The sequence below is a fragment of the Mucilaginibacter rubeus genome (assembly GCF_014643835.1).
GTDB lineage: Bacteria > Bacteroidota > Bacteroidia > Sphingobacteriales > Sphingobacteriaceae > Mucilaginibacter > Mucilaginibacter rubeus.
Genome location: NZ_BMKD01000003.1, coordinates 57,672 through 115,342, shown reverse-complemented (window position 1 = coordinate 115,342; position 57,671 = coordinate 57,672). Strand labels below are relative to the sequence as shown.

Sequence of the window (57,671 nt, the reverse complement as noted above, 5' to 3'; positions counted from 1 at the left end):
GTAAGATACTGCTCGCCAAATTTTTCGGCCGGTTTGTTGTAGATCACATTGTTATCCTCAAACCTTTTCAACCAGAAATCCAAACTACCTTCAGGTACCGAATAACCAATTTCAGTTACCTGCCTTGCGCCCCGGCGACCTGCTGTGATGCCTTCCCATGGGAAGAAAGTAAGGATGGAGCCGGGAGTACCGTTGCCATCGCCATAATATAAGTGATAAGTACCGGGATCATCAAAGTTTACGGTTTTTTTAACTAACCTTAAGCCCAATACACGGGTATAAAAATCATAGTTTTTTTTGGCATTGCCTGCAATTGCAGTGATGTGGTGAATGCCGTTTATAGTGTTTTCCATTGTTTTCCTTGTTTTAAATATTTTAATACTTGCTGTGTTATTATGATTCAAAATTACGGTCAAAATCGCCGGCGGCACTTGATGTAGGATAAGAAAAACGGGGAGTGTTTTTTTATTATTAAACGATTTCATTATCCGCCTTTCGGCAAAAAAAGTATATTCGGTTTTACATTTACATTGATGATCAACCTGTTTACATTCCGCAAATTTCTCAGTTGTATTCCGTTATGCTTGCTTTTTGCAGCGGTAACCAATGCTCAGGTAAAGGAGGAAGGCATTATCCCTAAGCCGGTTATAATGGTAAAGACAAACGCAAACCAGGTTTTTACTTTTAATCAATCAACAGCAATAGGTACCACACCCAACATCGGCCGGGATAACCTTACATTTTTCAATACCTGGTTTAAATCTGTTTCAGGTTTCGGCCTCCGGACAAATCATAGGTCGAATGCTCCTGTTCAGTTAAATATAGATGATAAATATGTTACCCAACCAGAGGGATATAAGCTATCGGTTACAGCTAAACGTATAAAAATTAGCGGCCATGATGCAGCCGGTGTGTTTTACGGTCTACAATCACTTACGCAACTATTAAAGGTAACCAACGGAAAAGTAACCATACAAGGCTATACCATTACCGACTACCCCCGTTTTGCATACCGCGGAATGCATTTAGATGTAAGCCGCCACTTTTTTAAACCCGAAGCCATTAAAAAATGGATAGACCTGCTGGCACTATACAAGATCAATACTTTTCACTGGCACTTAACTGATGACCAGGGCTGGCGCATCGAAATAAAAAAATATCCTTTACTGCAAAGCATTTCGGCTTACCGCGATGAAACCATCATTGGCCACAAAAAGGATAGTCCGCACAGGTTTGATGGTAAACGCTATGGCGGCTATTACACCCAGGATGAGGTTAAAGAAATTGTAGAATATGCCACCCAAAGGCACATTACCGTAATCCCGGAAATTGAAATGCCGGGCCATGCGTTGGCGGCGCTGGCTGCTTACCCGCAATTGGGCTGTACAGGCGGGCCGTATAAAACCGCAACATTTTGGGGCATTTTTGACGATGTGTATTGCGCCGGCAATGACGAAACGTTTACCTTTTTACAAAATGTGATGAATGAGGTACTGCCGTTGTTCCCTTCAAAATATATTCACATCGGCGGTGATGAATGCCCTAAAACCAAATGGAAGGTCTGCCCCAAATGCCAGCAGCGCATTAAGGACGAACACCTGAAAGATGAGAAGGAACTGCAAAGTTATTTCATCGGCCGCATGGAAAAATACCTGAACAGTAAAGGCCGGCAGATCATAGGCTGGGACGAGATTCTGGAAGGCGGGCTTACCCCTGGTGCAACCGTCATGAGCTGGACTGGCGAAGAAGGTGGAATAGCCGCCGCCAAACAGCATCATGATGCCATCATGACGCCCGAAAAATATGTATACCTGGATTACTACCAGTCACTTTACCGGGCCGAGCCATTAGCCGGCGGCGGATACACACCATTAAGCAAGGTCTATAATTACGAACCAATAACTAATGAATTAAGCGGCGAGGAAGCAAAATATATTAAAGGTGTACAAGCCAACGCCTGGAGCGAATACATGGCCAGCCCCGCACAGGCCGAGCGGCAATTGTTCCCGCGAATGCTGGCTTTGGCCGAAGTTGCCTGGAGTTCGAAGGAAAATAAAAGCTATCCGGATTTTTTGAAGCGACTAAGGTACCAGCAGCCTTTGCTCAAAAAGTTAAATATAAACGCGGCTGATGTATTTGATGAGATCACCGATTCGGTAACAGAAACTGCAGATCATCGGGTAGCGTTAAATCTCCAAACAACTTTACCCGGCGCTAAAATATTTTATACAACAGATGGTACTGAGCCAGGCTTAAACAGCAAAGGTTACACAGGTGCAATTACAATAGCATCACCAGGGATTATTAAAGCAGCTGTTTTTAATAATGGCAGGCAGCAGGGCCGAACCTATGAAAAGTCATTTACCATTCACAAGGCCATAGGCAAAACGGTAACGCTTAAAAACCAGCCGCAGGGAGGGTTTAATCCGGGTAATACCTTTGGTTTGGTGAACGGCATCTTCGGCAGCAAGCTTTATAATGACGGGCAATGGCATGGCTTCAGTGGAGATGACCTTGAAGCGGTAGTTGATCTGGGAAACGTGCAAAACGTATCAAAGCTTGGCATTAACATATTAAAATACCATTGGCAAAAAATGTGGGAGCCAACGCTGCTTACCTTTGAGGTATCAACAGATGGAAGCAATTATACCGAAGTTTACCGCCAGACTGATTTCCCGGATAACGGCATCAACGCTGTAAGGGCAAACATCAAAGCACAGCAGGCAAGATATATCAGGGTAAAAGCAACTAACAAAGGGATTATTCCGCCGGGTGAGTATATTGCCGGAGCGAAGGCCTGGTTGATGGTGGATGAGATAATTGTGAATTAATGAACTATGGTCGTCTGAACTCGAATTTATTGAATTAAGGGAATTTATTGAATTTGCTGAGCATTCTGTCCATTCTTTTAATTCAATAAATTCGAGTTCAGACAACATTCATAATCAGCGTAATCAACGAAATCACCCTAATCAGCGGTTATTTTTTTATATTTTTATACCAAACACTAATGCCTGCGTTATGTTGAGTAAAAAGTTTTTAATATTTGTCACGAATACTCATTCCCCAAGTATAACTCAATGAGCAAAGTATTTACTATTACCGAAGGTTTGGAAAACATGGGGGCTTTACGAACGGGCGGTCAGGGCTCTGTTTATAAAGGTCGCCGCTATGGGCCTATTATCACAGCGGTAAAGCTCCTGCCCACTCCTATTCATACCGAAAGCACCGACGATAAAAATTTTCGCAATTTCCAGAACGAGGTCGAAAAACTAAAAAAGGTAAACGAAGAGCCTAACCCAAATGTGGTTAAGATTCTTAATTCGGGCATTACCGAAAGTGGTTCGTTCCCGTTTATCGAAATGGAATATATTGATGGCCCCGATCTGGAAGACCTGCTGAAACCACCGCATGAGGCTATCTTCAGCATTAAAGAGATCATTAAACTGGCCGATCAGCTGGCAAATGCGTTATCACACTGTCACAAAGTTTCGGTAAAGCACGGCGACATCAAAAGCAACAATGTAAAGTTCAACGTACATACCGGTAACTACGTGCTGCTTGATTTTGGTCTTTCGGCCATGTCTGATGATCAGCGCCGTACCAGTATCCGTCATGCGGGCGCTATTGAATTTATGGCGCCCGAGCAAAATGAAGGCCTGATGTATTTCCAAACAGATGTGTACAGCTACGGCATCATCCTGTATGAATTGATTGGCGGGCAGGTGCCTTTCCCGCTAAAAGATAATGGCGAAACAGCACGCAACGCCGTGATGCTGGCCCACATGGAGTCGGAGATACCTGATGTAATGGAGCTGCGCCGCAAAAACCTGCCCGAAAGCTGGTCGGACGAGAAAAAGGAAATGCAGATGCAGGTTCCGGCCTGGTTATTACAGATTGTAGCTAAATGTCTGCAAAAAGACATCAATAACCGGTATGCCAACGGCATTGAATTGCAGGAAGCTTTGATGCAGGGCAGTATCGGCGCTATCAGTCCAACGCACCCCGATGAATCGTGGAACACCGAAGTTTTATTGAAGGAAAATGAACGACTGCAGGGGCTGGTGCTATATTACCAGGAAAACGAGAACAAGCAACCGGCACAGGTAGTTAGCAACGAGCCTGCTGATAGCAAAGCCGTGCGCATGTCAAAGCCGATCTTCATTATGTTCATAATATTGCTTTGCGGTTTTACCGTGTTTTCGGCAGTGGTGATGGATAAGTTTGGCGGGCGTATTTATAATGGGGTGGTTAGCAGGCTGTTTAAACCTTCAAAAAAGGCAACCGATTCGGCTGCAAGTAGTAAAATTATCCCACCCCAAAAAAAAGACTCTGTACAGCAGCCTAAGGCCAGTGATTACAAAGATGAGAGCAATATTCCACCGGAAGTTGATTCAACCGCCGATTCGATATTGCGTAACATACAACGGGCAAAACAACAAAAGGAAGATACCCAGTTTTATCGCGATAGTGTGAAAAAAGCGGATACCTCTAACTTAAACTTTTAATGATTTAGCAAATACAGAATGGAACCTAAATCAACATTTTGGAAACGGATAGGCCTTCAGGACTGGTTTTTACCAAACGGAAAACCAGTAAACGAGGAGGCTGTAAAAATAAAAGCGCTAACGCCCGATGACGTGTATTTGTACATCATCGAAAAATTCAAGGAATCGATCAAGCAGCTTTCTTTTGCCGACAGGATAGTTTTTTACCACGAATTTATCATCAGCTTTAACGAAGAAGATTACCAGGATTTTGTAAATAACCGCTCTGGCCTGTTCGGCATTATCGTTAATGAATCTGTTAAAAAATTCTATGAACTGCTGCGCGAACACCAGGAAGTAGGCAAAAAGGTGGAACCTTCAAGCTCAAAATGGGTATTCAGGCTGGTATCGCACCCGGATTATAAACGCGGCGATAAGGGTTTTATAGGCAAACTGCTGCCCGGCACAAGCGCTAAAAAAGATGAGAACCTGCGGGTTACATTCATTCCGCGCCAAACGGGTGTTGCCCAAACCCTGGATATCAGTAACGAGGTTTTAAAAGGCTTTACTTATTACAGCGAAGGTTATTACGAATTGCCTTATGCTAACGACCTGCAGCACAATGAAAAGGACGTAGTTAAGCCCGGAACCAAAGTACTGGCCCGGCTGGAAACCATTATGCCCGATAAGCAGTTTGTTGGCCGCAAGGTGGAGTACCTGATCAAGGATGATGATATTGTTGTATCGGGCAGTGATGAGGAAAGGGACGAGCAGGCCGTGTTTAAGGTGCCGTCTGAATGGGTGAACACCCCCCACCTGCGCATCAGGTTAAATAAAGCCGATGGTAAGTTTTACATGGCGTCTTTTGGCGAGCGCACCCTGATCAACGAACTGGAAGTAGCCGGGAGCGACGTGAACTCGCCGCAATGGGTTGAGCTGCCGTTCAACTCCAGGATTCTGCTCAATGGCATAGTAGGTATTAACATATTTAAACCCGAACCATAAATGTCACAGGTATTATCAATAGGGCTGCTGGCAATATGTGTGCTGTTATTGGTAGCTCATTTTATCGACATAAAAAAATCCAGTTAAAACCATGGCAAATAATTTTTTCGGGATAACAGATACCGGTAGGCAAAGGCAAAATAACGAGGACGTTTTTATTGCCGAAAAATCTGGTGATGGTAATTTTATCATTGCCTGTGTGGTTGATGGGGTTGGCGGTTATGCCGGCGGCGAAATAGCTGCCGAAATTGCCCGCGCCACCATCCTGGAGCAATTGCAATATATAGCCGGCGATATTGTGCCGCTATTGGTAAATACGTTTACCATTGCCAATCAACGGATCTACGACGAAAAAGTACAGAACAAAGATCTTGAAAACATGGCCTGTGTGCTTACACTGGCCGTGGTTGATATGATCAACAATAAATTTTATTATGCCCACGTTGGGGACACCCGTCTGTACCTGCTGCGAGATTATTCGCTGATCAAGATCTCGAAAGATCACTCTTTTGTGGGCTTCCTGGAAGATTCGGGCCGGCTGACCGAGGAAGCGGCCATGGACCACCCCAAACGCAACGAGATCAACAAAGCGCTTGGTTTTGCCGGGCAAATAGGCCAGGACCCCGATTTTGTAGAGACAGGTAACTCGCCCTTTTTGCCGGGCGATATCCTGCTCATTTGCAGCGACGGCTTAACCGACCTTGTTGATAAAAGCAAGATCACCAATATCCTTACCAGCAGCGATAACCTGCCCGAAAAGGGAAAAAAACTGATTGATGCAGCCAATAACCGTGGTGGAAAAGATAATGTGACCGTTGTACTGGTACATAACGATAAGGAGCGCAAGCAACACAGCGCCACGAAACCAGCGGTTGCTGCTGTAAAAGTTGCCGAACAGCCGGAAGCAATTGCACCCGCCCCGGTAAAAAGGCAAGAAGAGCCTGATCCTGTGGTAAAAACCAAAGGCAATGGCGGCACAGTGGCTGTACTTACCCTGCTTTGCTTTATTTTTTTGGGTGGATTTATCTGGCAGTTTAAAAAGAATGCAGATCAGGCTGCTGTTCCTAAAAAAACAGATACGTTGGTAGCTCAGCATATTAAAAACGCGGTGGAGCTCAAGCTCCAGGATACTATCAATAAATTAAAAGGCCATACGTTGTTACTTTCAGCGGCTGATTTTCAGCAGCCTATTGTGCTGAGCGATACGCTGCATATCAATAAGGATAGCCTGTATATTAAAACAAAGGGCGCCGTCGTATTTAAAAAAGATTCCACCTATTCTGGCCCGGCTATCGCGCTGGCTGCCAACTGCAAATATGTAGTGCTGGATAGCGTTGCTTTTGATGGCTTTGGTACAGCTATCGTAACACATAACGATGCCCTTGTGCTAAAAAATGTGCAGTTCAATAACTGCTTAACGCCGGTGCAGGCATTGTACATGTTCCCTAATAAAAAATACATCTCGGGCAGGTTGTTTGGCAGCATGTTCAAAACTGATTCTGTCCCAACTAAAGCTACTCACTGATAAATGGCCCAGGAAAACCCCAAAGTACCCGGCAGGAGAATGGAACGGCTGTTCCTGTTGCTTACAGGCATATTGCTGGCCGTTTTATTTGTGAAGCTTTTCAGCGTATTGCAACTTAAATTCACTGATGTTGATAAGCGTCTGAAGGACGGAACCATCGTAAACCTTAACTCGCCCAATACCGCTCAAAACGTAAAGGCGCTGCTTAAAAAAGGGTATTATTTTGACGATCCGAAGGATGTTGATTACATTGAATCGGTAATAGCATCGCGTAAAACAACCGGCGACCTGGTAGATAATACCGGCGAACTTAACAAACGTAAATACTACGTAAATGCCGACGAGGCCTTTGAAAAAGGCGGTGAAACTTTCAAGAAACGCGTACTTACCTCCCGCACACTTTTAGGCTATACCGGCGATGATTCTATCCGCTTTGAACAGGAATTGAAAAATCCTCCTGCTTTGGGCGCCCAAACCGATCTCAACCTTGGCGAATACAGCATTAAAGGTACAATAGCCCACAAAGGCGAACCTGTGCCCGGTGTACTGGTAAAGCTCACCATGATATTACCCCGTGATAGTATTTTCAGCGATGAGGAGACCGGGGCTAAAACCTCTTATTCGGAAAATGCCTCATCATACAAAAAACTGTATGTACTTAACGATCAGAAAAAGAAGGTACTGCAGTCACTAACAGCTTTTGCCCGTACCGATGAGCAAGGGCGGTTTGTATTTGCCAAATTGCCAACCGGCAAAGCATTTTCGGTATTGCCCATGCAGCCGGGTTTTGAGTTTGGCCGCTCGCAGGGCGTTGACGAACTGGACAAAGACGTAACCTTTAAATTTAGCCAGGCACCTCATAGTATCAAGCTGCTCTCTACCCGCGATTTTAACATCCTGAAAAAAGAGGGTGCTTTTATCGTGCGCTACCAGGAAGAGTTTAATATGTGGTACTGGATCATAGCTGGCAGTTTTTTTGCCGGTTTTATCATCGTACACCTGTTACTAAGCGCCCGGTACCCCGATGCCGATCAGATCATTTTACCCCTGATCATGATGCTTACCGGTATCTCATTCCTTACGCTTTTAAGCTTGCAGGACCCGCTGCGCGATAGGTTCCTGGCTAAAGATACACTTGTTTATTTGGGCATCGGTATAGGGGGGATCTGCATCATTCAGCTATTTAACCTTCGCCGTCTTAACCCCGACTCGGGCTTTTACCGGCTGCTTGTTTTTAAATGGAGCAGGAGCGCCGCCAACGGCTGGCCATGGGCTATTGTTGCTATGGGCATCCTGTTTTCAACCATCTTGTTTGGTACCGGCCCCGAGGGTAGCGGTGTAAAAGTTAACCTGCTGGGTTTTCAGCCAAGCGAAATTGTAAAATACCTCATTGTTATTTTCCTTGCGGGGTTTTTTGCCACCAACGAAAAATTCATCAGTCAATACGCCAGTTGGAGCAAGCGCTGGTCGTTCTTTTCATTCGCGCTTATCGCTACCATCATCACCCTGCTGCTGTTTTTGGTTTTGGGCGATCTGGGGCCGGCCATGGTGATTTGTTTTACGTTCATCATCCTGTTCTCTTTTTCACGGGGCGATTTCCTGTATATGGCGGGCTTTGTGGTGCTATTTGTGCTCACTACCTGGTTTTTTGATAATATATGGCTTAGCGCCGGCATCACATTTTTTTCGCTTGGGAGCGTAGTATTTTTCAGGCGGAGGAGGTTGAGTGAATCGGCCATTATGGCGCTCGTGGTGATCACTGCTTTTTTAACCATCGATAAAATCCCCGGTCTCGATAAAATTATCCCCGGACCGGTGGAGCGTTTGGTTGAGCGTAAGGCCATTTGGCAGGACGCCTGGAATAATGAAGTTTACGGCGGCGACCAGGTAGCTAACGGACTTTGGGCCATGGCCAGTGGAGGGGTAAGCGGGCAAGGTGTTGGGCAGGGCTTTGCCAAAACTATCCCCGAAGCACATACCGATATGATATTGCCATCCATCGGCGAAGAGTTTGGCTGGGCTGGCATGGCCGCGGTGTTCATCTTGTTTTTGTTGTACCTGCACCGCTCCATCATCATAGGCAGGCAAACGGGGATGCCCCTGCTGTTTTACCTCAGCGCGGGCATAGGCGTATGTACTTTTGTGCAGTTTTTGCTGATTGCGGGCGGCTCCATCGGGGCATTGCCGTTATCCGGCGTTTCCCTTCCTTTTGAAAGTTATGGCGGCTCATCATTGGTAATAAATCTGCTGGCCGCGGGCTTCCTGCTGTCGGTTTCATCAGTAAGGGGAACCGCTGTGCAAATGGATTATATCACCAAACAGCAGGATAAAAACCTGGTACCTGCATTGGCAGCCGCGCTTGCCGGAGTGGTATTATTGGTGGTGAATGTATCGCGCTACACAACAGATAATAAGCAATGGGTTGTAAAACCTGCTTTGGTTGCCGATAAAAGCGGCCTGCGGATGTTTAGCTATAACCCGCGTATCGCTATATTGATGAACAGGTTGCAAGCAGGTACTATCTATGACCGTAACGGCCTTATCCTGGCTACCAGCAAACCCGAGCTTATCGAAAAACAAAAAAACAAATTAAGCGCTTCGGGTATGCTGCATTATGACCTGGATTCGGCTATGCACAAGCGCCTGGACAGGTTTTATCCTTTTGAAGAACAAATGTTTTTTTGGACGGGCGATCAAAACACCGGGGTATTTAATGGCAGCACCAACGGTTATTTTGCCGAGTATGAACATGCCGCCGAGCTTCGGGGGTTTCATATGCCCATCACCAATTATAATGTGAAGGCATCACGTTACCAGGAAGACAGGTTTTTGCCCCGCGGAATGAAGGAAATGACCGTAGCTAAAAAAGACTACAGCGCTTTGGCCAACCTGCTGGTAAGTGATATCAACGGCCCTGAAGTCGAGGCTTTCAAAAACAAAAACCGCGATGTAAAGCTTACCATGGATGCCGATCTGCAAACCAGTATTCAGCAATCTATCGCTTCCGATACTTCGCTGTATGATAACAGGGTTTCGGTAGTTATCGTGGAATCCAATACCGGCGATGTGCTTACATCGGCACAATACCCGCTGCCTCCTGTGCACAACTGGGACCAGCTGACTATGCCACTGGCCGATCAGAATAAACTGGCTACCTGGTTAACCACTACCGATCTGGGTTTTACCTATGCCAGTCAGCCTGGTTCAACGGCTAAAGTTTTAACGGCGATGTCGGCATTTAATAAATTAGGCATCGCTGCATCTGCAATACAATATCATGTAAGCACCCAGGAGCGGATCCGTACCAAGGGCATTGAACCGGACGAAACCGGGATGATCACCATGGAGCGGGCCATTGCCAAATCAAACAACGTATATTTTATTAAGCTGGCCAACCAGGAACACCTGGAAGAGTACATGGCAACATTGTACCTTAAAACAGGGATGTTTTTGCATGGCGTAGGCGGTTACTATTATAATAAACCGATATTAAATGCCACCCAGGAAGATAAATGGCGCGCCTTATGGCGTAAAACCGAATTTAATACCAAACCACGGTACGATCCTAACAATATCCATAAAACAAGGGCTAAAGGTATTTCGGGTATGGCCTGGGGGCAGGGCGAGCTGATTGCTACCCCCGCAGCGGTAGCAAGGCTGGTATCAGGTGTGGCTAATGACGGTATATTACTGCCCAACAGGTACGCGCTAAAAATTGCCGATTCAACAGTGGCTGTAAAAAGCGGCATCAAGCTGGCCGAAGATCCGCGTTATGCTGCTTTGTTAAAACAATATATGATTGAGCAAAGCGCGCCTAAAACGCCTATATTAGGCATCAAGGTAGCAGGTAAAACCGGTACGCCGGAACGTATTGTAAGGAACCAGAGTGTTAATGACGGCTGGTATGTTTTCTTTGCACCAAAAGAAAAAGGCAGCGGCTATATGGTGGTTTGTATCCGGGTAGAATCAACCCGCGGATCGTCAGACGCGGTACACCTGGCCGGCAATCATGTGATCCCTTTCCTGCTGAAAAAAGGTTATATAAAAAGCATGGAAACGGAAACCACTACCGAAGAATAGTGTTTAAGCAGAAAGGAAAGAGCAAATGGCATTCAGTTTATTTAAAAGAAGCGGCGAAAAACAACCCTGGGATGTAAAAAGCTTACGTGAGGCTATATTACGTTTCATTAAAGAATCGTTACAAAAGATAGAAGGTGGAGAAGGCGGCCATATTAAAGAGCTGAAGCTTTTTATAGTTGCCGATGCCGAGGACAAGCCTATTTATGAGGGCGCGGTTTATGTACATGATAAAGCGCTTTTCAAAAACGAGGTTCAAAAAATAGCCGACGACTTTGACATCAATTTGCCTTCTGACTGGACGCTGGATGTTGAGTTCACCGATGAGCTCCCGACAGAAGCAAAACGGATCCCTGATCTGGACGCCGCCTTTATCATGAATACCCGCAAGCAGGTTGCACACAATGCAGCTTCCTTTACAGCCTATTTACGCATTCTGAGCGGTGAGGCCGAAAAAGAAGAATACCTGATCAAAGCTACCGACCCCAAACTTTACATCGGCAGGGATAAAAAGTCCGTTACCGAAAATGGCTCGTTCAGGCTAAATCAATTTGTTTTTCCGGGAGAGAGCAGGGACGAAAGTAATAAATACATCAGCAGGCAGCATGCCCATATTGAATGGGACGCCGAAAGCGAGCGCTTCATGATCTTTGCTGATGAAGGCGGTGTGCCTCCGCGCAATAAAACCAAGATCCATATCGCGGCTGATGGTAAGATGATCAAACTCAATTCCACTCAAATTGGCCACCCCCTAAGTGAAGGCGACCAGGTAATATTGGGAGAATCAGCAGTATTTTTGTATACTACGATAGCAAACCGATAGAGCTGGGACAAGAACGGGCGTTAGGAGGCGAAAGAAAAATCCCTAACCATACACTCTTGAAATGACTTTTCCATCGCTATATGGTTAAACGGAACTTATTTCCTGTACTTTAATCGCTTCCGAAATCCCATCCCAAAGTTCAATGCGCGCCCATAATGCTTCTTTAACAGCAACAGTTGCTTCGGCCCATTTGCTGTCATCATCGCCGCAAAGTTCGGCGGTCATTTGATAGGCCAGTTGGGAATGATGATCGCCGTCAACTTCTATATGGCGCTCAAGGTAGTATAACAATATATCAACCTTACCTGGCAATTGTTGGCTCAGCTCTTTTACTATGCTTACAAACATATCCGGAATCAAATCTTCGCGGCCAAAAGTGAATACTGCAGCTTGCAGATGATCTTTATTGGTATCGATAACATCAAATGTGTGCTGCACAAAATTGCGGGCGGCAACAGGAATATTGGCAATGATCAGCGCTTCATCAATATGCTTACCGAAGTTTAATTCATTAAACAGGTTATTGATGCCTTCGGCTGTGCTGCCCGCTTGCTGCATGGCACGCAGATAAAGTTCGAAATGGCTTGCGCGGTTTCCCTGCTCATCAATATCGCTTTCTTCGCCCGCAACAATTTCATTAATAAGATAACGGGTGTTGGCGTTCCCGGTTGGCATCCATGGGGTAACAGTACAGGTAAGCTTTTGCTGCAAAGCTTTTAACAACGACATAAAATCCCAAACAGCAAACACATGATGCTCCATAAAAACAGTAAGCTCATCAAGCGATGTAATATTTTTATAAAGCTCGTGGTTGATAAGCTGATCGCGTAAAGGCTGGATCTCGCTTTTTAACTGTGCAATGCGGTTGCTGTAATTTGCCATGTATCAAAAATTGTATGGGTGGCAAAAATAGCAAACAACGTGATTATTAATGAACTGATTATTTTTTTTGACGACGGGGTGATGGGGGATTATTTAATTATAGTTGCTTTAATAAGGATTTAAAGCACAGCTAACTCGGAACGGATCAGATTACTGCTACAAGCGATATCATTAACTTAAATTTAAGAAATTGAAAGGCTGCCCCAGAGGGGCAAAAGGTTTGTAGAAAAATAATGTAAATTTGATTAGAGCACCAGAGGTGCTCAACTTAACGAACCTGATCACAATGTATGGCAAGTAATAACACTTATTCTCAGTTATATATCCACATCGTTTTCGCCGTAAAATATCGTATGGCATTAATTGAAGATACCTGGGCTGAGCGGTTAAGAATGTATATAACCTCAATTGTTCAAAACCAGGGGCATAAACTAATTGCTATCAACAATGTGCCTGATCATCTGCATTTACTTATCGGATTAAATCCTAACCAATCTATTTCTGAAATTGTGCGCATCATAAAAAGCGACTCATCCGAATGGATTAATAAACAAAAATTAGCTAATGGCGGATTTCAGTGGCAGGAAGGATATGGAGCTTTTAGTAATAGCAGGTCACAAATTGATAAGGTGGTAAACTACATAGCAAACCAGCAAGAGCATCATCGAAAAATTACATTTTTAGACGAATACAGGAAAATGCTAAATGATTTCAATATCGAATTTGACGAACAATATATCTTTAAATTGCCTCAATAATTAACTTATTGGCTTTGTTCAGCCCCTCTGGGGCTGTAAAAGGAAGGGCATTTATTTTTTCTACAAGCCTTTTGCCCCTCTGGGGCAGATCGTCATGCTTAATAATTCACTTCCATAAGTTTACCATAAAAACTCGAAGCATCACTCCCTTTCACACAACTCTTTACTTCCCCACCACTATCTTCTCCCCCATTCTCACCACGATATCCGACCCAAGCGCGTAAAAGGCCGAAACCGGCTCTTTTTCCAAAAATGGCTTAAATGCATCACCATAGAGTGCGGCAACATCAGCATCAAAAACATAGTCGCGCACCAAACCTGTTTGCCATGAAATATGCTCAACCTGGTACTCCATTGTTTTTATTTCACTTAAACCGTTGTATCCCCAGTAATGTTCTAAAATAAACTCTTCCGGGCTGCCGGGCTTAATATCCACCAGGGTGTCGCTTGCCGTAGCGCCAAGCTTGTTCCAGGTCCCGTTAAGTTTCCATTCGTATAAAAACTGGGTATGGTGATCTGTTGTCGCGGTGATAGAGCTCCGCATGGGCAGGGCGCGATAATGTTCCTTATAAAGATTGTTGGCAATGAGCGCAATCATGCTTTTAGGCACTATTTCGCTTATGAAAACAGCGCCGCGCTTCCATTCGGTACCATTAAAGTATCGCACGTAAAACCGCAGGTTAACTTCTTCAAAGTTTACATGCCAGGGCCATTTAATACCCAGTACCCGGGTATCCAAAAACATGAAACCAACCATACTTACCTGCGCTTTTCCTTCCCAAAGGTCGAGCACCGTGCCTGCTGGCGTATAAGGTTTTAATATTGCCGCATCAACCTCGTAATTGAGCATTACAAGGTTTTTCCACTGGGCTTTTAAAAATTCGCTTTTAGCCATAAAAAGAAAAATCCCGCCTTTTTTACGAGCGGGATCTACTAAAATGATTAATATTTTTTATAATATTTCATAGCCTCGGGTATGAGGTTCTGGATATCGGCAATACGCGTAGCATCGGCAGGGTGAGTGCTTAAAAATTCAGGCGGTGTCCCACCTTTGTTTTGGGCTGCCATACGTTGCCAAAAGGCAATGGCATTGTGCGGGTCATAACCGGCCATAGCCATAAAGGTTAAACCTAAACGGTCGGCTTCTGATTCTTGTTTACGGGAATAGGCCAACAATTTCAGCTGGCTTCCAACACCATATAATGTACTTATGGCGGTTTGTGTAGCCTGCGACTGCTGGCTTGTCGCCGCTCCTACCAGTTGTCCGCCCCCTTGTACCAACATCTCCTGCGATATCCGTTCGGCCGAGTGGCGGGCAATGGCATGCCCAATTTCATGGCCCATAACTACGGCAAGGTAGGCATCGGTATTGGCTACAGGTAATAATCCGCTGTAAACCGCAACTTTACCGCCAGGCATACACCATGCGTTAACTTCACTGCTCTGGATCAGGTTAAACTCCCAATTAAAGCTATACTGATCGCCATAACCGTTTTCTTTGAGGTATTTTTCAATGGCTACAGCCAGTCTGTTACCAATGGTTTTAACACGTTGCGCGTCGGCACCGCTGGCCACCACTTTGGTTTTGGGGTCGGAAAGCAGTTGCTTATAACTTGCCGCTGCCGACTGGTTCACTTCGGCATCGCCAACAAGGCTTAACTGTTTACGGCCGGTTAAGGGCACAGTTGAACAGGAAAAGACAGCCATGATGGCTATCAGGACTAATAAAGGTTTAAACTTTTTCATGGTGATTAGGCAGCTGTTGTTTTCTTCTTAAAAAAATTAACTTTCGATTCTTTGCCTCTTATTAAGCGTTCAATGTTTTTTTGGTGGGTTACCAGCACAAGCACACAAATACACATGCCATAAATTACTATAGACCGTATAGGTGTCGGAAAAACAAATGTAACGCCTATAGGGTAAGTAAAGGCAGCTGCAATTGAGCTAAGCGACACATATTTTGAGATCAGTAACACCGTTATAAAAACCACTATACATAATAAAGCGGCATGAAAATGTATAGCCAAAATCATTCCAAACAAAGTTGCTACGCCCTTGCCGCCCCGGAAACCTGCAAAAATAGGGAACAGATGGCCCATAACTGCCGCTATGCCTAAGGCCAGTTCATAATTAGTGTATGCGGTTGAATTGATGGCACCTGTAGCAGATGCACCAATGAAATAAGCGAAGTTTGTTGCTGCCCAGCCTTTAAATATATCAAGCAGCATCACTGGGATGCCCGCCTTTTTACCAAGCACACGAAAAGTATTTGTAGCACCTGCATTACCGCTTCCGTACTCGCGTACATCCACATTGTAAAAAGCCATACCAATCCAAACAGCCGTAGGTATTGAGCCGCACAGATAAGCCATTATAAGTGCTGTAACAGAGTAAACGGTTATCATTCTCCTGCAATATTACAAAATTGAAGCGGTAAAAGCGTTTTAATCACAGCGCTTTTACCACTAAACTTTGTTTAACAATGTGTTATTTGATATTTTAATTACCCTATTTTACGGCTTTCAGGCTAAGGTCAAGGCTTTTAACCGAATGAGTAAGCGCCCCGACAGAAATATAATCGACCCCGCAATCGGCATATTCACGTATGTTATCAATGGTGATACCGCCCGAAGCTTCGGTAATATAACGCCCTTGTATTATACCAACAGCCTGCCGCAGGTCATCAAAATTGAAATTATCAAGCAGTATGCGGTTAACCCGGCCGGTTTGTAAAACCTGCTCCAGTTCATCAAGGTTACGCACCTCAATTTCAATGGCAAGTTTTTTTCCACTATCGGTTAAATATTGATTAGCACTTTCAATAGCTTGTCTTATCCCGCCGGCATAGTCTACATGGTTATCCTTAATCAGGATCATATCGTACAAACCAAACCTGTGGTTTACACCTCCCCCAATGCGCACCGCCCATTTTTCGAGATAACGAAGCCCCGGCGTAGTTTTACGGGTATCTAAAACTTTAGTATTAGTCCCTTTTAGCAAATCAACTATCTGCCTGGTTTTTGTAGCAATTCCCGACATACGCTGCATACAATTTAGTACCAAACGCTCGGCGGTCAAAATGCTGCGCGAATTGCCCTCAACCTCAAAAGCTATGTCGTTATATTTAACCGGGGCTCCGTCCTGCAAAAACACGTTAAGTTTAAGGTTTGGATCAACCACATGAAATATTTCGGCAGCCAGCTCTACACCGGCCAGTATTCCTTCGTCCTTAACTAAAAGTTTTGCTTTGCCGGTAGCGTCGGCCGGGATGGTTGAAAGCGAGGTATGATCGCCATCGCCCACATCCTCACTTAAAGCATTATTTATAAACTGGTGTATGAGTTCTTTATTCAATTGTGTACTTTTTGAGTGTCAAAAGTAACAACAATTTTTAAATGGAGGGGATTGATTACGGTAAAGATAATGGTTCATTGTTCATGGTTCATGGCAAATCTCTGACTATGAAAACGGTTCAGCTCCAAACAGGTGCTATGAACCATTAACCATGATCCATGAACTAAGTCATTTCACCTTTTCGTCTTCAATTTTTAATTCGACAACATTAGTGCCTTTGCCTGCATCCTTGAGCGTGATGGCAACCCGAAATTCGCCCTTATCTGTATTCAAAATATAAACACCGAAATGATAATTACCCCCCGAATTTATTTTATGTAACAGCTTAATACCTTTAGGCTTATTCCTTGCGAAGAACTTATCCAGTATAACTGTAGCCTGGTTTTGCGAGTAAACATTCTCGTCTTCCATAATGGTGATCTCCACATTATTGGCAAATAGTTTGGAAAGCTCTTTGGTATTACCTGTTTTTAAAAGATTGGCCACGTTATCTATAGCATCTGCCGATGAGACATATGGGAGCAGCAGTAAAAAAATAAACGACGGCAGGTATATTAATTTCATACAATGATAACGTACTAATGGGTGCTAAAGTTACAAAGAGCGGTTAAGTGTTTACTCGTTTTTCAATAAACTAAAAAGCTGTGTTCATTAAAACTGTATAATAAACACTAACAGTATAATTTAAGTTTTATTTCAGGCTGCTAACCTAAATTAAAAAATTATATATAAAGTACCCAGTTGCCTTTATATTTGCATTGTGGAAAACAAAAAGAAACTCGCACTAATAATACTTGATGGCTGGGGTTATGGCCGCAACGATCAATCAAACGCTATACTGGCTGCCAATACTCCTTTTGTTGATGGCCTGCTTAAGCAATATCCAAATTCAAAACTTGAAGCCTCAGGAACAGCAGTAGGCTTACCTGCCGGGCAAATGGGCAATTCGGAAGTTGGTCACATGAACCTTGGTGCAGGCCGCGTGGTTTACCAGGAACTTGGCCGCATTCACAAGGCAGTTGATGACAATGAGCTGCCAACTATCCCTGTATTGAAAGATGCGTTTGAATACGCGAAACAAAACAATAAAGACGTACACTTTATCGGTTTAGTATCTGACGGTGGTGTACATTCGCACATTCGCCATGTGAAAGGCCTTTGCGATGCCGCTAAACAACTGGATGTTAACAATGTATACATCCATGCCTTTTTAGATGGCCGCGATACCGACCCTAAATCGGGCTTGGGCTTTGTTACCGAACTTGAAGAGCATATTGCAGGTACCGGCGCTAAGATAGCTTCGGCCATCGGCCGTTACTATGCTATGGACCGTGATAACCGCTGGGAACGTGTTAAACTGGCTTATGACCTGATGGTTAATGGTATAGGCACTCCAACTCAAAACGTTACCGACCTCATCAAACATTCCTACCTTGAAGGTGTTACCGACGAATTTGTAAAACCGATAGTTGCTGTTGATAGCGAAGGAAAACCTTTAGCCGTTATTAAAGATGGCGACGTGGTGATCTGCTTTAACTTCCGGACCGACAGGGGCCGCGAGATCAGTATCGCGTTAACTCAAAAGTCGTTCCCCGAATACAACATGCACCCGCTGGCTATCCGTTACATCACTATGACACCATATGATGAAACGTTTAAGAATGTCCAGGTTGTTTTCAATAAAGAAGATCTGACCAAAACTTTGGGCGAGATCCTGCAAAATGCAGGTAAATCACAAATCAGGATTGCCGAAACCGAAAAATACCCGCACGTAACCTTCTTCTTTTCGGGCGGCAGGGAAAAAGAGTTTGCCAACGAAAAAAGGTTATTAGTACCATCACCAAAGGTTGCCACCTACGATTTGCAGCCCGAGATGAGTGCTGCCGGTATCCGTGATGCCATTATCCCGGAACTGGAAACCGGCTGGCCTGATTTTGTTTGCCTTAACTTTGCCAATACCGATATGGTTGGCCATACCGGTGTTTTTAGCGCCGTAGTTAAAGCAGCCGAAACTGCCGACAGCTGCACCAAAGCTGTTGTTGAAGCAGGTTTGGCCAATGGCTATTCGTTCATTATCCTGGCCGACCATGGCAATGCCGACTACATGATCAACGAAGATGGGTCGCCCAATACGGCACATACCACCAACCTGGTACCATGTATTGTGATTGACAAGGATGTTAAAGAGGTAAAAGACGGAAAACTGGGCGATGTGGCGCCAACCATATTAAGTATATTAGGTGTTGCCATCCCTCCCGAAATGACTGGTAATGTATTGGCGTAATCCAAAAAACATAAGCAAAGCCGCCCTGATGGGCGGCTTTTTATTGTTAATAGCAAATTTATATTCCTGCCGGCCCGATAACAGGCAAAGCGGTGCCAAACTGGTTTACTTTGACCTGAAAGAGTTTTTCAGGGCCGATTCGGCACGGCTTACCAGGTTAAACCCCGCGGTAAACAAAACGGTTACCCACAATGGCGTTACCGAAACCAAAGTAGTACACATTGGCAACTGGAACCAGGAGCTTAATTTGTTTATCCAGTCGGACATTAACCGCCCGGCCTGGAAAAACAGTTATACAGTTAGTACAAGCGATAGCGCTATTATTTATAAGGCCCGTACCCCCGAGCTTAAAACCCGCCGCATCATCATCAAAAAAGCCGGCGATAAAGTGGCGTGGATCCTAATCTATAACCACACCAAAAACCTGCTGTACGAAACCAACGAAAAATTGAGTTATTTTCCCGATTCGCTTTACCTGATCCAAAAAACACAACATGTGAAATTGATGGGTCGGAACGATTACAAAGTGCAGGGAACCCTGCCTAAAAGGTAAAAGAGAAAGTTTAACCGGATTTTAGTGCTGCTTCACTAAAGTATTAACCCCTGTAGTAGCCTGGATGAGTTTCTCTTTTGACTGATCGATCAGTGCGGAAATGTCCATGCGGCCCGGGTTATCTGCCAGTACTTTTTCCAGATCGGCAACTGAAGCCTTTAACGAGTTTATTCCCCTTGCTTTGTCATAAAAACGAGATGTCGCCTGCAATTTAAACATACCGTAGTCGCGGTAAGCTATGCCCCTGTTTTGGTAGTATTTGTTATCCCTGAGATCGCTGTTAATAGAAATGGCCTTTGTAAGATCCACAATAGCGCCTAACAGGTACAATTCCTTATCCGCCGCCGAAGCCTGGCTGTCTCTCCCCAGGTAGCTTTTTGCCCTTGCCCTGTAATAATAAGCTGTTGCATCGGCCGGCTTTACGGCAATTACCTTGGTATATGCCAGTATCGATTTTTTGTAGTTATCGCTGTGGTAGTATGAGTAGCCCAGCATCCACATAGCGTTTGCATTTGTTGAATCAGTTATGCACGCCTTTTCCAGGTGTGACACCGCCGAACGGAAATCGCCATCCATAAGCGCCTGCTGGCCGAGCCGTACATAAGCGTTTTGCGCTATAGCCGACTCGAGCGAAGACATGATCAGAAGGGGCAGGATAACTGATAACTTCATTAAACGGATTACTGGTAAAACAAAAATGGTATAATATTAACTATTAATACCCTAAATTATTATGCCATATTGTGGTTTTGTGTAAAAATTTTTACACCTACAAATAAATTAAGCACAGCGATACTATGACTTTTTTTCATCTTTACCAATAAAATCTTATTTATTTACAATTCGTTTTACAAATTTGTAACAAACATATACCCAGTACGTTAAATCACCAGATTAATTGTTGTTATTTATTATCGTAACTTGGCACAGCTCTTGAACCATTGTTATGTGCGATTGATAATCGCAATTTAACCTGTAATTGAAGTGGATACTATATTACAGGCTGACAACATGACGTTTTATTCTACAAAATATAATAATGAATTTCGATCCGTTTGATTTTAAAAATGCTTTACCGGTTATAAACGAGGATTCAGAATTTTTCCCGCTAATGTCATCGGAAGATGAAGAAGAGATGAATAATGAGGAACTGCCCGATGTAATGCCTATTTTACCCTTGCGCAATACTGTACTTTTCCCGGGTGTTGTGATCCCAATTACAGTTGGCAGGGATAAATCAATAAAACTAATCCGCGATGCCAATAAAGGCAGCCGCATGATTGGGGTGGTTTCGCAACAGGATGTGGGGATTGAAGACCCTACTTTTAACCAGCTTAACAAAGTTGGCACTATAGCACTCATTATAAAAATGCTGCAAATGCCTGATGGTAACACCACCGTTATCATCCAGGGCAAAAAACGTTTTTATTTAAAAGAAGAAGTACAGAGCGAACCCTATATAAAAGCCACAGTTGAACCCTTTCATGAGATAAAAATCAAGGAAGATAAAGAGTTTAAAGCCATGGTATCATCCATTAAGGATATGGCCATGAATATTATCCAGCTTTCGCCAAATATCCCGAGTGAAGCAGGGATCGCAATCCGCAATATCGAAAGCACATCGTTCCTGATCAACTTCATATCATCAAATATGAACGCTGATATGACCGCTAAGCAACACCTGCTTGAAATTGCCAACCTGCGCGAACGTGCTAACCTTGTGCTTGAGCATTTAACGCTCGACCTGCAAATGCTGGAATTAAAAAACCAGATCCAGACCAAAGTACGTGTTGACCTTGACAAACAGCAAAGGGATTATTTCCTTAACCAGCAGCTAAAAACTATACAGGAAGAGCTGGGCGGCAATACACCCGACCTGGAAATTGAAAGCCTGCGCCAGCGTGGCATCAAAAAGAAATGGGCAAAAGAAGTCAAAGATCATTTTAACAAAGAACTTGAAAAACTGAGCCGTACCAATCCTGCAGCAGCCGATTACTCGGTTCAGATCAATTACCTTGAACTGTTGCTTGATTTACCATGGAACGAGTTTACCAAAGATAACTTCGACCTTAAGCGTGCGCAAAGGATCCTTGATAAAGATCACTTTGGTTTGGATAAGGTAAAACAACGTATTATTGAATACCTGGCTGTGCTTAAGTTGAAGCATGACATGAAAGCGCCTATTCTTTGTTTGGTTGGCCCTCCGGGAGTTGGTAAAACATCGTTAGGTAAATCAATAGCCAAAGCTTTGGGCCGTAAATACGTGCGCATGGCATTGGGCGGAATCCGCGATGAAGCGGAGATCCGGGGCCACCGTAAAACATATATTGGTGCTATGCCGGGCCGCATTATCCAGTCGATAAAAAAGGCGGGCGCATCAAACCCGGTATTTATTTTGGATGAGATAGATAAAGTAGGCAACGATTTCAGGGGCGATCCTTCATCTGCCCTGCTTGAAGTACTTGACCCCGAGCAAAACGGCACTTTTTCTGATCATTATGTTGAAATGGACTACGACCTTTCAAACGTGATGTTTATTGCTACCGCCAACTCGCTAAGCACGATCCAGCCTGCCTTGTTAGACAGGATGGAGATCATTGAAGTGAACGGCTATACCATTGAAGAAAAAATTGAGATAGCAAAGCAACACCTTGTACCTAAACAGCGCGAAGCACATGGCTTAAAAATAAAAGATGTAAGCCTTAAAGCAGATGTGATCGAAAAGGTGATAGTTGATTACACCCGCGAATCGGGGGTACGTTCACTGGAGAAAAAGATTGGATCGGTTGTGCGCGGCGTGGCTAAGAACATAGCTTTGGAAGAGCCTTACAACAGTGTTGTAAGTAAAAAAGATATCGAAAAGATACTGGGCGCACCTATTTTTGATAAAGACCTTTATGAAGGCAATGATGTTGCAGGCGTTGTTACGGGCCTGGCCTGGACTTCTGTAGGCGGCGACATCCTGTTTATTGAAGCCAGTTTAAGCCCCGGAAAAGGCCGCTTAACACTTACAGGCAGCCTTGGCGATGTAATGAAAGAATCGGTAACTATTGCCCTCGCTTACCTGCGCGCCCACGCTGCCGATTTTGACATCAACCCTAAACTGTTTGATCAGTGGGATGTGCATGTACACGTACCGGCAGGCGCTACGCCTAAAGATGGCCCGTCGGCAGGTGTTACCATGCTTACAGCACTGGTTTCGGCATTTACGCAGCGTAAAGTAAAGCCCAATTTGGCCATGACGGGCGAAATCACCCTCCGCGGTCGGGTTTTGCCTGTAGGCGGTATCAAAGAAAAGATCCTGGCTGCAAAACGTGCCAACATAAAAGAGATCATCCTATGCAAATCAAACCAAAAAGACATTCTGGAAATTAAGGAAGATTACATCAAAGACCTTAGCTTTCATTACGTTACCGATATGAGAGATGTGATAACCCTAGCCCTGCTTAACGAAAAGGTTAAAAATCCAATAAATCTTACCGTTAAAGAAGACGAAAAAACAGCCATTAATTAAAGCGGGGCTATTTCCCGGCATAAAACAAAAAAGTTTTACAGTTACACGCTGTAAAACTTTTTTGTTTTAGAAGTTCTTCATGACAAGGTATCGAAACATAACGCCCAACTTAAAATAGAATCCCCGGCTTGAAGTTTAATTTTCATTGGTAATCTCAACCCCATCCCTTATTGCCGCTTCAAGTATATCAATGTTTATATCGTTCAAATTATTGAACTTAATACAATACCCTGTCACGCTCGCTTTGCCTATTTCTTTTCCATATGTTTGGGGTAAATATTTTTTATCCTTAATACCAAGTATGTAGATAGAAATCCCCGTAGTATTGGCGCTCATACCAACCTGAAAAAACTCGCGGGTTGTTCCGTTAGCATATTTTATGGTGTAAGATCCATATCCCACGTTAGGGTTGCTAACAATCCGGCCTTCAGCGTTTCTGCCATCCTCAAACCATAGCTTACATCCCGGTAATATTTGAAGTATATGTTTATGTAAAATTTGCATATCACCACGTTTGGGTTCGGGTTGGCTGGCAATATACTCTTCGGTTTGCTGCTGCACGTTCATATAAATATGGTATTATGGGTTGTTTGATTTGCCTTTTAAATTTCGTTTTATTTTTAGTAAAACCCTAATTCATTTCTTTCTCATCAACCAAATTTCAAACTGTAACATTCCCTAAATTTATAACTGCTTTATTTGCATCGGGTTTTTTATATATTAGCGCACATATATACTATTATACTATATAAACCCCAATGCCTAATAAACTATTTTTAACACTGGTATGCCTGTTAAGCGCTACCTGTTTATTTGCACAAACCCGCGGTCATGAATTTGGTATCCAAACTGACAATGATTCATTCCTTGGTCAGGGATCTGACAGGTATTACACCAATGGCATTTTCTTTTATTACCGAAAAGCGCTTACAGTTAAACCAACCGAAAACGATCTTCAAAACAAAGTTTTAGGATTTGAGTTAGGGCAAAAAATGTTCAACCCCCAATCGGGCTATGTTCGCGGTCCCTTTGATATTGACAGGCCGTTTGCTGCATATACTTATATAGGTTCAACACTTAACTTACTGTACAAAAACGAAAGTAACCTGAAGCTTGGTGCCCAGATAGGCCTGGTAGGCCCGGCTGCGGGCGGCGAACCTGTTCAGAAGCTTATTCACAATACTTTCGGTTTTTACAAACTTAACGGCTGGCAATACCAGATCAAAAATGATGTAGAGCTCAATCTTTCGGCCGAGTATAATAAGCTGCTGGCCCGTACCTCATGGGTCGACCTGAGCTTTAGCTCATATGCCAACCTGGGTAACGGATTTACCGGTGCTGGTGCAGGGGGTATGGTACGCCTAGGAAATTTCAACCAGCTGTTCAATTCCATCAGTACCCAAAGTACGGTATCAACCAGCGGTGAGGAAAAATTACTGCACAAGCACGAGATCTTTTTCTACTACAAGCCTTTAGCCAATTTGGTTGGTTATGATGCAACCATACAAGGCAGCCTGTTCCGCAAACATGACGACCCAAACAGCCTGGAAGTTGTTTCAGAAAAGAAACCGTTTATATTTAGCCAGCAGGTAGGTGTAGCTTTTACAACCAGCCGTTTCGCTTTTGATATAGCTGCTATATTCCATACCAAAGACACTAAGGAAATGTTCCGCTCGCATCAATGGGGATCAATTACCGGGTTTTACAGGTTTAAATAAAGAGATTAGAGGTTGGAGGTTAGTGATTAGAAGAACCGCTACCTGAACCATCATGTCATTGCGAGGAACGAAGCAATCGCACGGAAGCATTGCCACTCTGTAGAGTATGCGATTGCCACGCTGCGCAATGACATAGCTTTAGAGAGTTCGCTTAACTATTCCCCAAAATCATTTTTCCTATTCTCCTTCTTTACCGATTGCATTTTCTTGTTGTCCAATCTTGCGGTTTTGGCGGCTTTGCTTACTTTGGTGGGTTTGCGCACTTTGGGCTTTTGTAGTGCTTTTGTTAGCAGCGATGTTAACCTTTCAATTGCTTTTTCTTTATTAAGATACTGGCTTCGTTCTTCATCGCATATTACCTGCACATAACCATCTTTGTTAAGCCTGTTCTGCAGTTTTTCGGTTAGCAGCAGCTTTTCCTCATCGTTAAACAAAGCGGATGAACCTATTGAAAATAACAGTTCAACCTTGCTCGAAACCTTATTTACGTTTTGCCCGCCCTTCCCGCCGCTTCTTGATGTTTTGTAGCTCGTTTCCTTTTGGAGATCGGCTTTTGTAAAATTCATCTTCAAAAATAAGCCTTATTGAGTTACCGCTATCAGGCCATTTGCTAATAATTTGCTATTTTAGCAGCTCTATGAACAACAATATCGTAGTAGCCATTGATGGTTATTCTTCGTGCGGGAAAAGCACCCTGGCAAAAGCTTTAGCAAAAGAGCTTCATTTTATCTATGTTGATAGCGGCGCTATGTACCGTGCCGTAACCTTATACTTTTTAAGGCATAACATTGATCTTGAAAATCATGCCCAGATAGCGGATGCCTTGCATAATATCCATCTTAATTTTCATACGCAAAATTATAAAACCTTTATTACCTTAAATGAAGAGGACGTGTCTGAAGAGATCCGCCAGATGCACGTAGCTGATAAAGTTAGCTCGGTAGCTGCTATAAAAGAAGTGCGCGCGGCCATGGTAAGGCAGCAGCAGCGTTTAGGCCGCTCCAAAAACATTATTATGGATGGCAGGGATATTGGTACCGTTGTGTTCCCTGATGCGCAGGTGAAACTGTTCATGACTGCCGATCCAAAGATCCGCGCCGAACGCCGTTATAAAGAGTTATTACCAACCAACCCTAACATTACTTTGGAAGAGGTTTTTGATAACCTGGCACACCGCGACTACCAGGATACCACCCGCGAGGAAAGCCCCCTTACCCGCGCCGAAGATGCTATCATATTAGATAACACCGACCTGAGCCAGGATGAGCAATTGATGTTTGCCATAAGCCATATTGAGCCCTTTATTGCGGAGTAGCTATTGGTGATTAGAGGTTAGAGATTGGTGATTAGCTTTCCTTTCAGATACAAAAAAAGCGCTATTGGAGAGTCCCGATAGCGCTTTTCTATTTTATGTATAAGATTTAATCAGCGAAATCAACGTAATCAAAAAATCAACGGTTAAACTTCTCCGCTTTCACCCCAAACCTGTTTAAAAAATCCACTCCCTCATCGCTTGCTAAGCCTTTATATTCGGCATATGATTTATCATAATAAACCTGGGTGATCCCGGCCGAATAGATGAGCCTTGCGCAAGGCAAACATGGCGACAGCGTGGTATACAACGTAGCGCCTTCAAGTCGCGCCCCATTTTTTACCGCATAAAGTATCGCGTTTTCTTCGGCATGCAGGGCAAGTGAACAGCTGCCTTTTGAATCGCGCGCACAACCTGTTTCGGGCCATTCCACATCACAATTATGTGTTCCAGCCGGCGGACCGTTATAGCCTATGGAAATAATCCGCGTATCACGCGTTAAAACCGCTCCCACATGCGCCTTAACACAATGCGACCGCTCGGCCAGATCAGTGGCCAGGTTCATAAAAATCTGATCGAAGCTGGGTTTTGTCATCGGTGATCGGAGGTTAGAGATTTGAGATTAGTTAAAATTATTATAAAAAGAAAGAGGTTGAAAATTAAAGGCCTAACCTCTAATCTCCAACCTCTAATCTCTAAAAAGATTAATGTCCGCCTTTAACTTCAACGTGGTCAAGGTCGATACCCTGATGACGGAGTTCGTGGCTAACTTTCCATGCAAAATAAGCAAGGTATGCGAAACCAATTACAGGCACGATGTACGAGAAGTGAATACCGCTCATCCCCGGTACAACATTCCCTGCCCCGTCGGCAATTTTACCTTGCAGCGGCGGGATGATAGAGCCCCCTAAGATCATCATGATCAAAAATGCCGAGCCCTGGCTGGTGTATTTACCCAAACCTGTAATAGCTAATGAGAAGATTGATGGCCACATGATAGAGCAGCATAAACCACCGCTGATAAAAGCAAAGGTAGCCACCTTACCTGTAGTAAATAAACCGATAAGCATAAACGCTACGCCCAGCAAACCAAGTACAGATAAGGTACGGGTTGGTTTTTGCTGACCGATAAAGAAAGCAACGATCAGGATGGCCACGCAAATTGCATAAGCGTACAAGTGGCTTACGTTAGCGCCTGAGAAAACATTTACCAGCAGCACTATGCCGAATGCGAGGAACGGGATTAAAATATATAAAACGTATTTAACCGATTTTGAAAGATTGAACGCGTCGATAGATCCGGCAAAACGCCCGATCATCAAACTACCCCAGTATAATGAGATATATGGAGCAATGTCTGACTCAGCAAAAGAACCAAATTCCGGAGTCTTTAATAATGAACCCATATTACTTTGAATAGTAACCTCCGTACCTACGTAAGTAAATATAGCCAGCATACCCAATATTAACTGCGGGTATTGCATGGCACCCCAGCCTTCTTTACTCTTTTTAGCGGCGAAAATGGTACCTATCAGTGTAAATACGATTATAGCTAACGACGCATATACAAAATATTGGCTCGGTATGCCTATAGCCTTGCTGATAGGGTCGGCTGCAAGTATCAAACAAAACGCTACAAACATCACCAGCAATGGGGTATTTGCTTTTGAGCTTGATTCGATCTTTTCATCGCTGGTAACCTTTGGCAGGTTCGAAAACCAAAAGAACAAAGCAACAGCAATGAACAAGCCAGCTAACAGGTAATAGAGATTATTGATTGATGATATTTTAACATCAGCAGCGGCAGTTTTTGCGGTTGCCGAACCAAATAATACCACACTTACTACTACCGGGCCTAATAAAGCGCCTATGTTGTTGATACTGCCTGCAAAGTTTAAACGATTTGAACCGGTTTCAGGGGGGCCTAATGCAACAACAAATGGGTTTGCAGCTGTTTGCTGTAACGAAAAACCAACAGCTATAATAAAGAATACAGCCAAAATGAAACCAAACGCGCCCGAAGCTACAGCAGGGATCATAGCCAATGCACCAACTGCCGAAACAACGAGGCCTAAAATGATACCATTTTTGTAACCTAACTTGTTCATAATATCAACTTTACTGGCTTGTGATGCAAAATAAAGTATCAATGAACCGATAAAATATCCACCGTAAAATGTAAAGTCGATAAGTTGTGATTCGAACTGGGTAAGGTGAAAGTGCTCTTTACAGAAAGGTATGAAAATACCGTTGGAGGCGGCTAAAAAGCCCCAAAAGAAAAACACGGTAATCAGCGTATACAGGGCTGTACCGTAGTTCTTAGCATTGTTTTGTTCCATTTTAAAATAGGTTGTACAGATTTGATTTTTGAATTTCTAAACATAATTCAATTTTGGTAAAACTCTCTGGTCTTTTTTAAATAAATTAAATCACAATTTTAACTTTCGTTGTTTATGAGATAAAATTGCATATTCGCAATGTTCAAAAAAGAACAAAGCTTAACTTAATGATAAAAGCCATTGTTTCGGGTATCGGGTTTGGATTAGTGCTTACATTTATTACCGGCCCGGTTTTTTTTGCGCTCATTAAAACCAGTATCGAAAAAGGGTTTCATGCCGGTGTTTCGCTTGCCCTTGGTGTGGTTTGCAGCGATGTGGTTTTTGTAGGAGCAATCCTGTTTGGTTCGCAATATATCGATGTATCTGACCATACCAAAGTTATAGCAGGCGTTGTAGGCAGCGCCATATTATTCGCGCTTGGCCTATATTACATGTTCAAAAAAAGCGAGATCAATTATGAAAACAAAGTCCCATCAGGTGCCGACCGCTTTGGTTACGTACTTAAAGGTTTCCTGATGTGCATTTTTAACCCTACCCTCCTCTTCCACTGGACGGTAGTGATCGGTGCGGCCAGTACCACATTCTTGGTGGGCACCCCGCACAGATCCTTTCATATAGCCGTTATGTTCCTTACCATACTCATCATCCAGTTTGGTATGGATACCCTCAAAGCTTTTTATGCTAATAAACTCCGGGCACGTATTTCGGTTAAATTTATCCACCGTTTAAATGAGGTTGCTGGTATCGCGCTCATTATCGCCTCATTGGTGCTGATTGATAAGCTGGTTACACATTTTGTATTTGCGGCACCGGCAGGATCATAGGAAACTTTTCTATCAGTATTCGCTACATTTACTTTAAACCATAAACCTTATTGTCATGTTCCAGGAAATCATTTATATACTTCTTTTTATTGCGGTTGACTTAGTTGTTTATTCAAAACTGAATAAAACCGAATGGGTAAATGCAAAACAATTCAAGCTATTTCTTATATGCACTATATTATTGATTTTACTACATTTTTTCAACCTCCCATTCCTAATGCCAATGCGTACTTTTTCAGGGCTTATTTTCTTTTCATTATTTCCCCTGTTCACTTATTTCTGGTTTACTTATTTTGCGGTCAAAAGAATACACAGGATAACAACACCGCAAAACGAAAACTTTATTTCTACCGGCCTAAAAGTATTCTCCTTCTTTTTTTTAAAGCTTGTTTATGCAATGACTTTGATTATGCAAGTATCGATTATCCTTTCACTCATAAAATAAAACTTTCGTGGTTGTTGGTATTGTCACTACGTGCGCTGTGACATATTTCTTGTCATTGTCTAAACAATGATTTTCTTTTAAAACAAAAAAGGCGATGAAAAACTCATCGCCTCGTATATCATTCCCCCTTTAGGGGGTTAGGGGGCATTACATATAAGCTCTTTGGTTTTTACCTTCCATCCAGTTAACAAAGGCGCGGTTAACAACCTTGTTACCACCCGGGGTTGGGTAATCACCACTGAAATACCAATCACCAAGGTTATCAGGACAAGCGATGTGCAGGTTATCTAATGTTTGATAAATTACCTGTACCTCGCAATTCACATTTTTAGGTGTGATGATCTGCGCAATACGGTCAGAGATCTGCTGATCGGTAAACAAGGCATAAATCTCTTTCACATAATTTTCAACTTCCTCCTTCGGCAGTTTCTGGCTGTCTTTACATTTTTGATAAACATCCAGGATCACATCTTCCCTGCCCATCTCTTTTAACAAACTGATTGCTGCTTCAAATGCCACAAATTCACCCATACGTGACATGTCGATCCCATAACAATCGGGGTAACGGATCTGCGGAGCAGACGAAACCACAACTACTTTTTTAGGGCCAAGCCTGTCAAGGATTTTCAGGATACTTTGTTTCAGCGTAGTACCACGAACTATAGAGTCATCCAATACCACTAAGGTATCGGTGCCTTTTTTGATCAATCCGTAAGTAGTATCGTATACGTGGGCCACCATTTCGCTGCGATCCGCGTCCTGGGTGATGAAAGTACGCAGTTTAACATCCTTAATGGCTATCTTTTCAACCCTTGGGGCTACCTGTAATATTTCGGTAAGCTTTTCTTCGGTAATGTCGCTTCCAAGCTCAAGCAGTTTTTCGTGCTGATATTTCTTTACATACTTGTGCATGCCCTCAACCATACCATAAAAGGCAACTTCGGCGGTGTTTGGTATGTAGGAGAATACCGTGTTTTTAATATCATGATTAACAAAATCCAATATCTGCGGGCAAAGCAGGCGACCTAATTGCTTACGCTCACGGTAAATGGCCGAGTCGCTGCCGCGCGAAAAGTAGATCCGCTCAAAAGAGCAGGCTTTCTTTTCTTTTGGCTCGCTGAACATATCCTCAGTTATCTTACCATTCTTTTTAACGATCAACGCATGGCCCGGGCGGATTTCCCTAATCTCCTCCATCGGCACGTTAAATGCCGTTTGGATAGCAGGGCGTTCAGATGCCGCAACAACGATCTCATCATTATAATAATAAAATGCCGGGCGAATCCCCACCGGATCACGCATTACAAAGGCATCTCCATGGCCAAGGATCCCGGCAATAGTATAGCCGCCATCCCAGTTCTTTGCAGATTTACGGAGGATCTTGGCAACATCCATATCATTAGCGATAAGCTTACTGATCTCCCTGTTGTCGTCCAATCCTTCGCGCTTGTACTGATCAAACAAGCCCTGGTTTTCGGTATCGATGAAGTGGCCTATTTTTTCGAGCACAGTAACCGTGTCGGCCTTTTCTTTTGGATGCTGGCCTAATGCATACAGTTGTTGCAGTAATTCATCAACATTGGTCATGTTAAAATTACCGGCAATAACCAGGTTACGGGTCATCCAGTTGTTTTGCCTTAAAAACGGGTGGCAGCTTTCAATGCTGTTTTTGCCATGGGTACCATAACGCAGGTGCCCTAACAAAACCTCGCCGGTAAAGCTAACATGTTCTTTAAGCCATTCAGCATCAGCCATCTTTTCCGGGGTTTCTTTTTGAATTTCCGCAAATTTCTTTTGGATATATTCAAAAATATCGGCAACGGCATTTGAGGCCATTGAGCGGTGACGGCTGATGTATCTTTTGCCCGGTTCAATATCCAGTTTAATGGTAGCAACACCTGCGCCATCCTGGCCGCGGTTGTGTTGTTTTTCCATTAAGAGATAAAGTTTGTTCAGGCCGTACAGTGCAGTTCCGTACTTTTTCTGATAATAAGATAGTGGCTTTAGTAAGCGGATAAATGCCACACCGCATTCATGTTTAATCTGATCGCTCATGATTCGGAATGAGGCTGCAAAGGTATCATTTTAAAATGAAGTATCGGTAAAATCTATTGTCATAAATTAGTAGTTTATTGATTGCCAGGTTGATTTGGTGAATGGTTGATTTAATGAGTAGTTATCACACTGAAAACCAACCATTAACCTAATCAACCCAATAAACCACACGCCTATTTCTTAAACCCAACCATCTGGTGCAGCTTAACCGGGTCATAGATCCGGCCTTCTTTTATTACTACCGATACTTTCCTGATCTCCCTGATATTACGCAGCGGATCACCATCGATAATAACAAGGTCGGCTTGCTTTCCCACTTCAACCGAACCTGTTGTTTTATCAAGCCCCATTACCATTGCCGGTGTTATCGTTGCTGTTTTGATAGCCTGCGCCGGGGTAAGACCGGCTTCAACATATAATTCAAGTTCGCGGTCAAGACTATAGCCGGGGAACCCCATATCTGTGCCTGCAACAATAGTAACTCCGGCATCATGCAATACCTTAACGGTTTTCTTCATGCTTTCATACAAGGGTTTCAGCTTAGCGGCCTTCTCCGGTTCTTCGCCCATGTTTTTAAACAGTGCCTGAAGCGGCAGCGGCAGTGTATAATAATTAGGCTCCAGTTTGGTTATATCATCCTTAACATTACGGAAGGCGAGCTCGAAAACACCTACTGTGGGATCAATTACCACATGATGGTCTTTTATAAACTTAATAGCCGCAATACTTACCGAATCATCGAAAATAACCGACCTGTCCTTATCCCGTTTCATGATGGAATACACATACTGTACGTGGTTAACCATATTCATCCCCGAATCAACGCCTTGCTGAAGGGTCATGCCCTGCGGGATATGGCCTGTTACGGTTAAACCCAACCGGTGTGCCTCATCACAAATAACTTTAACTATAGCCGGTTTAACCGAACTATAGATCTTGATCTGCTGAAAGCCATTTTCTTTATAACGGTCTACTGCCTTTATAGCCTCTTCTTTAGTATCAGCCTGGATAATCCCCAATGCATAAGGCCCTTTGCCGTCAATAATGCCGGCTTTAATAATATTGGGCCCCACACCCTTGCCGCCATCAATAGCGGCTTTTATAGCGTTGATGTAACCAAATTCGTTACCACAATCGCGCACGGTAGTTACACCTGCTGCAAGATAGGCCGGCCCCCACTCGGCCTGCTCAAAGTGCGAGTGCATATCCCACAGGCCAGGTAAAATAGATTTTCCTTTGGCATCGATGAGCTTAGCCCCTGCCGGTATTTTAACCTCACCAATCTTACCCGTTTGTTTGATAATGCCATTTTCAATCAACACAACAGCATTAGGTGTGCTTATACCGGTATTTACGTCAACCAGGTTTCCGCCGGTAATAGCTATTATCTTATCTGCTTTACCTGTTGGTGCGGCCGCTTTCGCAAATAGTTCCATACCGTAGGTAGCCGCCTTACTGATGAGCTGTGGTAACAGTTCTTCGTAAGGTACCCGCATCATTTCCAGTTTGTCACCTTCGGCGTCATTAGTGATCAGGCATATGAGTTTACCCTCATTATCAGTCCAAACCAGTTCGTTACCCCAAACCAGTCCGCTTATGGTGAGCCGGTTAAGTGTAAGCGGTTTACCGTTAAACGTAAGCTGATCAATACCTGCTTTTTTGATTTGTACCGCGCCAAATGGCAGTGTATGGATGCTTGCAGGTTGTTTATGTTTATTCCAATATTGGATGAGAACCTGCTGCACAGTGCCCGGCGAATAGCCAGCTACCGGGAAGCTGAGCGGCAGTACTTTTTGTGTATATGATGAATCGTTAACCCTGATTGCAGCCTCACCTCCGCGAATGGTTATTTTATCATCAATGGTCGAAAACCTTGAAGTATTGCCTTTTATGGTCAATTCCAGCGGATCGGCTACGGGATTCACCTTCAACTCGGCAGTAAGCGGCACCGGCGAACCACGGTCAACAAACTTAAAATTGATATTATAATGAACGGCATCTTTATACTTGTGTACGTAATAGGTTTCCTTACCAATGTGCTGCTCAAACTTATGCAGAAAAAAGGTACCGCTATCAGTTGGCAAATCGGTTTGCGCGTTGGCGTTTGTTATTAAGGCCGAAAAGGCGGCAAATAATAATAAAGGTGTTTTCATAAGGTCAGTAATGTTAATGTAAGATAGGGGTTTGTTTGGGATGTTACAAAACAGTTTTTTTGTGCAGGGACGCTTAATTGCGCCTGCCACTTTCGGATCAACTATATCATAAAAGCAAAATCTTTATCCAATTCTTCTGAACGTTATATTAATCCTTGCCCCCTGCATCCTGCTTGTTTTGGGTACCTGGTGAAGCCAGTGATGCTGCGTTTGCCCCTGCATGATCAGCAGATCGCCGTTGTTAAGTACGACAGATACTTTAGCATTCTTTTGCCGCTTATGCTTAAACTGGAAAACCCGCGAAGCACCAAATGATACCGAAGCGATGACAGGGTTACCGCCAAGCTCGCTTTCATCATCACTATGCCAGCCCATACTATCGCAACCGTCACGGTAATAATTAAGCAGCGCTGTATTAAACCGGTGACCGCACTGCTGCTCCGCCGCCTGCTTAATATCCAACAACAGCGGACTAAACTTAACCGGAACATTTACTACTCCGGAGTATACATACACTTCATCGCTTTCGCCATACCAGGCCGTAAGCCGGGGGAAGTTCACTTCCCTGCCATAGATTTTCATTTTATCCTGCTTCCATGGGGTTTCCTCAACCAGCCGCGTAAATACATCTTCCTTATAAAAATGGGGATAAAGCAATACCTCTCCATCAAAAGGCAACAAGTTTTTTGGTGCGCCAAACAGGTTCAGCTGGTCATTATTGAATAGATCCATGTTCAAATATCTGTAAATACATACCATAAACACGATCGGCCATCCTGTTATCAAAATGATAAAACCTATCATTTTGATAGCTTTTCCTCATATTGAGAAAATCTTTCTCATTTTGATAAACTCCTATAACACAAGCCTCTAAATAAAACAAAAACGCTATGGCATGCTTATTGGCCATGCGGCTTCACAATACAAAATAAATTTACGATGGCATTGTTTATCGCTGCTGCAGCAAAATTTACAAAACGGACAATAAGTTTCTTCATTGCAGCTGGTATCATCCCCTCTTTTTCCCCTAACAATTTATACACTTCATGAATTCGCACGTTAAGCAACTCACTTTCGCGGGTATGATCGTTACCCTCGGTATTATTTTTGGCGATATCGGTACTTCTCCCCTGTATGTTTTTCAAACCCTGTTGGTTGAAGGCGGTAAGGTGAACCCCGCGCTGGTATTAGGCTCCATTTCCTGTATCTTCTGGACACTCACTTTGCAAACCACATTCAAGTATATCGTTATCACGCTGCAGGCTGATAACAAAGGCGAAGGCGGTATTTTTTCATTATATGCTCTGGTAAGGCGTTACGGTAAATGGCTGGCTATTCCTGCTATAATTGGCGCAGGTACTTTGCTTGCCGATGGTATCATTACCCCGCCCATCTCTGTGACCTCGGCCATTGAGGGCCTAAATTTAGTACCGGCATTTTCAACTGTTATTGTCCCTGGCAATAACCTGATCCTCATTATTGTAATTAGCATCATTTTATTGCTGTTCTTTTTTCAGCAGTTTGGCACCAAGGTGGTCGGTTCCGCATTCGGGCCGGTTATGCTGATGTGGTTTATCATGCTGGGTGTATTAGGCACTATACAGGTAGCGCATTTCCCCTCTATTTTTAAAGCTCTTAACCCTTATTATGGCGCCCATTTACTGATGGACCATCCTAAAGGTTTCTGGTTGTTAGGCGCGGTATTTTTATGTACCACGGGCGCGGAAGCCCTATACTCCGACCTGGGCCATTGCGGCAGGCGCAATATCCAGGTAAGCTGGATCTTTGTGAAAACAACCCTGATATTAAACTACCTGGGGCAGGGCGCCTGGGTGCTGTCGCAAGCTCCGGATAAGAACTTTACCGGCGTTAACCCGTTCTTCGAAATCGTTCCTCATTTCTTCCTGCTACCTGCGATAGCTTTGGCTACACTGGCAACCATTATTGCCAGTCAGGCTTTAATCAGCGGCTCCTTTACGCTTATCAGCGAGGCGGTAAGCATGAACTTTTGGCCGAGGATCACCATCAAATACCCGTCAAATATCCGCGGGCAGATCTATATTCCAAGCATTAACTGGATACTGTGTATCGGTTGTATCTTGGTATCGCTCTATTTCCGCACCTCAAGCGCAATGACGGCTGCTTACGGATTCAGCATCACCATTGCTATGCTTAGCACTACCATTTTAATGTATTACTTTATGCGCTATGTAAAGCACTGGCCTGTATGGCTGGTTACCATTATCCTGTGCTTATTTGTAACCGTTGAATTCTCCTTTTTTGTAGCTAACGCGGTTAAAATACTAAAACGTTTGTTTTTTGTGGGATTTGAAGTTGGCCTGATCTTTACGATGTACACCTGGTTTAAGGCCCGTAAAATCAATAACCGCTTCCTTCATTTTACCGATATCAAGGAGAAACTGCCTTTACTAAACGCACTGAGCAATGATACTACCATAAACAAATACGCTACGCACCTGATCTATCTTACCAAAGCCAATAATGGCAAACAAATTGAAGAAAAGATCATCTACTCCATCATGAGCCGCCGTCCTAAACGTGCCGACACCTATTGGTTTGTGCACATTGAACGCACCGACGAGCCATACACTATGGAGTACAGTGTTGACCAGATTGAGCCGGGCAAAGTCATCCGCGTAGAATTCCGTTTGGGCTTCAGGATCCAGCCGCGGGTAAACGTATTGTTCCGTAAAGTAGTTGAAGATATGGTTGAACGTGGCGAGATTGATATCTCCAGCAATTACCCATCATTAAAACAACACAATATGGCTGCCGATTTCAGGTTTGTGATCATGGAGAAATTCCTGTCGTATAATAACGTGTTCAATGTATCGGAGAGCTTTATCCTCAACAGCTATTTTGCCATTAAAAAACTGGCCCAGTCAGAAGCTAAGGCTTTTGGGCTTGATACCAGTGAAACACGCATTGAAAAGATTCCGCTGGTGGTAAAACCGGTTAATAATATCCACATAAAAAGGGTTGACCCGGTTACGCATAAAGCGGTTGAAGGTATGGGTAAGAAAGTTTTTGCGTAGGGCTAACCATTATGTATTAACTTCCACTACCTAACTACATGTGTTGCCCCTCTTTGCTTTGCAAAGAGGGGCTTTATTTTTCTCCCTTTTGCGCTTATTTTCAACGAGTGCTTATTCCGGCCGGGCAATCGCATCGCTCATCGCGTATAAACGCTAATTCAGGTTAAGCTCTCGTTGCAAACGAACGCGGGACGAATACTTCTAAAATGTCGCAATCATAACGGTATAATGTCGTGATCATGCCTTATTCTGCAGCCGCAGGGCCTGTAACTTTGTAATATCAATTTACCCTAAAACGGATCGGCATGAGAAAGTTAAAATTACAAATGAACCTTGCACTCAACAATAAATGGGACAGCGGAATGTCTGATTTCAGTATCGATAATCTTAAGAATGTGGACTGTATTTTACATGGACGAAAAACAGCTGAAGGTTTTATTCCCTATTGGACAGCAATAGCAAACAACCCTAATGACGCTGAATACAAGCTTGGAAGGCATTTCGCGGATATTCCAAATGCTGTTTTTTCAAACACCCTCAAAGTAAGCCCATGGGACAATACAACAATTATAAGCGGCGACATAAAGGAGGCGATAGAAACATTGAAAAAGAAAAATGGTAAAGATATCCTTGTTTATGGAGGAGATTCGTTTGTATCATCCTTAATTCAACATGATTTGGTTGATGAGTTTTATTTGCTTGTAAACCCTGCTGAGATCGGTAACGGACAAAAAACCTTTAACCCTTTAAAAAATGATTTAGAGTTAAAATTGGTGGATTGTAAACCATTTGCCTGTGGTGCGGCTTTGCTTTATTATACCAGGGCGTAAAAAAAGACTCTCCCCTCCCCGCCCTTCTTAAGAGGAGATTTGAGAGTTTTTTTTCTAATGGCGTCACGCTTGAACCCGCGTTAATATTTTCAATTACCCCTTAAAACAAAAAACCCGGCCTTGCGGCCGGGAATTTCATTAGATTTATTGGATTGGTTGGAAATACGTAATTATAATTTTTCGCCGTGCTGGCTGATATCAAGACCTTGTTCTTCTTCTTCGGCCGATACCCTTAATGGCGAGATCATGTCGGTGATCTTTAACAATAATAATGAACCAAAGAATGCGAATATCGATACGCACACCAATGCTACCAACTGTACGAGGAACAGGTGTGTTTCGCCAAAAAACAAACCGTTGCCTGTTGTATTATTAGCATTTACATGCTGACTGGCAAATACGCCGGTTAACAGCATCCCCACCATACCGCCAACGCCGTGACAAGGGAATACATCAAGCGTGTCATCAATAGAAGTACGGGTACGCCATTCCACAACCAGGTTACTCACCACAGCCGATATGATACCGATAGCCAGCGAGTGCGGCACCGATACAAAGCCGGCGGCAGGTGTAATAGCCACCAAACCAACAACAGCGCCAATACAGGTACCCATTGCAGATGGCTTGCGGCCAAGCAGCATATCAAAAAAGATCCAGGTAACACCGGCAGCAGCCGAAGCAGTTGTACTGGTAGCCAAAGCGGTAACCGCCAAAGCGTTTGCGCCAAAAGCCGAACCGGCATTGAAACCAAACCAACCAAACCACAACAAGCCCGTACCTATCATTACGTAGGTAATCCGCGCAGGAGAATGATTAGCCTCATTACGGCGTTTTAAATATAAAGCCGATGCCAGGGCAGCCCATCCGGCCGACATGTGCACTACCGTACCGCCTGCAAAGTCAAGCACACCAAATTTGGCTAATATGCCATCCGGGTGCCAGGTGCAATGCGCAAGCGGCGAGAATATGAAAATAGAAAACAGTACCAGGAAAATAATGTACGAGTTAAAACGGATACGCTCGGCAAATGCACCGGTGATAAGCGCCGGGGTAATAATGGCGAATTTTAACTGGTACATAGCGAAAAGCAGTAAAGGAATGGTTGGCGCGGCTTTCCAGGTGGCGTTACCTAACATGCCTTTCATCATGAAATAAGTTCCGGGGTTACCGATAAGGCCATAAAAGCTATCGCCGAAGGCTAAGCTAAATCCAAAGATGCCCCACATTACTGTAATGATCACCATACAAATGATGCTTTGCAGCATGGTGGAGATCACATTTTTCTTATTAACCATTCCACCGTAAAAAAACGCGAGACCGGGTGTCATGATCAAAACCAGCGCCGTCGACATTAGCATCCAGGCTATATCGCCCGTATTAAAATTGGGATGACCGGAATTCTTAAAATCAACGGACGGAAAAATGAAAGTAAGTGAAAGTATAATTAAGATCAGGAAAAAAGGGAAATACCTCTTCATGTATTCAGAAAAAATATGTTTTAAATCAGCACGAAAGGTATGATTTTTTCTAAAAACAAAAGAAAATAATTGGCTTTTGTTGAAAAAAAACAACAACTACAGATATTTCAGGATAGAATTCGGGAAAATCCCCAATAAAACGAGCAGAAAACTAATAACAATAGCTAAAACAAGTAAATTATAAGATCTTTCACTGGCAACTTCAGCATTTTCTGTCCTTTTCAGAAATAAATACAAAGGAATTTTAAGGTAATAAAACAACGATACTACCGTGGTTATGGCGCCCGTTATCATCAGCGACAACAGCCAGGTACTGTGTGTTTGCTCATAGGCGCTGTAAGCCGCCGAAAACACAAACAGTTTACCCGTAAACCCCGCAGTAACCGGGATCCCCGTTAAAGAAATAAGGATAATTACAAAACAAACCGAGGCTACAGGGTATTTTAAGCCCTGCCCCTTGTAAGCTTCCACCTCTTCAGCGTCCACAATATTGCTGAAGTACGATGCCAGTGTCAGCGCCCCGATATTGGCTAACGCGTAAACGGCCAGGTAATAGGTTAATGATGATAAGCCCTGTAAATTGAACGTAACTACTGCCATTAAAGCAAAACCGGTGTGGCCAATGCTTGAATAAGCCAGCATCCTTTTTACATTGCTTTGCAAAACGGCAGCAAAATTTCCGGCTATCATGGTGATAATACCAATGGCCGATAAAACTATCCCAAAATCAATCCCCTTCCAATCCGCCGAAAACAGGAACAAAGGCATCACATTTACAAGCAGCGCAAAAGCTGCTATTTTAGGTACGGTTGAAAGATATGCGGTAACCGGCGTGGGCGCCCCCTGGTAAACATCGGGTACCCAAAAATGCATTGGCATAAATGATAATTTAAACCCTATGCCAATCAGCACCAGTACTAAAGCAAATGAAGCGCTCACCGGGTTTACATTAGGCAACTGGGCTACAATACCCGGCAGATCCAGCGAGCCGCTGAAGCCGTACAATAACGAGATCCCGTATAGCATAACAGCCGATGATGCCGCGCCAAAAAGCACGTACTTTAAACCGGCTTCGGTACTTAAAGCAGTTTCAGACCGGTAAGCCACCATCAGGTATGATGCTATGGATACCATCTCGATGGCAAGATAAACCGAGAGCAGGTTAATAGCCATAGCCATTAAATGCAGACCTAAAATAGATGCTATGGAAATGGTATACAGGTCTGATAAGCCTTTTGGATGCACCTTCAGCTTGTCATCCCAGGTAAAATTTAATAGGAGAATGAATGAAAGCAGATCGATAATGATCTTGAAAAATACCGCCGACCGGCGCAGCAGTAACATACTGCCGAAGATAACATGATCGCCGTCAAGGATCAGGGCTACCTGCTGCAGGTCTTTAAACAACACCAGCAGCAAGCCGGCGCAGGCTACTATTTTACAAAGCTTTACAGATCTGCGCCCAAATATCAGGTCGGTTATCAGCACTACCAAAAACAGCCCGGTTAAATAAATTTCGGGCATAAAATAGGGTATGCTGCCAAAAACATTGGTTAACTGAACTGATATATGGGGAAGCAGATCGTGCATTTATATTTTATTGTACTATTACTGATTGATTTTTGGGGTATTTAACCTGGTATTTTAGTTTCACCTTCTTTTCATCGAGCGAATTTAACATGAAATTCCATGAAACCCTACCTGTTGTTGCATCAGGTTTTGCGCCTGATGTTTCCTGCGCCTCTACTTCGATATCTTTATTTTGCGAAACAGGTACCTGGTCTTCAACCAATAAATTAACCGACTGGCTTTTCCTGTTTTTTACGTCGATAAGCCAGTTACGGGTTTCCTTTTGGTTTGAACCTGATGACTGGCGCATGGCCAAACCTTTCTCCAGCGTACGGGTAACAACAATATTTTTATCGGTACCTAACGATAGGTTCAGTGTATCGGTAGTAGCATCGGTATTAATCAGCGACTTGCCAATGTATGTTCCTTCAAAAAACAGGTTGGCCTCGCCCGAAAGAAAACTGTATTTATTCCAGTTGGTAAGCTGCGCGGTGAGGAATACATCGGTACTCAATTTTGGCGCCACGTAATATTGATAAGTAGCATCAATATTATATTGGCTAATTTCAACCGCATACTGTTTGCCATCACTTGGTACCGTATAAGGGTTAGCGATGTTAAACTCAATATTGGTTTGGTTCTCTTCTTTTTTTACTTCGATAGGAACCGTGTTAATTATATTTTTATCTTGTATTCTCGCAACAGCACCGGTCAAATCCCTTTTATATTCCGTGCCATAACCTGCAACAACCACCTCGTTAAGCTGTCGTGAAGACGGATTTAGCGCCACGTTGATCATTGGCGCATTGGCCTGCCTTTCTAATGTTTCATATCCAATAAAACTATAAGTAAGCACAGCATTGGCGTTAGGGATCTGGATGCTGTAATTTCCACCGGCATCACTTACGGCCCCTATTGATGTACCTTTTACCCTGATGCTTACACCAGGGATGGAGCTGTTATCATCCCTGCTCACTATTCTACCCATTACTTTAGTTATTGGAACACCAGTACCTGAATAGTACATACCGAAGTTAAGATAGGTAGGCGTAAGCTCGGGCTTCGCCCCATTTACGCTTGGGTTACCGGTTGATAAGGTAAGCTTAGCGCTTTTCCAGTCCTCACCCGTTTTTTGCGACACGTTGGCTTTGTAAACGATAGTTATTGGACTGTTCACATTTTTAGCACGGATATCGTAGGTAGGGAACCAGTTGGCGTTTCGCACCAGATAACTTAAAGTAAAATTTGCCTGCAACGCAACTTTTGCCGATACGGTGACCAAAACATTACTGGTTGTTTTAACACCTGCTTTGTTTATCTCTGCAATTTGTTTGTTATAATCTTCCAGCTCGTCGTTAAACAAATCTATCTGATCATTTACGGCTTGCTGATTCTTTTTGATCTCGTTTAAGCGAGCTGTCTGAAAGTCGAGTGTCTGTTTCAGCCTGATCGGATCCAGCGCAACATTAGTACCGTTGCTCACCGGGTTTTTAGCCAGTGTATTAGCTTCTTCCTGGTAAATAGAGAGCATGTTATTTTGCAAGGCTATTTTGTTTCTTACCAGTTTTACCTTCGCCTCAATAGCCTGTATGTTTTTTTGCCTGATGTCATTATCGGCAAAATCAAGTTCGTGATTAACCGAAAGAATGGTAAAATCGCCGCCTGCATTTACCTGGATACTCTGCACATCAATTCCAGGCGACAGGTTTTCAAACACCAGCGTTGATGTGCCGGGGCTGATATTGACTAACGCTGTACGACTTACCTGCGCCCCGTTCAAAAACACGGTTACTTTCTGAACTTTTGAGGCTACCTTCTGGCCTTCATCGGCCCTTGTTGCTGCAGCGATAAAAAGCAATGCTGCTGCGATAGATAATTTTTTAAACATAATTCCTTCGGTTAAATACATACCATCTGTTATTTCGCTTATGCCCGGGTTGCCGGGGGCAGCGTAAATAAAAGATGCAGGTGTATGCACTTTTCCATAAATGAATTTATGTTGAAACACTATTTTTTTATTTAGCCTGTAAAAACTGTATCAATGCCAATACCGAATCATTGATTTTTCCAAACACCAACGACGGCATCAAACCTAAAGCCAATGCTGCAGCGGCAAGTGGTATCAGCGCCAGCTTTTCGCGGATGCTTACATCGGTAAGTGCTATTTTCCAAACCTCGCCGCCTTTAAGTGATACTTTTCCGAAGAACATGCGCTGCAGCGTCCACAGGAAATAAGCCGCTCCCAACAGGATCCCTACCGAACCGCAAACAGCCATCCAGTATGGCAGCAAACCGTTAACCGTGGGCGATTTAAATGTACCCGCCAGTGTAAATGCTTCGGCCACAAATGCCGAAAAGCCCGGCAGCCCCAGTGAGGCAAAGAAAGCCACCATAACAAAGGCTGTATATTGAGGCATCTGAGTGCCCAACCCGCGGAAATGATAAATATCCCTGTCGTGCACGCGGTTATAAACCACGCCCACCAAAAAGAACAGCATTGATGATAAAAAGCCATGGCTTATCATCTGCATTACCGCACCGCTTACACCTTCGGCAGTTTGCGAGGCAATGCCCAGTAACACAAAACCCATGTGCGATACCGATGAGTAAGCGATCATCCGCTTCAGATCGCGCTGGGCCAGGGCGTTGCAGGCGCCATATAATATCGAAACAACGCCTATTAAACCGAGCCAAAAAGCTCCGGAAGAAGCTATCTCCGGGAAAATCCCGAGGCAGATACGAATAATGCCATAGCCACCAATTTTAAGCAACACCCCAGCAAGAATGATAGATACCGGTGTAGGCGCTTCAACGTGCGCATCGGGCAACCAAGTATGTAAAGGCACAACCGGCACTTTGATGGCAAATGCAATAAACAATACCACAAAACCAACCGTACGCGCAGGCATCCCCAATATAGTTTGATGTGCCGCCACTGAAAATACCGAACCCTGGGCATAGTTAGCCGGGTTCATCATCTGGATAATATTGAAGGTATGGCTTCCGGTTGCGGGATCGTTTACCGAAAGGTATAAACCAACCATCACCAGCAGCATAAACACCGAACCAAACAGGGTATACAGGAAAAACTTGATAGCCGCATATTCCCGGCGCACACCGCCCCACATCCCAATCAGGAAATAAAGGGGCAGCAACATGAGCTCATAAAACAGGTAAAACAGGAAGAAATCCAGCGCGCAGAATACACCCATCACGGCCATATCCAACAGTAAAAACAAAAGGAAGAAACCTTTGAGATTGCTCTTGATTTCCCAGGAGGCCAGCGTAGCAACCACCATCACCAGTGCCGACATTACCAATAGGGTTACCGAAATGCCATCTATCCCTACAAAATAATCTATCTGCATTTTGCCCATGCTGCCCAGGTTAAGGGCAATCCATGGCAGTTTCTGTACAAACTGAAACTGGTCTTCATGGTTAATACCTGCCGTTGCCGCACCTGTTTTAAAGTTAAGGTAGATCGCGATGCTGATACCCAGCTGCAAAAGCGTAGCCAGCAGGGTAATATATTTAAAACTCCCCCGAACCGACGATGGCAGCAATACGATCACCAACGCAAACAGTACAGGTATAAATATGAGTAGGGTTAGTAGGTTCATTAAATTCAGATCAGTATTTTTAAAATAAAGAGTACCAACACAATGAGCAGCATACTATACAGGTAATACTGCACCTTGCCGTTTTGAAACTTACGTGCAAAATTGCCAATACTTTGCACTAATGCAGCCATTAAATGCAAAAATCCGTCGACAATATATTTATCGCACCAGGCGGTAAGGTCTGCCACCTTCCTGCTCAGCCGTTCAATTGAATGGATGAGTCCGTCAATAATATTCCTGTCGAACCAGAAGCAGGTTTTACCCAGGCCAAGTATAGGTTTTACGATTACTTTTTTATAGATCTTATCCAGATACCATTGATTATAGGATAAGCGGTAAAAGAAGCCAGTTTGCGGAAACGAGAACGTATTTCTTTTTACGTAGATAGCATAGGCCGCGTACATTACAAAAACGCTTAAAATATTCACCCCTATCGGAATAATGGTATGGTAGATATTTTCGCGGGCCATAAATTCGGCAGGTTTTAAGCTTTCGAATAGCCACGCTTTTTCATAAAAGAAAGGATTAAGCGAAAATAAGGGGAACAAACTGCAAACCGCCAGCAGGATCAATGGCACACGATATTGCCAACCTCCATCGCTGATATGTAGTTTAATGTCAGGGTGATGTTTCAACAAGCGAAACTCTCCGAAAAATACTTTCACTATTAACCTTGATACGTAAAAGGCAGTAAGCCAACTGGTAAATAATGCACCTGCCGGGATCAGTTTAAGCCATGCGCTCCTTCCCTCGCTCCATTCAAAAGCCTGGATCAGGATGCCATCTTTTGACAGATAGCCTGAAGTAAGCGGAATACCGATAAGCGCCAGAGAACCAACAATAGCAACAATAAAAGTTAATGGCAGCTTTTTACGCAAGCCACCCATGTACTGAATATTTTGCGGGTCGATATCCAGATCATTTTCCTCCCTGATATGCTGCATTTCGTGGATCACCACGCCGGCCACCAAAAACAGTAAACATTTAAAGAAAGCATGCGTGGCTAAATGGAATAAAGAAGAGCCATAAGCTCCAACCCCCATCGCAAGGATCATATAACCCAGTTGCGATATGGTTGAGTAAGCAAGCACCCGTTTCAAATCGTTTTGCGTAAGCGCGATAGTGGCGGCCATGAAAGCGGTAAAGCAACCAATAACAGCCAAAACAGTTAACTCACTATCAGTAAACAAGGGATAAACCCTGCCCAGTAAAAACACCCCGGCAGCAACCATAGTAGCCGCGTGGATCAGCGCCGAAACTGACGTCGGCCCTTCCATGGCATCAGGTAGCCAGGTATGCAACGGGAATTGTGCCGATTTGACCGCAACAGCCATAAATACACCAATGCAGGCCACGTATTGCCATACAGCAGGAATCTGCCCTGAGGCAGAGATCCACAAACCATCATGAATAGCCGATTTAAATACCAGGTTATCATTAATGAAAAGCGTAGCAATATCGAACGTATGGAACTGGGCAAATAGGATAATGATAGCACTTAGCAAACCGATGTCTCCGATACGGTTCATGATAAAGGCTTTTTTATTGGCCTGTACGGCTTTATCCCTGGTAAACCAAAAACCGATAAGCAGGTATGACGAAAAGCCCACCAACTCCCAGAAAGCATAAAACAACACCAGGCTATCTACCACAACCAAACCAAGCATACTGAAACAAAAGAAACTGAGGTAGGTAAAATAGCGACTGTACCTGTCGTCGTGCTTCATGTATGCCGTAGAGTAGATATGTACCGGCAAGGCAATCAGCGATACCAGCAGCAACATCATCGCCGAGAGGTTATTAAGCAAGATCCCCGCGAAAACTTTGGTGTTACCAATGGTAAACCAAAGTGTTTGTGTATGCAAAGGTTGCCGGTTCCAAACCGCTGCAAATACCATAGCCGATAATACACAACCAACCAAAATAGTCAGGGTTGAGATCCAGCCAGCTGCCTTACTTTTTACAGGCAGGCAAAAATTGATCAAAGCAGCAAACAGCGGCAAAGCCACAGCTGCAATGGTGTAGCTGATGATGGTTGGATCGGTATGTAAAAGCGCGGTGCCCAATTAGTTTTTTTATCTTCTCTGTAGAGACGCATAATTGCGTCTCCGAATGTACATATCCGCTTGTCCTGCGGGAGGCGCAATTATGCGTCTCTACAATATTTTAATCCCTCAAATTTTTAATCTCATCCGGGTCAATGGTTTTATATCGCCGGTAAACATTCAGGACGATGGCCAGCGCAACCGCTGTTGTTGCCGCGGCCAGCACAATAGCAAACAAGGCGAACACCTGTCCGCCGTTATTCAGCTTATCATATTTACCAAAAGCTACCAGGTTTAAAATGGCAGCATTCAGCATCAGTTCAATACCTATTAATACTTGTATCGAGTTACGTTTGGATACAATCATGTACATGCCTGTACAAAACAATAACGCGCCTACCAGTAAAAAATCGGTTAACGTTATCATGCTCTGCCCTCCTTACGTGATAAATGCGCCGCACCTACCAAAGCCATCAGCAATAAAACAGAAATGGCTTCAAAAGGCAGCAGGTAGGTGGTCATGAGGTTAACGCCTATATTATCTATAGTTGAAGAGATTGGCGTTGTCTCATTTTTTTGTGCGATGGCCTGTTTTACCCATGGCAGGTTATCAGCATCGGCTTTAAGGATAATGTTTACAATCACCGCTAAAAACAACGCAGCCAGTATAACCGCCGGTACTTTAGCCATGTTAATGAATTTTCCTTTGTGTTGCTCTATCACATTTAGCGTTTCACGACCAGAAAGCATAAATGCAAAAAGGATTAACACCAAAATGCCTCCCACATAAATTACCACTTGCGTTACGGCAACAAAATCGGCAAGGGCAATTACATACAAGCCAGCTAATGCAAACAAGGTCACAAAAAATATAAAAATACTCCTGACCAGGTTTTTACTTAAAGCAGCATATAGCGCCGAGCCAACCGCGATAAAACTCATCAGATAAAACAACACCCGCATCAAGGTCATGCCCCACCCTCCTTTTGTTTCATGGCGGCTAATTTGGCAGCCTGTTTTTCGGCCTGTTGTTTGTCAAAAAGGGCACGCTTTTCGGCGGCATCTTCGGGCGTCATATCCGAAAACTGGTAAACCAGATCGCTTAGCTGAAAAACTGTTTTATCGTACTGGTTGGTCATGGTAATGCATTCAGTTGGGCACACAATAGTACACAACCCACAATACATACACTTGGCCATATCAATATCAAACTTGGCTGCATACAAACGTTTGGTAGTGCCGTCGGATGTTTGGCCGATAGCTTCCGTAGCCTTGATCGATTCAATATCGATACAATTAACGGGGCAAACCTTGGCGCACAGATCACATACGATACAGTCATCCATTTCCACGTCCAATTGGTACCGGCCCACTTCAGGTACCGGCAGTTGTTGCTTAGGATATTGGATGGTATTGGTGCCATGTTCCAATTGTTTAAAGTAATTGCTGTCGCTCACGGTCACAATCTCCCTTTTGCCATTACCCGCAAAAAGGTGGTGTATGGTAAGGCTTAAACCTTTCCATGCCGTTGTAAACGCTTTTATTACTTTCTGAACCATGATTTTTAGGATTTTAGGATTACCAGGATATTGCCTTTCTCTCCGTTAAATCCGTTATTTTATATTTTAATAAATTCTATATTTCAACTTTTCCAAATCCGAAATCGAACATCCGAAATCAAAAATCACATTAACCACAACCTCCACACGCCCGATATCAGCATACAAGCGAAAGCCGCCGGGGTCAATACCTTCCAGCAAAGGTTCATGAGCTGGTCAACCCGCAGGCGGGGCAATGTCCACCTGATCCACATTTGAACACCCACCAGGCCTAATGTTTTTATTACTACCCATAATATCCCCCAAGGCACATTGGTAGTCCATGTTGCCAATTTAACGCCGCCTATGTTGGGCAGCGGCGTATTCCAGGCACCTAAAAACAATATTACTGCTATCATGGATACCAGGAACATCATCGAATATTCGGCCAAAAATACCAGCGCAAAGCGGATCCCCGTAAACTCGGTATGAAAACCGGCTACCAACTCCGATTCCGCCTCCGGAATGTCAAAAGGCGCACGGTTACTTTCGGCCAGTGAAGCTATAAAATAGATCACAAATGCGATGAGCAAATGTGGTGCACGGAATACGTTCCAGCTAAATAAACCACCTATCTGAGATACATCCCAAAAACCGGCAAATTTTATCTTTTCAGTAGCCAAAATGCCCTGCTGAGCAGAGATCACCTGCAAGTCGAGCGTTTGTGCTATCATCACAACAGCTATAATGGCAAAGCCTGCGGGGATTTCGTACGAAATGATCTGAGCCGCCGAACGCATAGCGCCCAGGATAGAGTATTTGTTATTTGATCCCCAGCCTGCCATCAAAATTCCTAACGTTTCGATAGAAATAATGGCAAAAATATAGTAGAGACCGATATTTGTTTTTGAAGGAATAAGCCCGGGGGCCCAGGGTAGCGCAGCGAAACCGAGGTATACAGCAATGAATATTACCGCCGGCGCCAGCATAAACAACCACTTATCTGCCGCTGCCGGGACGATCAGCTCCTTCTGGAGCATTTTTAAAATATCGGCCAGCGTTTGCAGCGAACCATATTTTCCTGTTTCCGTTGGACCGAGCCTGTCTTGTATAAACGCTGATATTTTACGCTCGGCATATACACCGAATAAAGCGAAAAAGGCCGAAAAACTGAACAACCCGATTGCTGCAATAAAATATGTAAAATAATAGTTCAACAGGAATATTTGCTTAAGGGTGCAAACTTACTAAATGTTGAGTTATTTAGAATGATTAAATTATATATTAAGTTGATAGGAGAACCATGATTTACCTGATTTAAGGATTGCCTGATATATCAACGCCTGAAGCTCTGTATCATGATCATCCTATAATCATAGAAATCACGGTTCAACACTTCACCAAATCATTTGCCGATATAAACGTTGATTTTACCGGGGCCGAGAAGAACAACGAAGCATGATGGTCAAAATCGGCAGTATCATCGGTAGTGGTATAAAACTTATTTTCGCCGTTCCGACTAAGCTTTTGCTCAATTTCGGGGTGGCGGTTTAAATAACTAACAAGGCTTTTAGCCACGATATCGCCCTGCCTTATAACATTAATGCGTTCGGGCAAATGTGCTTTTATTTTGTCCTGGATAATAGGATAATGTGTGCAAGCCAACAAAATGGTATCGATGTTGGGCGATTGTGCCATGATTTGGTCCAGGTACAGCTGCACAAAAAAATCCGCACCGGGTTTATCGTATTCCCCGTTTTCAATTAACGGCACCCAAAGCGGACAGGCCTGCTGGTAAACTTTTATGTCGGGGAAAAAATTCTGGATCTCGAGCAGGTATGAGCCAGATTGTACGGTGCCCTTTGTACCAAGCACCCCAATCTCTTTGGTTTTAGTATAATCGCCAATAACCTCGGCCGTAGGGCGGATAACGCCCAATACCCTTTTCGACGGATTATCTATCTGTTTAAGGTCCTGCTGCTGAATGGTACGTAATGCCTTGGCCGATGCCGTATTACACGCCAGGATCACTAAGGGGCATCCCTGGTCAAACATCCACTGCACGCATTCCCAGGTATACTGGTGTATGGTGCTGAATGAGCGGTTACCATAGGGAGCACGGGCATTATCGCCCATATAAATATAATCATAGCCGGGCAGTTGTTCAATGATAGAACGGAACACTGTTAGCCCGCCATAACCCGAATCAAAAATACCAATTGGTTGATTTGACATATACAAACATAAAAAAAGCGCCCCGTAATTACGGGGCGCTTTTGTATAATTTACTTAAAGGTGATTTTATTTTAAACCTAATTTCAATTTCACGGCAGCCATCAGGTCGTCGCCTGCAGGAGATACGATCATGCTAACCTGTGATGAATCCAATACATAAGCGTAACCTTTTTCTTTAGCTACCGCTTGTACAGCCTGGCTAACTTTATCGATAATAGGTTTGCCTAATTCTTGTTTTTTAGCATCAACTTGTTGCTGTGCGTTGTTTTGGTAATCGTTCATGCGTTTCTGAATATCCTGCAATTCAGAAGTTTTTGCCGAACGGGCAGCATCTGTCAAAGTTGAACCGTTTTTTTCCAGATCGGCACCCTTGGTTTGTAACTCATTGTTCATAGTAGTTAACTGATCAATGAATGTTTTTTGATAGGCCTGTAATGTTGTAGAAACAGTTTTAGTTTCAGGCATCTGGTCAATAACCTGGCTAAAATTAACATAACCTATTTTTGTTTGCGCTTTAGCGAAACTACCCACGAACAACATACCTGCTGCAACTAAGGCGACTTTAAATAGTTTTTTCATTTTGTTTTGTGTCCTGTGTTTAATAATGGATAATAATTATCTTTTTGTTTTTGTAACGTGTATCAGCAAATTACTCATGAACTAACCTTGGGAGAGCTTACAATGAACAGGAACATTTGACAGCTACCCTTACCCCGGCTAAAATAACAATGTGTAATTTAAATGGCAAACATAAAAAAAGCGTCCCGTTTAATCAGGGCGCTTTTTTTATGTCTTTTGTATTTCTTATTTCAAACCTAATTTTAATTTCACAGCTGCCATCAGGTCATCAGCATCAGGAGATACCAATAAAGTGATCTGTGATGAATCCAATACATAAGCATAGCCTTTTTCTTTAGCTACAGCCTGTACTGCCTGGGTAGCTTTATCAATAAGCGGTTTACCTAATTCCTGCCTTTTAGCATCAACCTGTTGCTGGGCATTGTTTTGGTAATCATTCATACGTTTTTGAATATCGGTAAGCTCGTTTTCTTTAGCAGTACGTACAGCATCGGTCATGCTTGCCCTTTTTGACTGGTAGTCCTGGCCTTTTGTCTGGTACTCATTATTCATTGTAGTAAGCTGATCAATAAATGTTTTTTGATAAGCCTGGATCGAAGCAGTTACAGTTTTAGTTTCGGGCATCATATCAATCAGCTGATTGAAGTTGATGTGGCCGATCTTAGTCTGAGCATTTGCAAAGCTGCCCGCAAATAACAAACCTACTGCAACTAAGGCAACTTTAAATAGTTTTTTCATTTTCCTTTTTCTGTGTTTAAATAATAGTTCGATTTATTTTAATTCAAATTATTTAGCAAATACCCCGGGTTTTAGTCCTAATCTGGTTATAACATCCGCGCTTTTATCATACCGCGGGTTAGCATATAACATAATAACCTCGCTGTTTTTATCAAAAATCATATCCAGGTTATCGCCTTCGGCAATTGCTTGTACAGCTTTAGACACCCTATCCTGAATTGGTTTAATCAGCGCTGTGCTTCTTTGTGAAAGCTCGCCATCCGGACCAAACTTCTGGCGTTGAAAATCTTTCGCCGCCTTTTCTTTTTCTACAATTTCAGCCTCACGACGTTTTTTCATATCAGGGGTCATCAACACCTGGTCGGCCTGGTAGGCTTTGTACAGACGGTCAATTTCCTGAAAACGGCCATCAACTTCCTTCTGCCACTGATCAGATAATGCAGCTAATTGCTTTTGTGATGAAGCATATTCAGGCATGTGCTTTAATATATACTCCGAATCAACATAAGCAAAACGTTGCGCATAGGCGCCTGCAAAAGCAGTTAACGTTAAAAAGGCTACTAAAATTATCTTCTTCATATATTCGGTACGCAAATTAATTAAATCCGCCGGATAAACTCTGAGAAATTGTAAAATGGAACTGGCCTTTATTAGCATCCGGTTGTCCCGGTATTTTGTCAAAGCCATAACCATAATCTAGCCCCAGTAAGCCAAATATAGGCAAAAATATCCTTGCGCCCACACCTACCGAACGCCTTACGTTAAACGGATTAAACTGGCTAAACTGGTTCCATGCGTTACCGCCTTCGGCAAAGGCCAGCAAGAAAATTGTTGCCGACTGGCTTGCGATAACCGGATGGCGAAGCTCCAGTGTGTATTTATTGTAGATCGCACTACCTGTATTATTATTTTGAGTTTCGTTGGAGCCTTCAGGCACTATCGAGAAGTTTTGGTAACCGCGTAAACCGATGATCTCGCTACCCTGTAAAAACTGATAGCTCTGCATACCGTCGCCACCTAATTTAAAGCGTTCAAACGGTGATGGGCCAACCTGGTGATTGTACTGGCCAAGGAAACCAAACCTTACCTGCGACATCAATACAAATTTACCTACCAGTTTTGAAAACCACTGCGCATCATATTTAAATTTATAATACTCAACAAAATGGTAACGCTCTTCCGGAGTAGCTATTTTATAGTTTATATTGTTAAACAATGAGTATGGCGGCGTAGCCTGTACAGTAAATTTAATATTTGAACCCTGTGTCGGGAAGATAGGCGCGTCAATAGAGTTACGGGTTAACTCCTGGGTTAACTTAATATTATATGATGTACCATTGGTAAACAGGTAACCACCATAGTTATCAAGACTGTAATGGTCAAAGTTAAGCGAGTAGTTTAACTGGAAATAGTTGTCAGGCCATTTCAAACGTTTACCTAACGTAACCCCAATACCATTAATACGCAACTTATTATAGTAAGGACTTGATTTTGGATAGTACTGACCGGTTGAGCTTCCCTGTGTATAAGCCGACAATGCAAAGTAGATTGGCTTTTTACCGCCTAACCACGGCTCGGAAAATGTGAACGAGAAGTTTTGATAAGTACGCCCGCTCGATTGCCCCCTTAAGCTCAGTTTCTGACCATCGCCTTTTGGCAGCGGCTTGTAAGCTTTAAGGTGGAAAATATTACGGATAGAGAAGTTATTAAAGGTTAAACCCAAGGTGCCTACCAACTGGCCGCCACCAAAACCACCCGAAAGCTCGATCTGGTCTGAAGGTTTTTCAACTACGTTGTAAACCAAATCAACAGTACCATCCTGCGGATTGATGTTGGTTGGTTTAGGTTCGGTTTTTTGCTCGTCAAAGTTGCCCAGCTGGCCAATTTCACGCGCACTGCGGATCAGCAGGTCTTTGTTGAATTTTTGACCGGGCTTAGTCTGGATCTCACGCATTACCACCTTATCGTTGGTAACATCGTTACCTTTTAACATAACGCGGTTAATAGTATACTGAGGGCCCTCATAAATCCTCACATCAACATCTACAGTATCATTATAAACCCTTGTTTGTACCGGATCGGCATTAAAGGTTAAGTAGCCGTCATTAAGGTATAAAGATGAAATATCATCATTGCCCGGAGTTGGGCCGCTTAAACGTTTGTTCAATTCGTCTTCGCTAAATACGTCACCTTTTTTAACGTGAAGGATCCTGTTTAACAAATCGGTGGTATACTTGGCATTACCCGAAAACTTAACATTACCGAAGTAATATTTAGGGCCTTCATATACTTTTAGCTTTACATTTACGGTTTCATCGTCATGTTTCCATACAGAATCGCTCAGGATCTCGGCATCACGGTATCCCCTGGCCTGCATTTTTTCAACCAGGTTTTGTTTATCTTCTTCGTATTTATCCTGTTTAAATTTCTTTGAACCAAACAGGTTATACCATTTACGTTTACGGGTTTTACTTAAAAAACCACGCAGGGTTCCGGTGCTAAATGCCTTGTTGCCTTCAAAAATAACATCGTTTATTTTAACCTTGGTCTTTTTATCGATGGCAACATCCAGTATAACGCTGTTAACATCACCCTGGTCTTTACGCTGGGTAATGGTAACGGTAGTGTTTAAGAAACCTTTTTCGTTAAAATGTTTTTTAATAATAGCTGTTGTTGTGCTGATGAGGTTTTCATTTACGATCTTGCCTACACGGTCGTTCAATTTTTTCTGAACATCCTCAATCTCACCTTTGCGGATGCCGGTTAAGTGCATGCGTGATAAACGCGGACGCTCCAATACGGCAATCTCCAGGTAAATCGTATCCATATTAATTTTGGTGATGTTTAACTGAACATCATCAAATAAGCCCTGTTGATATAAGGTTTTAATTACCTCGGCATTACGCTCGCCAGGCAGGTTGATACGATCGCCTTTGGTTAATTTGGATAACTGGATCAGGATGTCTTTATCAAGATATTTTGCGCCACTAACAGAAATGCCACCAATAATATAATCTTTAGGATTAAGATAACTTAAACTATCAGCCGGTATCGATTTTGTAAGCGTAGGCCTCGGCCCATTGGATATCTGGGCGAAAGCCGTAGTAGCCAAAACCGAGAAAAGAATAGCAAAAAGAAATTTATACATTCGAATATTTTAGTGGGCTAAAAATAATTTATACAGTTGTTAAAATTTGTTAAAAGTAAAAATTTAGTTCACCTGCTCACTTGTTAAGCCAAAACGGCGCTCGCGTTTCTGGAAATCGATCACTGCTTCATACAGGTCTTCTTTCCTGAAATCGGGCCATAATTTGGTTGTAAAATACAACTCGGCGTAAGCAATCTGCCATAATAAATAATTACTTATACGGTATTCACCGCTGGTTCTGATCAGCAGTTCGGGGTTTGGCATATCGCCTGTAAAAAGGTTTTGTTCAAAAACCTCTTCATTAATATCTTCCGCATTCAACTCGCCGTTTTTTACCTTTATGGCTATATTTTTTGCGGCCCGTACAATTTCGCGGCGCGAGCTATAGCTTAAAGCAAGCGTAAGCACAACACCGGTATTACCGGCTGTTGTTTCAATAGCGTTATTAAGTTCGCGAAGACATTTTTCGGGCAATGTGTCCAGATCGCCGATGGCATTTAGCCTGATGTTGTTCTTCATAAAGCCGGGAACCTCTTTATGAATAGTGGTTACCATTAACTCCATAATAGCCATAACCTCCAGCTTAGGGCGGTTCCAGTTTTCGGACGAAAATGTATATAAGGTGATATATTTAATACCTAATTTATCGGCCCCCTCAACAACATCCCTAACAGATGTTACACCGTTGTGATGGCCAAATATTCTTAATTTGCCTTTCCCTTTTGCCCAACGCCCGTTGCCATCCATAATAATAGCTACGTGCTGTGGTAGTCTCGACAAATCAATCTGATCCAAATAATCCATATTACTCTTTATCAAAAGCCACCCTGTACAAACACACCTGTGTAAAATTTTTCATCAATACTATGGTCTGCGATATTCGGTTGTTAGACTAATCAATTATTAATTACCTGCATCTGCCATTTTTGTCACGCAAATTGACGGATTTTTCAGGGTACAAAGGTAAAACTTACTTTGTATTTTTTTAGTATCCCGCGTTAAAAGAAAATGTTATTGCGAATAATATATTAAAACTGCCTAAACAGCTATCAAAACCATGATTTTTCATAATTTTTGGTTTAAAGCTCAAAAAATAAAAAAGCCGGCAGCCATTATCTGCCTGATAATGAAAGCTGCCGGCCTCAAAAAACCGCCTGTAAATTTGCTTACAATTGCGTTACACTTTTATATTCCTTTTTGTTTAAGCGCGTCAACATCGGCGGGCATAATATCAACTATAGCGTATTGCTGAATGCCGGTAATAGCCAGCTCATCAAGCGTACTCACCAAATTGCTGTATTGTGATTTATCGCTTGGTTTTACCAATACTATCATGCTTTTGCCCGAGCCGTCGTGTACTTTTTTATTGGTTTCGATGATGGCCCTGCGAATGCCATTGGCTGAAAAATCGGTTACCGAAGGTGCAATGATCGGATTTTTAAGCTCGCCCAGAAAATACATGGCCTTATTATTTTTGCCCAAAACAACAGTCAGTGTTCGGCTTGCCGGAACCGGCATTCCGTCGCCGCCGTCATCTGGCATAGCCAAATCCATAGCTTTTGGTTTAGCCAGCGTGGTGGTCATGATAAAAAAGGTAATAAGCAGGAATGCCAGATCGACCATTGCAGTAAGATCAACGCGGGCGTTTATTTTTTTGCGTTTGTGCTTTCCGCCGCCATTTTGGGGAGATGAGTTTAATTCGGCCATGACTTTAAAGATTTTAGGTTAATAATCAATTATAATACTAAATTTCAAAATACAATATAAAAACAGAATTAAATATTGTATTTTAAATTTAAAACGAATTAAATATTGAATTATTATCTAAAGAGACGCAATAAATCCACAACATTTGTTACAGGCCTGATGTAATTAGAAGTAGCAGTTTGCTGTTACAAAAGTAAATGAGATTGTAAAGTTAAGGAAGAAGTAGGTATCATGCGATTTAAAGTCGCCGCGCTGAGAACCAACGGTGCCAATATAATTGCCGGTTTTTTCGCCCGAACGATCAGAGAGTAAAGCGCCGGTTGTGGTCATTTTGCTTTTATCAGCATATACACCGCTTACATCATCCAGGTAATCTGTAAATGCATAGCGGTAACCCATATCGGCCATAACTGTAAACTTACCGGATAAATTATACTTGATACCTAAACCATAGGGGATTACGACGGTGTTATTGCCATAAGGCTTAGCCTGGCCTTCGGTTTTTAGCTGCCTTAAGCTAATCTCACGACCGTCAAAATCCTGTGCACGCGGCGCGTAAGATGCAACGCCAATACCTGTAAATATATAAGGTGTGTATTTGTTTCGTCCGGCATCGGGGATATAGTTCATAAAGTTAAACTCGCCAATAAGACTTACCTCCCGCAATTGATCTTTAAAGTTAAGGTTACGATCACGAAACTGCTGGTAGCCGGACCGGTTATCATAAGCCGATATATTACCAACACCAATATTCAGTTTAGCTGAAAAATAGCCATTAAAATTTCTTTTACCAAAGATACCCGCCGAAACGCCGCTTATTTTAACAGGGTTATTGGGGTTAAGATCACCTATGTACCCCGCACCGCCTATCGATCCGCCTATTTCCCAGGTTTGGGCCTGCAGCTGATAAGTTAAAAACAAGAATATGGCAAAAAGTAAAAATTTAGGCATTAATCAAATTTAGTAATTACGGGCATCAAGGCCCCAAAGCAGTTTATTCCTTAACGTAGTTAAATAGCT

General features: G+C 43.2%; 48 protein-coding genes (2 of these 48 cut by a window edge). 15 read left to right on the top strand and 33 right to left on the bottom strand.

Annotated features, from left to right (window positions below):
* Nucleotides 1-353 carry the start of a ring-cleaving dioxygenase gene (locus tag IEX80_RS10990; protein ID WP_188832906.1) on the bottom strand. 583 nt of this gene lie to the left of the window's left edge, so only the first 353 of its 936 coding nucleotides appear in the window; the start codon lies at nt 351-353; its stop codon lies off the left edge, out of view.
* A 180-nt stretch (nt 354-533) separates the two neighbouring features.
* Here IEX80_RS10990 and IEX80_RS10985 point away from each other — a divergent pair, with 180 nt between their 5' ends.
* The 6 genes from IEX80_RS10985 (at nt 534) to IEX80_RS10960 (ending at nt 11,917) form a co-directional block, all read left to right on the top strand.
* A complete protein-coding gene (locus tag IEX80_RS10985) occupies nt 534-2,831 on the top strand; it encodes a glycoside hydrolase family 20 protein (RefSeq protein WP_188832905.1) in 2,298 nt (765 codons plus the stop codon).
* Nucleotides 2,832-3,080: 249 nt separating this feature from the next.
* The gene (locus IEX80_RS10980) at nt 3,081-4,508 is read left to right on the top strand and encodes a serine/threonine protein kinase (RefSeq protein ID WP_090531837.1); all 1,428 of its coding nucleotides are present in this window, start codon (nt 3,081-3,083) and stop codon (nt 4,506-4,508) included.
* 18 nt (nt 4,509-4,526) lie between these two features.
* Entirely contained in the window at nt 4,527-5,492 is a 966-nt protein-coding gene (locus IEX80_RS10975) for a hypothetical protein (RefSeq protein ID WP_188832904.1), read from the top strand.
* Nucleotides 5,493-5,583: 91 nt separating this feature from the next.
* Nucleotides 5,584-7,017: a protein phosphatase 2C domain-containing protein gene (locus tag IEX80_RS10970; RefSeq protein ID WP_090531841.1), complete on the top strand. Its 1,434-nt coding sequence runs from the start codon at nt 5,584-5,586 to the stop codon at nt 7,015-7,017.
* A gap of 3 nt (nt 7,018-7,020) precedes the next feature.
* Complete coding sequence (locus tag IEX80_RS10965; protein WP_188832903.1) at nt 7,021-11,097, top strand: FtsW/RodA/SpoVE family cell cycle protein; 4,077 nt, start codon at nt 7,021-7,023, stop codon at nt 11,095-11,097.
* A 25-nt stretch (nt 11,098-11,122) separates the two neighbouring features.
* Nucleotides 11,123-11,917, top strand: coding sequence for an FHA domain-containing protein (locus IEX80_RS10960; RefSeq protein ID WP_090531846.1), 795 nt, complete (start codon nt 11,123-11,125; stop codon nt 11,915-11,917).
* 84 nt (nt 11,918-12,001) lie between these two features.
* Here the strand turns inward: IEX80_RS10960 and IEX80_RS10955 are convergent, their stop codons facing one another.
* The gene (locus IEX80_RS10955) at nt 12,002-12,799 is read right to left on the bottom strand and encodes a DUF3050 domain-containing protein (RefSeq protein WP_176622614.1); all 798 of its coding nucleotides are present in this window, start codon (nt 12,797-12,799) and stop codon (nt 12,002-12,004) included.
* Between the two features lie 290 nt (nt 12,800-13,089).
* On the opposite strand from IEX80_RS10955, the gene tnpA reads away from it, so the two are divergent.
* Entirely contained in the window at nt 13,090-13,557 is a 468-nt protein-coding gene (gene tnpA, locus IEX80_RS10950; protein WP_176622612.1) for an IS200/IS605 family transposase, read from the top strand.
* 163 nt (nt 13,558-13,720) lie between these two features.
* Here the strand turns inward: tnpA and IEX80_RS10945 are convergent, their stop codons facing one another.
* The 5 genes from IEX80_RS10945 to IEX80_RS10925 form a co-directional block, all read right to left on the bottom strand.
* Nucleotides 13,721-14,452 carry a YqjF family protein gene (locus tag IEX80_RS10945; RefSeq protein WP_176622609.1) on the bottom strand — a complete coding sequence of 244 codons (732 nt, stop codon included), beginning with the start codon at nt 14,450-14,452 and terminating at the stop codon, nt 13,721-13,723.
* Nucleotides 14,453-14,499: 47 nt separating this feature from the next.
* The gene (locus IEX80_RS10940) at nt 14,500-15,303 is read right to left on the bottom strand and encodes a M48 family metallopeptidase (protein WP_090531853.1); all 804 of its coding nucleotides are present in this window, start codon (nt 15,301-15,303) and stop codon (nt 14,500-14,502) included.
* Nucleotides 15,304-15,308: 5 nt separating this feature from the next.
* Nucleotides 15,309-15,962 (bottom strand): glycerol-3-phosphate 1-O-acyltransferase PlsY, encoded by a 654-nt coding sequence (gene plsY / locus IEX80_RS10935; protein ID WP_090531854.1) that lies wholly within the window; start codon nt 15,960-15,962, stop codon nt 15,309-15,311.
* 103 nt (nt 15,963-16,065) lie between these two features.
* Nucleotides 16,066-16,911 (bottom strand): carboxylating nicotinate-nucleotide diphosphorylase, encoded by an 846-nt coding sequence (gene nadC, locus IEX80_RS10930; RefSeq protein ID WP_188832902.1) that lies wholly within the window; start codon nt 16,909-16,911, stop codon nt 16,066-16,068.
* Nucleotides 16,912-17,079: 168 nt separating this feature from the next.
* Entirely contained in the window at nt 17,080-17,475 is a 396-nt protein-coding gene (locus tag IEX80_RS10925; protein WP_176622605.1) for a DUF4783 domain-containing protein, read from the bottom strand.
* Between the two features lie 196 nt (nt 17,476-17,671).
* Between IEX80_RS10925 and gpmI the strand changes: the two genes are divergently transcribed.
* The gene (gene gpmI / locus IEX80_RS10920; RefSeq protein WP_188832901.1) at nt 17,672-19,195 is read left to right on the top strand and encodes a 2,3-bisphosphoglycerate-independent phosphoglycerate mutase; all 1,524 of its coding nucleotides are present in this window, start codon (nt 17,672-17,674) and stop codon (nt 19,193-19,195) included.
* Complete coding sequence (locus tag IEX80_RS10915) at nt 19,182-19,748, top strand: hypothetical protein (RefSeq protein WP_188832900.1); 567 nt, start codon at nt 19,182-19,184, stop codon at nt 19,746-19,748. The genes gpmI and IEX80_RS10915 overlap by 14 nt, the downstream gene beginning before the upstream one ends.
* A gap of 21 nt (nt 19,749-19,769) precedes the next feature.
* On the opposite strand, the gene IEX80_RS10910 is transcribed toward IEX80_RS10915, so the two are convergent.
* The gene (locus IEX80_RS10910; protein WP_090531867.1) at nt 19,770-20,420 is read right to left on the bottom strand and encodes a tetratricopeptide repeat protein; all 651 of its coding nucleotides are present in this window, start codon (nt 20,418-20,420) and stop codon (nt 19,770-19,772) included.
* Nucleotides 20,421-20,787: 367 nt separating this feature from the next.
* Between IEX80_RS10910 and lon the strand changes: the two genes are divergently transcribed.
* Nucleotides 20,788-23,262 carry an endopeptidase La gene (gene lon, locus IEX80_RS10905; RefSeq protein WP_188832899.1) on the top strand — a complete coding sequence of 825 codons (2,475 nt, stop codon included), beginning with the start codon at nt 20,788-20,790 and terminating at the stop codon, nt 23,260-23,262.
* A 135-nt stretch (nt 23,263-23,397) separates the two neighbouring features.
* Here lon and IEX80_RS10900 read toward each other — a convergent pair whose 3' ends face one another.
* Nucleotides 23,398-23,829: a DUF1801 domain-containing protein gene (locus IEX80_RS10900; protein ID WP_090531871.1), complete on the bottom strand. Its 432-nt coding sequence runs from the start codon at nt 23,827-23,829 to the stop codon at nt 23,398-23,400.
* Between the two features lie 191 nt (nt 23,830-24,020).
* On the opposite strand from IEX80_RS10900, the gene IEX80_RS10895 reads away from it, so the two are divergent.
* Nucleotides 24,021-24,980, top strand: a complete 960-nt coding sequence (locus IEX80_RS10895; protein WP_090531873.1) for a lipid A deacylase LpxR family protein — start codon at nt 24,021-24,023, stop codon at nt 24,978-24,980.
* 155 nt (nt 24,981-25,135) lie between these two features.
* Here the strand turns inward: IEX80_RS10895 and arfB are convergent, their stop codons facing one another.
* On the bottom strand, nt 25,136-25,546 hold the full coding sequence (arfB, locus tag IEX80_RS10890) for an alternative ribosome rescue aminoacyl-tRNA hydrolase ArfB (protein WP_090531875.1): 411 nt from the start codon (nt 25,544-25,546) through the stop codon (nt 25,136-25,138).
* A gap of 71 nt (nt 25,547-25,617) precedes the next feature.
* Here arfB and cmk point away from each other — a divergent pair, with 71 nt between their 5' ends.
* A complete protein-coding gene (gene cmk, locus IEX80_RS10885) occupies nt 25,618-26,295 on the top strand; it encodes a (d)CMP kinase (RefSeq protein ID WP_090531876.1) in 678 nt (225 codons plus the stop codon).
* Nucleotides 26,296-26,431: 136 nt separating this feature from the next.
* Here the strand turns inward: cmk and IEX80_RS10880 are convergent, their stop codons facing one another.
* Nucleotides 26,432-26,887, bottom strand: coding sequence for a deoxycytidylate deaminase (locus tag IEX80_RS10880; RefSeq protein WP_112654786.1), 456 nt, complete (start codon nt 26,885-26,887; stop codon nt 26,432-26,434).
* 109 nt (nt 26,888-26,996) lie between these two features.
* Nucleotides 26,997-28,631 (bottom strand): MFS transporter, encoded by a 1,635-nt coding sequence (locus IEX80_RS10875; RefSeq protein WP_090531880.1) that lies wholly within the window; start codon nt 28,629-28,631, stop codon nt 26,997-26,999.
* Nucleotides 28,632-28,798: 167 nt separating this feature from the next.
* Here IEX80_RS10875 and IEX80_RS10870 point away from each other — a divergent pair, with 167 nt between their 5' ends.
* Entirely contained in the window at nt 28,799-29,455 is a 657-nt protein-coding gene (locus tag IEX80_RS10870; protein WP_090531882.1) for a LysE family translocator, read from the top strand.
* A 592-nt stretch (nt 29,456-30,047) separates the two neighbouring features.
* On the opposite strand, the gene IEX80_RS10865 is transcribed toward IEX80_RS10870, so the two are convergent.
* The 3 genes from IEX80_RS10865 to IEX80_RS10855 form a co-directional block, all read right to left on the bottom strand.
* Nucleotides 30,048-31,955: an amidophosphoribosyltransferase gene (locus IEX80_RS10865; RefSeq protein ID WP_176622594.1), complete on the bottom strand. Its 1,908-nt coding sequence runs from the start codon at nt 31,953-31,955 to the stop codon at nt 30,048-30,050.
* Between the two features lie 173 nt (nt 31,956-32,128).
* A complete protein-coding gene (locus IEX80_RS10860) occupies nt 32,129-34,108 on the bottom strand; it encodes an amidohydrolase family protein (protein ID WP_188832898.1) in 1,980 nt (659 codons plus the stop codon).
* 123 nt (nt 34,109-34,231) lie between these two features.
* On the bottom strand, nt 34,232-34,840 hold the full coding sequence (locus tag IEX80_RS10855) for an alpha-ketoglutarate-dependent dioxygenase AlkB family protein (protein ID WP_188832897.1): 609 nt from the start codon (nt 34,838-34,840) through the stop codon (nt 34,232-34,234).
* Nucleotides 34,841-35,154: 314 nt separating this feature from the next.
* On the opposite strand from IEX80_RS10855, the gene IEX80_RS10850 reads away from it, so the two are divergent.
* Nucleotides 35,155-37,164, top strand: a complete 2,010-nt coding sequence (locus IEX80_RS10850) for a KUP/HAK/KT family potassium transporter (RefSeq protein ID WP_188832896.1) — start codon at nt 35,155-35,157, stop codon at nt 37,162-37,164.
* A 305-nt stretch (nt 37,165-37,469) separates the two neighbouring features.
* A complete protein-coding gene (locus IEX80_RS10845) occupies nt 37,470-37,994 on the top strand; it encodes a dihydrofolate reductase family protein (RefSeq protein WP_188832895.1) in 525 nt (174 codons plus the stop codon).
* A 170-nt stretch (nt 37,995-38,164) separates the two neighbouring features.
* On the opposite strand, the gene IEX80_RS10840 is transcribed toward IEX80_RS10845, so the two are convergent.
* The 18 genes from IEX80_RS10840 to IEX80_RS10755 form a co-directional block, all read right to left on the bottom strand.
* On the bottom strand, nt 38,165-39,472 hold the full coding sequence (locus IEX80_RS10840; RefSeq protein WP_090532068.1) for an ammonium transporter: 1,308 nt from the start codon (nt 39,470-39,472) through the stop codon (nt 38,165-38,167).
* 96 nt (nt 39,473-39,568) lie between these two features.
* Entirely contained in the window at nt 39,569-41,062 is a 1,494-nt protein-coding gene (locus tag IEX80_RS10835) for an NADH-quinone oxidoreductase subunit N (RefSeq protein ID WP_090531897.1), read from the bottom strand.
* A 7-nt stretch (nt 41,063-41,069) separates the two neighbouring features.
* Nucleotides 41,070-43,049: a mucoidy inhibitor MuiA family protein gene (locus IEX80_RS10830; RefSeq protein WP_188832894.1), complete on the bottom strand. Its 1,980-nt coding sequence runs from the start codon at nt 43,047-43,049 to the stop codon at nt 41,070-41,072.
* Nucleotides 43,050-43,056: 7 nt separating this feature from the next.
* The gene (locus IEX80_RS10825; RefSeq protein ID WP_188832893.1) at nt 43,057-44,661 is read right to left on the bottom strand and encodes a complex I subunit 4 family protein; all 1,605 of its coding nucleotides are present in this window, start codon (nt 44,659-44,661) and stop codon (nt 43,057-43,059) included.
* 5 nt (nt 44,662-44,666) lie between these two features.
* The gene (gene nuoL, locus IEX80_RS10820) at nt 44,667-46,727 is read right to left on the bottom strand and encodes an NADH-quinone oxidoreductase subunit L (RefSeq protein WP_229701597.1); all 2,061 of its coding nucleotides are present in this window, start codon (nt 46,725-46,727) and stop codon (nt 44,667-44,669) included.
* Nucleotides 46,728-46,827: 100 nt separating this feature from the next.
* Nucleotides 46,828-47,133 carry an NADH-quinone oxidoreductase subunit NuoK gene (gene nuoK / locus IEX80_RS10815; protein WP_090531905.1) on the bottom strand — a complete coding sequence of 102 codons (306 nt, stop codon included), beginning with the start codon at nt 47,131-47,133 and terminating at the stop codon, nt 46,828-46,830.
* Nucleotides 47,130-47,648, bottom strand: coding sequence for an NADH-quinone oxidoreductase subunit J family protein (locus IEX80_RS10810; protein ID WP_229701596.1), 519 nt, complete (start codon nt 47,646-47,648; stop codon nt 47,130-47,132). Before IEX80_RS10810 ends, nuoK begins: the two co-directional genes overlap by 4 nt.
* Before the next feature lie 26 nt (nt 47,649-47,674).
* Nucleotides 47,675-48,265: a 4Fe-4S binding protein gene (locus IEX80_RS10805; protein ID WP_188832891.1), complete on the bottom strand. Its 591-nt coding sequence runs from the start codon at nt 48,263-48,265 to the stop codon at nt 47,675-47,677.
* Between the two features lie 125 nt (nt 48,266-48,390).
* On the bottom strand, nt 48,391-49,461 hold the full coding sequence (locus IEX80_RS10800) for a complex I subunit 1/NuoH family protein (protein ID WP_188832890.1): 1,071 nt from the start codon (nt 49,459-49,461) through the stop codon (nt 48,391-48,393).
* 172 nt (nt 49,462-49,633) lie between these two features.
* Entirely contained in the window at nt 49,634-50,479 is an 846-nt protein-coding gene (murI, locus tag IEX80_RS10795; RefSeq protein ID WP_188832889.1) for a glutamate racemase, read from the bottom strand.
* Between the two features lie 66 nt (nt 50,480-50,545).
* Complete coding sequence (locus IEX80_RS10790; protein ID WP_090531916.1) at nt 50,546-51,058, bottom strand: OmpH/Skp family outer membrane protein; 513 nt, start codon at nt 51,056-51,058, stop codon at nt 50,546-50,548.
* A gap of 225 nt (nt 51,059-51,283) precedes the next feature.
* Nucleotides 51,284-51,796, bottom strand: coding sequence for an OmpH/Skp family outer membrane protein (locus IEX80_RS10785; RefSeq protein WP_090531918.1), 513 nt, complete (start codon nt 51,794-51,796; stop codon nt 51,284-51,286).
* 48 nt (nt 51,797-51,844) lie between these two features.
* Nucleotides 51,845-52,375 (bottom strand): OmpH/Skp family outer membrane protein, encoded by a 531-nt coding sequence (locus tag IEX80_RS10780; protein WP_121232083.1) that lies wholly within the window; start codon nt 52,373-52,375, stop codon nt 51,845-51,847.
* Nucleotides 52,376-52,391: 16 nt separating this feature from the next.
* Nucleotides 52,392-54,944: an outer membrane protein assembly factor BamA gene (bamA, locus tag IEX80_RS10775; RefSeq protein WP_188832888.1), complete on the bottom strand. Its 2,553-nt coding sequence runs from the start codon at nt 54,942-54,944 to the stop codon at nt 52,392-52,394.
* A 63-nt stretch (nt 54,945-55,007) separates the two neighbouring features.
* Nucleotides 55,008-55,748 carry an undecaprenyl pyrophosphate synthase gene (gene uppS, locus IEX80_RS10770; protein ID WP_090531922.1) on the bottom strand — a complete coding sequence of 247 codons (741 nt, stop codon included), beginning with the start codon at nt 55,746-55,748 and terminating at the stop codon, nt 55,008-55,010.
* Nucleotides 55,749-56,129: 381 nt separating this feature from the next.
* Complete coding sequence (locus tag IEX80_RS10765; RefSeq protein WP_090531923.1) at nt 56,130-56,651, bottom strand: ExbD/TolR family protein; 522 nt, start codon at nt 56,649-56,651, stop codon at nt 56,130-56,132.
* A 165-nt stretch (nt 56,652-56,816) separates the two neighbouring features.
* Entirely contained in the window at nt 56,817-57,602 is a 786-nt protein-coding gene (porG, locus tag IEX80_RS10760; protein WP_188832887.1) for a type IX secretion system protein PorG, read from the bottom strand.
* A 9-nt stretch (nt 57,603-57,611) separates the two neighbouring features.
* Nucleotides 57,612-57,671, bottom strand: the final stretch of a protein-coding gene (locus tag IEX80_RS10755) for an NAD kinase (protein ID WP_090531927.1). Its footprint extends 822 nt past the window's final position; only the last 60 of its 882 coding nucleotides appear in the window; its start codon lies beyond the right edge, outside the window; the stop codon is at nt 57,612-57,614.

Excerpts from the sequence above, each read along its gene's own strand:
- IEX80_RS10985 (WP_188832905.1), top strand. The coding sequence starts at position 534 with ATGATCAACCTGTTTACATTCCGCAAATTTCTCAGTTGTATTCCGTTA.
- IEX80_RS10980 (WP_090531837.1), top strand. The coding sequence starts at position 3,081 with ATGAGCAAAGTATTTACTATTACCGAAGGTTTGGAAAACATGGGGGCT.
- IEX80_RS10975 (WP_188832904.1), top strand. The coding sequence starts at position 4,527 with ATGGAACCTAAATCAACATTTTGGAAACGGATAGGCCTTCAGGACTGG.
- IEX80_RS10970 (WP_090531841.1), top strand. The coding sequence starts at position 5,584 with ATGGCAAATAATTTTTTCGGGATAACAGATACCGGTAGGCAAAGGCAA.
- IEX80_RS10965 (WP_188832903.1), top strand. The coding sequence starts at position 7,021 with ATGGCCCAGGAAAACCCCAAAGTACCCGGCAGGAGAATGGAACGGCTG.
- IEX80_RS10960 (WP_090531846.1), top strand. The coding sequence starts at position 11,123 with ATGGCATTCAGTTTATTTAAAAGAAGCGGCGAAAAACAACCCTGGGAT.
- IEX80_RS10955 (WP_176622614.1), bottom strand. The coding sequence starts at position 12,799 with ATGGCAAATTACAGCAACCGCATTGCACAGTTAAAAAGCGAGATCCAG.
- tnpA (WP_176622612.1), top strand. The coding sequence starts at position 13,090 with ATGGCAAGTAATAACACTTATTCTCAGTTATATATCCACATCGTTTTC.
- IEX80_RS10945 (WP_176622609.1), bottom strand. The coding sequence starts at position 14,452 with ATGGCTAAAAGCGAATTTTTAAAAGCCCAGTGGAAAAACCTTGTAATG.
- IEX80_RS10940 (WP_090531853.1), bottom strand. The coding sequence starts at position 15,303 with ATGAAAAAGTTTAAACCTTTATTAGTCCTGATAGCCATCATGGCTGTC.
- plsY (WP_090531854.1), bottom strand. The coding sequence starts at position 15,962 with ATGATAACCGTTTACTCTGTTACAGCACTTATAATGGCTTATCTGTGC.
- IEX80_RS10925 (WP_176622605.1), bottom strand. The coding sequence starts at position 17,475 with ATGAAATTAATATACCTGCCGTCGTTTATTTTTTTACTGCTGCTCCCA.
- IEX80_RS10915 (WP_188832900.1), top strand. The coding sequence starts at position 19,182 with ATGTATTGGCGTAATCCAAAAAACATAAGCAAAGCCGCCCTGATGGGC.
- IEX80_RS10910 (WP_090531867.1), bottom strand. The coding sequence starts at position 20,420 with ATGAAGTTATCAGTTATCCTGCCCCTTCTGATCATGTCTTCGCTCGAG.
- lon (WP_188832899.1), top strand. The coding sequence starts at position 20,788 with ATGAATTTCGATCCGTTTGATTTTAAAAATGCTTTACCGGTTATAAAC.
- IEX80_RS10900 (WP_090531871.1), bottom strand. The coding sequence starts at position 23,829 with ATGAACGTGCAGCAGCAAACCGAAGAGTATATTGCCAGCCAACCCGAA.
- IEX80_RS10895 (WP_090531873.1), top strand. The coding sequence starts at position 24,021 with ATGCCTAATAAACTATTTTTAACACTGGTATGCCTGTTAAGCGCTACC.
- arfB (WP_090531875.1), bottom strand. The coding sequence starts at position 25,546 with ATGAATTTTACAAAAGCCGATCTCCAAAAGGAAACGAGCTACAAAACA.
- cmk (WP_090531876.1), top strand. The coding sequence starts at position 25,618 with ATGAACAACAATATCGTAGTAGCCATTGATGGTTATTCTTCGTGCGGG.
- IEX80_RS10880 (WP_112654786.1), bottom strand. The coding sequence starts at position 26,887 with ATGACAAAACCCAGCTTCGATCAGATTTTTATGAACCTGGCCACTGAT.
- IEX80_RS10875 (WP_090531880.1), bottom strand. The coding sequence starts at position 28,631 with ATGGAACAAAACAATGCTAAGAACTACGGTACAGCCCTGTATACGCTG.
- IEX80_RS10870 (WP_090531882.1), top strand. The coding sequence starts at position 28,799 with ATGATAAAAGCCATTGTTTCGGGTATCGGGTTTGGATTAGTGCTTACA.
- IEX80_RS10865 (WP_176622594.1), bottom strand. The coding sequence starts at position 31,955 with ATGAGCGATCAGATTAAACATGAATGCGGTGTGGCATTTATCCGCTTA.
- IEX80_RS10860 (WP_188832898.1), bottom strand. The coding sequence starts at position 34,108 with ATGAAAACACCTTTATTATTATTTGCCGCCTTTTCGGCCTTAATAACA.
- IEX80_RS10855 (WP_188832897.1), bottom strand. The coding sequence starts at position 34,840 with ATGGATCTATTCAATAATGACCAGCTGAACCTGTTTGGCGCACCAAAA.
- IEX80_RS10850 (WP_188832896.1), top strand. The coding sequence starts at position 35,155 with ATGAATTCGCACGTTAAGCAACTCACTTTCGCGGGTATGATCGTTACC.
- IEX80_RS10845 (WP_188832895.1), top strand. The coding sequence starts at position 37,470 with ATGAGAAAGTTAAAATTACAAATGAACCTTGCACTCAACAATAAATGG.
- IEX80_RS10840 (WP_090532068.1), bottom strand. The coding sequence starts at position 39,472 with ATGAAGAGGTATTTCCCTTTTTTCCTGATCTTAATTATACTTTCACTT.
- IEX80_RS10835 (WP_090531897.1), bottom strand. The coding sequence starts at position 41,062 with ATGCACGATCTGCTTCCCCATATATCAGTTCAGTTAACCAATGTTTTT.
- IEX80_RS10825 (WP_188832893.1), bottom strand. The coding sequence starts at position 44,661 with ATGAACCTACTAACCCTACTCATATTTATACCTGTACTGTTTGCGTTG.
- nuoK (WP_090531905.1), bottom strand. The coding sequence starts at position 47,133 with ATGATAACGTTAACCGATTTTTTACTGGTAGGCGCGTTATTGTTTTGT.
- IEX80_RS10810 (WP_229701596.1), bottom strand. The coding sequence starts at position 47,648 with ATGAGTTTTATCGCGGTTGGCTCGGCGCTATATGCTGCTTTAAGTAAA.
- IEX80_RS10805 (WP_188832891.1), bottom strand. The coding sequence starts at position 48,265 with ATGGTTCAGAAAGTAATAAAAGCGTTTACAACGGCATGGAAAGGTTTA.
- murI (WP_188832889.1), bottom strand. The coding sequence starts at position 50,479 with ATGTCAAATCAACCAATTGGTATTTTTGATTCGGGTTATGGCGGGCTA.
- IEX80_RS10790 (WP_090531916.1), bottom strand. The coding sequence starts at position 51,058 with ATGAAAAAACTATTTAAAGTCGCCTTAGTTGCAGCAGGTATGTTGTTC.
- IEX80_RS10785 (WP_090531918.1), bottom strand. The coding sequence starts at position 51,796 with ATGAAAAAACTATTTAAAGTTGCCTTAGTTGCAGTAGGTTTGTTATTT.
- IEX80_RS10780 (WP_121232083.1), bottom strand. The coding sequence starts at position 52,375 with ATGAAGAAGATAATTTTAGTAGCCTTTTTAACGTTAACTGCTTTTGCA.
- bamA (WP_188832888.1), bottom strand. The coding sequence starts at position 54,944 with ATGTATAAATTTCTTTTTGCTATTCTTTTCTCGGTTTTGGCTACTACG.
- uppS (WP_090531922.1), bottom strand. The coding sequence starts at position 55,748 with ATGGATTATTTGGATCAGATTGATTTGTCGAGACTACCACAGCACGTA.
- IEX80_RS10765 (WP_090531923.1), bottom strand. The coding sequence starts at position 56,651 with ATGGCCGAATTAAACTCATCTCCCCAAAATGGCGGCGGAAAGCACAAA.
- porG (WP_188832887.1), bottom strand. The coding sequence starts at position 57,602 with ATGCCTAAATTTTTACTTTTTGCCATATTCTTGTTTTTAACTTATCAG.